This is a genomic window from Paenibacillus sp. ALE3 (assembly GCF_054113405.1).
Window position 1 is genome coordinate 5,058,015 of sequence record NZ_CM134214.1, and the last position, 57,671, is coordinate 5,115,685.

The 57,671-nt window shown below is 40.4% G+C and carries 51 protein-coding genes, 1 other RNA gene and 1 pseudogene (1 of these 53 only partly in view); 29 read left to right on the forward strand and 24 right to left on the reverse strand.

Annotation, left to right across the window (positions count from 1 at the left end; translation table 11 throughout):
* Positions 1-2 precede the first annotated feature (2 nt).
* The 4 genes and pseudogenes from ACXHJ2_RS22680 (at position 3) to ACXHJ2_RS22695 (ending at position 1,955) form a co-directional block, all read left to right on the forward strand.
* Positions 3-1,010 carry a hypothetical protein gene (locus ACXHJ2_RS22680; protein ID WP_165084522.1) on the forward strand — a complete coding sequence of 336 codons (1,008 nt, stop codon included), beginning with the start codon at positions 3-5 and terminating at the stop codon, positions 1,008-1,010.
* A 158-nt stretch (positions 1,011-1,168) separates the two neighbouring features.
* Positions 1,169-1,496: pseudogene (locus ACXHJ2_RS22685) on the forward strand (transposase); the annotation flags it as partial.
* A gap of 94 nt (positions 1,497-1,590) precedes the next feature.
* On the forward strand, positions 1,591-1,722 hold the full coding sequence (locus ACXHJ2_RS22690) for a hypothetical protein (RefSeq protein ID WP_274597506.1): 132 nt from the start codon (positions 1,591-1,593) through the stop codon (positions 1,720-1,722).
* Positions 1,719-1,955 carry a P-loop NTPase family protein gene (locus tag ACXHJ2_RS22695; protein WP_165084520.1) on the forward strand — a complete coding sequence of 79 codons (237 nt, stop codon included), beginning with the start codon at positions 1,719-1,721 and terminating at the stop codon, positions 1,953-1,955. The genes ACXHJ2_RS22690 and ACXHJ2_RS22695 overlap by 4 nt, the downstream gene beginning before the upstream one ends.
* 16 nt (positions 1,956-1,971) lie before the next feature.
* Here the strand turns inward: ACXHJ2_RS22695 and ACXHJ2_RS22700 are convergent, their stop codons facing one another.
* Positions 1,972-2,454 (reverse strand): hypothetical protein, encoded by a 483-nt coding sequence (locus ACXHJ2_RS22700; RefSeq protein WP_165084518.1) that lies wholly within the window; start codon positions 2,452-2,454, stop codon positions 1,972-1,974.
* Positions 2,455-2,489: 35 nt separating this feature from the next.
* A complete protein-coding gene (locus ACXHJ2_RS22705; protein WP_165084516.1) occupies positions 2,490-3,617 on the reverse strand; it encodes a hypothetical protein in 1,128 nt (375 codons plus the stop codon).
* Between the two features lie 554 nt (positions 3,618-4,171).
* Between ACXHJ2_RS22705 and ACXHJ2_RS22710 the strand changes: the two genes are divergently transcribed.
* The 3 genes from ACXHJ2_RS22710 (at position 4,172) to ACXHJ2_RS22720 (ending at position 6,182) form a co-directional block, all read left to right on the forward strand.
* Positions 4,172-4,567 carry a hypothetical protein gene (locus ACXHJ2_RS22710; protein WP_165084514.1) on the forward strand — a complete coding sequence of 132 codons (396 nt, stop codon included), beginning with the start codon at positions 4,172-4,174 and terminating at the stop codon, positions 4,565-4,567.
* Entirely contained in the window at positions 4,540-5,055 is a 516-nt protein-coding gene (locus ACXHJ2_RS22715; protein WP_165084512.1) for a hypothetical protein, read from the forward strand. The genes ACXHJ2_RS22710 and ACXHJ2_RS22715 overlap by 28 nt, the downstream gene beginning before the upstream one ends.
* Positions 5,056-5,141: 86 nt before the next feature.
* Positions 5,142-6,182: a hypothetical protein gene (locus tag ACXHJ2_RS22720; protein WP_165084510.1), complete on the forward strand. Its 1,041-nt coding sequence runs from the start codon at positions 5,142-5,144 to the stop codon at positions 6,180-6,182.
* A 33-nt stretch (positions 6,183-6,215) separates the two neighbouring features.
* Here the strand turns inward: ACXHJ2_RS22720 and ACXHJ2_RS22725 are convergent, their stop codons facing one another.
* Positions 6,216-6,578 (reverse strand): helix-turn-helix domain-containing protein, encoded by a 363-nt coding sequence (locus ACXHJ2_RS22725; RefSeq protein WP_165084508.1) that lies wholly within the window; start codon positions 6,576-6,578, stop codon positions 6,216-6,218.
* A 222-nt stretch (positions 6,579-6,800) separates the two neighbouring features.
* Between ACXHJ2_RS22725 and ACXHJ2_RS22730 the strand changes: the two genes are divergently transcribed.
* The 8 genes from ACXHJ2_RS22730 to ACXHJ2_RS22765 all read left to right on the forward strand — a co-directional run bounded on the left by ACXHJ2_RS22730 (position 6,801) and on the right by ACXHJ2_RS22765 (position 15,075).
* Positions 6,801-6,947: a hypothetical protein gene (locus ACXHJ2_RS22730; RefSeq protein WP_165084506.1), complete on the forward strand. Its 147-nt coding sequence runs from the start codon at positions 6,801-6,803 to the stop codon at positions 6,945-6,947.
* A gap of 166 nt (positions 6,948-7,113) precedes the next feature.
* A complete protein-coding gene (locus ACXHJ2_RS22735) occupies positions 7,114-8,736 on the forward strand; it encodes a hypothetical protein (protein WP_165084504.1) in 1,623 nt (540 codons plus the stop codon).
* Positions 8,737-8,885: 149 nt separating this feature from the next.
* Positions 8,886-9,350, forward strand: a complete 465-nt coding sequence (locus ACXHJ2_RS22740; RefSeq protein WP_165084503.1) for a hypothetical protein — start codon at positions 8,886-8,888, stop codon at positions 9,348-9,350.
* A 416-nt stretch (positions 9,351-9,766) separates the two neighbouring features.
* Complete coding sequence (locus ACXHJ2_RS22745) at positions 9,767-10,321, forward strand: bifunctional DNA primase/polymerase (RefSeq protein ID WP_165084501.1); 555 nt, start codon at positions 9,767-9,769, stop codon at positions 10,319-10,321.
* Positions 10,303-12,213, forward strand: a complete 1,911-nt coding sequence (locus tag ACXHJ2_RS22750; protein WP_165084499.1) for a DNA primase family protein — start codon at positions 10,303-10,305, stop codon at positions 12,211-12,213. The genes ACXHJ2_RS22745 and ACXHJ2_RS22750 overlap by 19 nt, the downstream gene beginning before the upstream one ends.
* A 400-nt stretch (positions 12,214-12,613) precedes the next feature.
* Complete coding sequence (locus tag ACXHJ2_RS22755; RefSeq protein ID WP_165084497.1) at positions 12,614-13,063, forward strand: JAB domain-containing protein; 450 nt, start codon at positions 12,614-12,616, stop codon at positions 13,061-13,063.
* Between the two features lie 99 nt (positions 13,064-13,162).
* Positions 13,163-13,330: a hypothetical protein gene (locus ACXHJ2_RS22760; protein WP_165084495.1), complete on the forward strand. Its 168-nt coding sequence runs from the start codon at positions 13,163-13,165 to the stop codon at positions 13,328-13,330.
* 185 nt (positions 13,331-13,515) lie between these two features.
* On the forward strand, positions 13,516-15,075 hold the full coding sequence (locus ACXHJ2_RS22765; protein WP_457874370.1) for a recombinase family protein: 1,560 nt from the start codon (positions 13,516-13,518) through the stop codon (positions 15,073-15,075).
* Between the two features lie 69 nt (positions 15,076-15,144).
* Here the strand turns inward: ACXHJ2_RS22765 and ACXHJ2_RS22770 are convergent, their stop codons facing one another.
* On the reverse strand, positions 15,145-16,452 hold the full coding sequence (locus tag ACXHJ2_RS22770; RefSeq protein ID WP_165084376.1) for a DUF6270 domain-containing protein: 1,308 nt from the start codon (positions 16,450-16,452) through the stop codon (positions 15,145-15,147).
* A gap of 737 nt (positions 16,453-17,189) precedes the next feature.
* Complete coding sequence (locus tag ACXHJ2_RS22775; RefSeq protein ID WP_165084449.1) at positions 17,190-18,368, reverse strand: hypothetical protein; 1,179 nt, start codon at positions 18,366-18,368, stop codon at positions 17,190-17,192.
* Positions 18,369-18,636: 268 nt separating this feature from the next.
* Between ACXHJ2_RS22775 and ACXHJ2_RS22780 the strand changes: the two genes are divergently transcribed.
* Entirely contained in the window at positions 18,637-18,864 is a 228-nt protein-coding gene (locus ACXHJ2_RS22780) for an HTH-like domain-containing protein (RefSeq protein ID WP_165084451.1), read from the forward strand.
* Between the two features lie 173 nt (positions 18,865-19,037).
* On the opposite strand, the gene ACXHJ2_RS22785 is transcribed toward ACXHJ2_RS22780, so the two are convergent.
* Both ACXHJ2_RS22785 and ACXHJ2_RS22790 read right to left on the reverse strand, forming a co-directional pair.
* Positions 19,038-20,036 (reverse strand): restriction endonuclease, encoded by a 999-nt coding sequence (locus tag ACXHJ2_RS22785; RefSeq protein ID WP_165084453.1) that lies wholly within the window; start codon positions 20,034-20,036, stop codon positions 19,038-19,040.
* Between the two features lie 69 nt (positions 20,037-20,105).
* Complete coding sequence (locus ACXHJ2_RS22790) at positions 20,106-20,432, reverse strand: hypothetical protein (protein WP_165084455.1); 327 nt, start codon at positions 20,430-20,432, stop codon at positions 20,106-20,108.
* Between the two features lie 346 nt (positions 20,433-20,778).
* Between ACXHJ2_RS22790 and ACXHJ2_RS22795 the strand changes: the two genes are divergently transcribed.
* A complete protein-coding gene (locus tag ACXHJ2_RS22795; protein ID WP_165084456.1) occupies positions 20,779-21,495 on the forward strand; it encodes a hypothetical protein in 717 nt (238 codons plus the stop codon).
* Between the two features lie 365 nt (positions 21,496-21,860).
* Here the strand turns inward: ACXHJ2_RS22795 and ACXHJ2_RS22800 are convergent, their stop codons facing one another.
* On the reverse strand, positions 21,861-22,799 hold the full coding sequence (locus tag ACXHJ2_RS22800; RefSeq protein ID WP_165084458.1) for a BsuBI/PstI family type II restriction endonuclease: 939 nt from the start codon (positions 22,797-22,799) through the stop codon (positions 21,861-21,863).
* A 101-nt stretch (positions 22,800-22,900) separates the two neighbouring features.
* Between ACXHJ2_RS22800 and ACXHJ2_RS22805 the strand changes: the two genes are divergently transcribed.
* Positions 22,901-24,472: an Eco57I restriction-modification methylase domain-containing protein gene (locus ACXHJ2_RS22805; RefSeq protein WP_165084460.1), complete on the forward strand. Its 1,572-nt coding sequence runs from the start codon at positions 22,901-22,903 to the stop codon at positions 24,470-24,472.
* Between the two features lie 195 nt (positions 24,473-24,667).
* Here ACXHJ2_RS22805 and ACXHJ2_RS22810 read toward each other — a convergent pair whose 3' ends face one another.
* The 4 genes from ACXHJ2_RS22810 to ACXHJ2_RS22825 all read right to left on the reverse strand — a co-directional run bounded on the left by ACXHJ2_RS22810 (position 24,668) and on the right by ACXHJ2_RS22825 (position 30,699).
* On the reverse strand, positions 24,668-25,414 hold the full coding sequence (locus ACXHJ2_RS22810) for an adenylate/guanylate cyclase domain-containing protein (protein ID WP_165084462.1): 747 nt from the start codon (positions 25,412-25,414) through the stop codon (positions 24,668-24,670).
* Positions 25,411-25,986 (reverse strand): Pycsar system effector family protein, encoded by a 576-nt coding sequence (locus tag ACXHJ2_RS22815; RefSeq protein WP_165084464.1) that lies wholly within the window; start codon positions 25,984-25,986, stop codon positions 25,411-25,413. The genes ACXHJ2_RS22810 and ACXHJ2_RS22815 overlap by 4 nt, the downstream gene beginning before the upstream one ends.
* A gap of 372 nt (positions 25,987-26,358) precedes the next feature.
* Positions 26,359-27,081: a hypothetical protein gene (locus ACXHJ2_RS22820; protein WP_165084466.1), complete on the reverse strand. Its 723-nt coding sequence runs from the start codon at positions 27,079-27,081 to the stop codon at positions 26,359-26,361.
* Positions 27,082-27,402: 321 nt separating this feature from the next.
* Entirely contained in the window at positions 27,403-30,699 is a 3,297-nt protein-coding gene (locus tag ACXHJ2_RS22825) for an S-layer homology domain-containing protein (protein ID WP_165084467.1), read from the reverse strand.
* Positions 30,700-31,546: 847 nt separating this feature from the next.
* Between ACXHJ2_RS22825 and ACXHJ2_RS22830 the strand changes: the two genes are divergently transcribed.
* Positions 31,547-32,482, forward strand: coding sequence for a hypothetical protein (locus ACXHJ2_RS22830; protein ID WP_165084469.1), 936 nt, complete (start codon positions 31,547-31,549; stop codon positions 32,480-32,482).
* A 658-nt stretch (positions 32,483-33,140) separates the two neighbouring features.
* Here the strand turns inward: ACXHJ2_RS22830 and ACXHJ2_RS22835 are convergent.
* From ACXHJ2_RS22835 to ACXHJ2_RS22850, 4 genes are all read right to left on the reverse strand, one after another.
* On the reverse strand, positions 33,141-33,383 hold the full coding sequence (locus ACXHJ2_RS22835) for a hypothetical protein (RefSeq protein WP_238791805.1): 243 nt from the start codon (positions 33,381-33,383) through the stop codon (positions 33,141-33,143).
* Between the two features lie 20 nt (positions 33,384-33,403).
* Positions 33,404-33,607, reverse strand: a complete 204-nt coding sequence (locus ACXHJ2_RS22840; protein WP_165084471.1) for a hypothetical protein — start codon at positions 33,605-33,607, stop codon at positions 33,404-33,406.
* Between the two features lie 216 nt (positions 33,608-33,823).
* Positions 33,824-34,294, reverse strand: coding sequence for a DUF600 domain-containing protein (locus tag ACXHJ2_RS22845; RefSeq protein WP_165084473.1), 471 nt, complete (start codon positions 34,292-34,294; stop codon positions 33,824-33,826).
* A 13-nt stretch (positions 34,295-34,307) separates the two neighbouring features.
* Positions 34,308-37,406 (reverse strand): DNA/RNA non-specific endonuclease, encoded by a 3,099-nt coding sequence (locus ACXHJ2_RS22850; RefSeq protein ID WP_165084475.1) that lies wholly within the window; start codon positions 37,404-37,406, stop codon positions 34,308-34,310.
* A gap of 290 nt (positions 37,407-37,696) precedes the next feature.
* Between ACXHJ2_RS22850 and ACXHJ2_RS22855 the strand changes: the two genes are divergently transcribed.
* From ACXHJ2_RS22855 to ACXHJ2_RS22865, 3 genes are all read left to right on the forward strand, one after another.
* Positions 37,697-38,092, forward strand: coding sequence for a hypothetical protein (locus ACXHJ2_RS22855; RefSeq protein ID WP_165084477.1), 396 nt, complete (start codon positions 37,697-37,699; stop codon positions 38,090-38,092).
* Positions 38,065-38,580, forward strand: a complete 516-nt coding sequence (locus tag ACXHJ2_RS22860; RefSeq protein WP_165084479.1) for a hypothetical protein — start codon at positions 38,065-38,067, stop codon at positions 38,578-38,580. The genes ACXHJ2_RS22855 and ACXHJ2_RS22860 overlap by 28 nt, the downstream gene beginning before the upstream one ends.
* 85 nt (positions 38,581-38,665) lie before the next feature.
* Positions 38,666-39,697: a hypothetical protein gene (locus tag ACXHJ2_RS22865; RefSeq protein ID WP_165084481.1), complete on the forward strand. Its 1,032-nt coding sequence runs from the start codon at positions 38,666-38,668 to the stop codon at positions 39,695-39,697.
* Positions 39,698-39,776: 79 nt separating this feature from the next.
* Here the strand turns inward: ACXHJ2_RS22865 and ACXHJ2_RS22870 are convergent, their stop codons facing one another.
* Positions 39,777-40,121 carry a helix-turn-helix domain-containing protein gene (locus tag ACXHJ2_RS22870; protein ID WP_180361602.1) on the reverse strand — a complete coding sequence of 115 codons (345 nt, stop codon included), beginning with the start codon at positions 40,119-40,121 and terminating at the stop codon, positions 39,777-39,779.
* Between the two features lie 619 nt (positions 40,122-40,740).
* Between ACXHJ2_RS22870 and ACXHJ2_RS22875 the strand changes: the two genes are divergently transcribed.
* The 7 genes from ACXHJ2_RS22875 (at position 40,741) to ACXHJ2_RS22905 (ending at position 49,111) form a co-directional block, all read left to right on the forward strand.
* Positions 40,741-42,363: a hypothetical protein gene (locus tag ACXHJ2_RS22875; RefSeq protein WP_165084485.1), complete on the forward strand. Its 1,623-nt coding sequence runs from the start codon at positions 40,741-40,743 to the stop codon at positions 42,361-42,363.
* 155 nt (positions 42,364-42,518) lie between these two features.
* Positions 42,519-43,007: a hypothetical protein gene (locus ACXHJ2_RS22880; RefSeq protein ID WP_165084487.1), complete on the forward strand. Its 489-nt coding sequence runs from the start codon at positions 42,519-42,521 to the stop codon at positions 43,005-43,007.
* Positions 43,008-43,391: 384 nt separating this feature from the next.
* Entirely contained in the window at positions 43,392-43,946 is a 555-nt protein-coding gene (locus tag ACXHJ2_RS22885; RefSeq protein ID WP_165084489.1) for a bifunctional DNA primase/polymerase, read from the forward strand.
* On the forward strand, positions 43,928-45,838 hold the full coding sequence (locus ACXHJ2_RS22890) for a DNA primase family protein (protein WP_165084491.1): 1,911 nt from the start codon (positions 43,928-43,930) through the stop codon (positions 45,836-45,838). The genes ACXHJ2_RS22885 and ACXHJ2_RS22890 overlap by 19 nt, the downstream gene beginning before the upstream one ends.
* A 392-nt stretch (positions 45,839-46,230) precedes the next feature.
* On the forward strand, positions 46,231-46,596 hold the full coding sequence (locus tag ACXHJ2_RS22895; RefSeq protein WP_139625352.1) for a hypothetical protein: 366 nt from the start codon (positions 46,231-46,233) through the stop codon (positions 46,594-46,596).
* A 128-nt stretch (positions 46,597-46,724) separates the two neighbouring features.
* Positions 46,725-47,174: a JAB domain-containing protein gene (locus ACXHJ2_RS22900; RefSeq protein ID WP_139625353.1), complete on the forward strand. Its 450-nt coding sequence runs from the start codon at positions 46,725-46,727 to the stop codon at positions 47,172-47,174.
* Positions 47,175-47,551: 377 nt separating this feature from the next.
* Entirely contained in the window at positions 47,552-49,111 is a 1,560-nt protein-coding gene (locus ACXHJ2_RS22905) for a recombinase family protein (protein WP_165084493.1), read from the forward strand.
* 69 nt (positions 49,112-49,180) lie between these two features.
* Here ACXHJ2_RS22905 and ACXHJ2_RS22910 read toward each other — a convergent pair whose 3' ends face one another.
* The 7 genes from ACXHJ2_RS22910 to gpmI form a co-directional block, all read right to left on the reverse strand.
* Positions 49,181-50,488, reverse strand: a complete 1,308-nt coding sequence (locus tag ACXHJ2_RS22910; RefSeq protein ID WP_165084376.1) for a DUF6270 domain-containing protein — start codon at positions 50,486-50,488, stop codon at positions 49,181-49,183.
* A gap of 621 nt (positions 50,489-51,109) precedes the next feature.
* Positions 51,110-51,474, reverse strand: a transfer-messenger RNA (tmRNA) gene (gene ssrA, locus ACXHJ2_RS22915).
* Positions 51,475-51,729: 255 nt separating this feature from the next.
* Positions 51,730-52,209: an SsrA-binding protein SmpB gene (smpB, locus tag ACXHJ2_RS22920; RefSeq protein WP_007428162.1), complete on the reverse strand. Its 480-nt coding sequence runs from the start codon at positions 52,207-52,209 to the stop codon at positions 51,730-51,732.
* Positions 52,210-52,472: 263 nt separating this feature from the next.
* Complete coding sequence (gene rnr, locus ACXHJ2_RS22925; protein WP_165084374.1) at positions 52,473-55,082, reverse strand: ribonuclease R; 2,610 nt, start codon at positions 55,080-55,082, stop codon at positions 52,473-52,475.
* Between the two features lie 188 nt (positions 55,083-55,270).
* Positions 55,271-55,504 carry a preprotein translocase subunit SecG gene (secG, locus tag ACXHJ2_RS22930; protein WP_013368823.1) on the reverse strand — a complete coding sequence of 78 codons (234 nt, stop codon included), beginning with the start codon at positions 55,502-55,504 and terminating at the stop codon, positions 55,271-55,273.
* A 327-nt stretch (positions 55,505-55,831) separates the two neighbouring features.
* On the reverse strand, positions 55,832-57,118 hold the full coding sequence (eno, locus tag ACXHJ2_RS22935; RefSeq protein WP_165084372.1) for a phosphopyruvate hydratase: 1,287 nt from the start codon (positions 57,116-57,118) through the stop codon (positions 55,832-55,834).
* A gap of 63 nt (positions 57,119-57,181) precedes the next feature.
* Positions 57,182-57,671: the 3' end of a 2,3-bisphosphoglycerate-independent phosphoglycerate mutase gene (gene gpmI / locus ACXHJ2_RS22940; protein WP_165084370.1), read on the reverse strand. 1,055 nt of this gene lie beyond the right edge of the window; the window shows 490 of its 1,545 coding nt (coding positions 1,056-1,545); its start codon lies beyond the right edge, outside the window; the stop codon is at positions 57,182-57,184.

The following is a 57,671-nucleotide window of genomic DNA, read 5'->3' on the forward strand; positions in this document are numbered from 1 at the left end:
GCATGAAAAAGAAAATCGGATTTGTATTAGCTTCAATGGTAGTTGGTATGTCTTTGATTTCAGAAACATCACATGCATATGGATTAAATGGAATTATTGCTGGCAAGTTTTCCGTAGAAGAAAAGCCGAGCTATACTTTTCTTCTCACTTCTGCTGCCTTAAAAAAGGATGGAGGTATAGTTGCAACGGGTCGAGCGAGTATGAATAATGGTGTTTGGTACAATTCTTACGATGAAAATGGCCGAGTGTTTTGGTCTTCTAAGTCTGAAGGTTTGATTGACCCAGGCACTACAATCGTCTTACCAGATGGAAGTACGCTTTCTTCATCAGAATATGGTCAATGGGAAATCAAAGATGAGTCAGGAAGTACAGTTCAGACTGGGAAATGGGATATGGGGGGGGAGGTATATAAAATTAAGCAGCTAAAAAATGGGAAAATACTTTTTGCAGGCTCACGAGGAGCTTACCAAATTTTTGAGCCTGACATGACTCCTTTTCGAAGTGGGTTTTGGAGTGCAAACGGACCTATTTATGATGCCGAAGAAATGGATAATGGCAATATATTGTTAGTCGGGTCACTCGGGAATTGGTCTGTAATCAATAATGAAGGTAAAGGTTTGAAGTCAGGAAGGTATAAAACTTCACACATAACAAGCGTTGCCCGATTGTCTGACGGTAATTTAATAGCCGTAACTAGTCCTGGTTCATATATTTTGTTCAACCAAGAAGGGACAATCATTGGGGATGGATTGGTATCAGGAAAAAAAGTCGTCAGCACTCTTCTATCCGTAACATCTTTTCCAGGTAATCATGCAGTAGTCAGAGATGGCAGCAAAGTCCACATATTAAAAATTGAAAATAATACTGCTGAGAATGTTTATACTGGGAAAACAATTGTTGTTCCGGGCGAACGTGATGATAAAACTACAGTTAAAATTTCTGATAATAAAATTTTCTTTGGTGGAAAAAATGGGATATTCCAAATAATGGAGGTTGATTTGACTCCTTAACTATCATAAATATAATTTCTTTAAAAAGAAGAAAGAGGACTCCTCTTTCCAGGCTGTCGAGAAAGTCTCGACAGCTTTTTTTATGTTAATCTTATTTAAGACGACACCACGTTAATGTTGTATAATATAGGTAACTATGTAGAACGGACGGTGTTGATATGCTGCGACCTCATCGAAAACAAACAACAATCTTTTGAATTGGTTTCTCTGGAAGAACTGGTACCGCAAGATCATCTGTTCGTAAAGTGGATAAATATAATAGACTTCTCCTTTATTCATGAGAAGGTAGGCCTGCTGTATTGTGCGGACAACGGGCGTCCTGCCATTGATCCTACCGTGTTGTTTAAAATGATCTTTCTCGGTTATTTCCATGGCATTCGCTCAGAACGGCAACTCGAGCATGAAATTCAGACGAACCTGGCCTATCGCTGGTTCCTGGGGCTGGGCTTAGCGGATAAAGTTCCAGATCATACGACGATTAGTAAATGAAGAATAAAAAAATTCAAGTATGTTCTTGACGCAGAAGTTATTCAAGTATGTTCTTGTCCCATATTCAAGAAGTTCATGTCGTTACACGAATATGAAGGATGCGTATAAGCTTGCTGATCATATGGACGTGGAGTTGGAGTTGAAAATGGCCGGGTTGAGCCGCGGACAGGAGGCGCGTGTGCTACTGATTTTATGTCTGGCACGTGAGGTTATCCACTCATGATCCTGGATGAAGCGTTCGCAGGTATTGATGTCCTCTCCAGAGAGGCGATTGTGGCCGGGATTATTGATTATTTGGAGGGTCGGCAGCAATCTATACTCATTAGCACGCATGATATTCAGGAAGTGGAAGGCTTGTTTGACTATACTCAATATCCCTTTCAATCTAAAAAACAACGGTACCAACGAAAGCATCATTCAACGCGAGGTCGTCGGTACCGTTTAATCTTGATTTAATACTACTTAGAAAATTTTAATTAGAAAAAATACTTACAGTTTCGAAATATTGAAATCTGCACTCTTCTTCCTGATCTTCTTGGGAAAGTTCAATAAACCAATCTTCAAGCTTATCTTCTTCTTTAAAAATTCTCGATCTCCAAAAGTTCAATCCTAGTTCTGGAAATGAATACATCCAACCCAGCTCTGGATCATTTTCATCATAAGGTGATTTCTCATTAACCATCTTAACTAGATTTTCAGCTTTAGTGTTAAACACATCAGTGCCATCAAACAAGCAATTGAACTCTTCCTTTAGATGCGAAGCAATTTCGATGAAGTTAACCCTAGCATTCGAATCGTATTCAATCCTGAAAGCGTAGTGAAAAAATTCATTATCATGATATGACTTATGGAATTTATTACTGTAATCTTGAAGACAATCTTCCACCTCGGCTTTGCTCATACCAAGTTTAATCGTACCAATCCCTATTTTAGGTTCAATAATTATTTTATCCACTATAGCTCTCCTAACTGAAATTTGATTTAATAAAACTACCTTATACCAAAATATTTTTCTGTCAAGAGAATAGCTGATACAACCTCACTATAATACTTCTGTTCCAAATTAATAACCTTCCCTTCGGAATCGGCAGCATTTCTAAGTCCACTAATCTCTAGACGTATCACATCTTCATATTGCTTGTTTTTCAAAAGTTGTTGCTCATTTTCTCTATATGCTTTAGCTGCAGCTCCAGATCCCCATGATGGAGTGTTCAAATGATCTCTATACATCATTCTTATCGCTGGTGCTGAAGCAGCTTTGAAACCAGTTATCGCTAGAGACTTATCTGAAACAAAGTGGTGTCTTTCTCCTCCTAGTGCTGACATTTTATTATAAGGCCCTGCACTAAATAAGTATCTTTGGTGATCCATTTTACCGATATTATCATAACTGTATACTGCTCCATTTCTAGTAACGTTAACTTTATACTCAAAGTAATCCGAAACAGCCTGTCTACCAGTAAGCCAAGTATGAACGATTCCTGAATTAACCGAGACTTTGCTAAATGGATGTGTAGCAGCTAATCTCCAAGTATCTCTACTTTTGTTATACTTCTTTAGAGTTCCTGAAATTCTATCCAGAGGAGTGCCTCCAACATTTACTACCGTTACGGTAATACCCGCATCAGTATGTATATAGTTTAACAGCCAAACTTTGTCTGGAACACCGATTGACAACTTTCTTTCCACTAAAATATTTTGTATATTTTCTTTAACATATGGTTCTGGCTTTGTTAAACCATATTTCTTGACTATCTCAGCTTCTTCTTCTTCCGTGAACTCGCCTGGTTCTGTATCCTCATTAGAAATCGAACCATAAGTGCTAAAATTCACTCCACTTACTCTTACTTTCGACTGACTTTGAACTGATGATAAGCTAAGTGAATTTAGAATATTTGAGTCTGCTTGATCCTCAGTGTTTAGGTAACTTCCAAACCCATTTTTTAGAATATACTCTTTAACATCTGGATGTTCTTCTAAATTTTCAGTTGAGAAAGATTCCAGACTTGTTTGATTATTTAACTGGGATACTCCACTTGCAGTTGTATTATTCGGTATCAATCCAAAAAAAATCAAAAACAATGTAGATGCTAGAATTAAAATTTTTTTAAAGCTCACCCTAAGTTTCCTCACTTTCAATATTTAAATATTTTTTTCAAAAAATAAATCTGACCTAATTTCTCCTTTCTAGTTTTTAAATTCACTATTGAGGTAATAATAACCAATAACTTAGAAAACTATATACAATAATCTAGTGGTTTGTAAAGGGGATGTCCAAAAAAAATGCCTCCTCGCTATTCGGCATGAGTAAAATAGACTGCGATTTTATATGGAGAGGCGGGCATGATAAGCTGGTTAGCATCGCGAAGTCCCTATGCTTCGCGGCTTTCGCGAGTAGTCATGCCCGCAGAGGCTCCATGTCAAATCGCCTATTAACCTAACCACGCAGTATAGCGAAGAGCCAATATAATTCACTCAAAAAAATAAATATTTGAATATATACTATCTCCCTATAAAGGGAGCAATAATATCATTTTCTACTTCAGAAAAACTTAAATTAGTCTTTTGCACTTCAAACAAAACCGTCTTGCCAAAAAAAGAAAATAGATATTATTACTTTGAAAGGCTTCCTGTTATCAGTGAAGCCTTATTTTCTTTTAGGAGGTTACGTTGTGCGCATCATACAGACCCAGCAAGACATCGACTCACTGCAACACTCTCCGCTTGCCCCCACTTTTTTAAAACACATCCAGGAATACTTCACCCAGCTTCGCAATTCATTCCATGACAAAGATGATCCACGTTTCTCCCTCCAGCCTTCCGGCCCCATCTTCATCCTGGAGGCAGGGGATAACCTACACGATCTTAGCCTCATAGGTTTTAGACGAGAAGACGACGGACTTTTCGGTAGTTGCCCTGAATACGTCGAGTTGTACGACCTCGGCAACATCCAAATTTACAAAATCGCCGTCATGAACACCAATGACTACATCATCACCCTGTTCACACAAGTCGGAATTCACCCAAAGGAGGCCGAACAATGGCTAAAAGAACAAGCAGAAGTTTAAAGGCAAATGAGGACAACATACTGAACAAGCTAAAAGAGGTCATTGAATACAACGGGGATATCCTGAATGATCCTGAATCGTACGGAAATACCTGGATTATGGCGCTGTCAGTTGGTTCGTTCACCCACAATCAAAAACAGTTTCTACCTGCCTGTTTGGAAGAGCATGAAGTGCTCCATCCCGAACAGGCCTTTTTTGTGCGTGTAATCATCAGGACAACCGATCAGAGTGGGACAAACAGATACGTGGACGGTACGAATCTGTTTGTGACGATAGACCAGGATACTGGAATTGTAGATATTGTAAAAGAGGATGAAGTATTGTCAGACAGCCCTATATTTCATGGCGGTGAAATTGCAGATGCCTTACGTTGGGTGAATGAGTTAGCCGATCCTTATTACATCGCGCTAGAAGACCCGTTCCTTACACCGGAGCAACGCATCCTGTTCATGCAGAGTGCAAAAGAAGATGATCCCTTCTCCTTATAAATCAATCTTACCAACCAAAAAACGACAGTACGGGCATGTGAGTGTCCATACTGTCGCTATTTTCATGTAGAAATGGAGCGAAAACCATGTCAACGTTAACCTTCACGGAAAAAGAGAAACGCGCTCTTGCAACGCTCATCCAAGAGCAAATGGATACACATCTCACACGCTTCCCCTACGCCAGATATCCCATGTATCCTTTGGAAGAATGGAAGCGTCTTTTGTGTGATCCAGCTAATGTGACAGCGACGATGTTAAAGCAAATACTTGGTTGGACATTCGGAGGCTGGCAACGGAAAGACCTGCCCTCTGCACAAAGTAGTGTGGTTAGAAACATCATCAAGCTGTGGTCGGAGTTCACAGAAAAGATGCCATCAGAATCCGCTGGCATCCTTCAATTTTGGGAAGAGCGGCTGACAGACTGGACGTATGGATTTCAGGCTGTTTCCTTCCTTTTACACCTCATGCGTCCTGACGAATACGAAAACACGGACTCCCATCGCCTTCAAGCCATGTACGAATTGCTTCAAACGATCAATCACCAGGAAAGCGACCGTAGTTTGTCACGTTCGTTACTCGACCTCGAAGACTACTCCAGCTTCTTCCGCGCCATTTTACCCAAGCTTTCCTTTGGCGAACACAACCGCATACAACTCGACCGCTTTCTAAAAGCCTACGGCAACCGTCATGCTTACAAAAATGTAGACAGCAGCTACACCACCAACGAGCCTCACATCTGGCAATTCTCTTGGAGTGACGTTAAAACAGAACACTATGACCTAGAGAAAATCACTTTGCGCTCCAATGCAGACGTCCTATTTGCTTGCCTACTCTCCTTACTGGAAAAACAGCCTGATGCGGGGCAAAAACTTACCATTGGACAGGTCGTTGAGCTGCTCCCTTTGGGTACTGGAGGCATTTGTAATCCCGCCAGCTTTAAATACGCGCTCATTTCTTTGTTTGGTAAGCAGAAAGGGAGGGATTACTTCATTACGGAGGATTCCTCTCTTCAACAGGCTTTTACAGACCAAGCCAACCAATCGACTCGTGACATGAAGTTTTACACTCATTTTCAGGAAACAAAAATTACTGTTAATAAGAAATATATTAAGGAGCATGATCTTTGATCTAATCATCGTAAAATTACATTGAAAACTACATTATTTATTCTTTTCTTTATCAAATGTATGAAGCATGTCGCGCACAATTCTTTGAATCATTGCAACCTCCTCAAAACTTCTTTCCATGAGTAAAGAACGGTGCATTTCTATAACATGATGCTTCTCTGTATTTCCTTCAATTCCATCTAACGAGCCGAACCTAAAAATTTCGACAGGTTCAACTTCAAGTGCAGAAGTAATTTTATCAATTGATTTCAGCGATATGTTTCGCTCTCCTCGTTCAATGCCGCCAATATAGGAGTCCTGTAATTCGGACAGTTCTGCAAGCTTTGCTTGAGAAAGTCCTCGCTGCTTGCGTAAATTCCTGATCCTTGCTCCAACCAATTTTAACAAATCAGACATCCTATGCACCCCTTATAAAGTAAGGGTAGTTAAAATGAATAAGGTTAAGTAATACTACTAAACTATAAAAATACCTTGTTTAAGGTATTATAAGTACTCTATAATGGATTTATCTTACTTATAGTACTTGAGTAGTAGGCCAAATTGTATGTCATCAGTATCCTGCATAGATGGAAAGTCGCCAAAATCGTCTTCTATTTCATACTGAAAGGGTTGAATTGAATGTTAATGAAGTGGGCTATTGGGGGAGCAGTCCTTGGACTGATTGGATCTATTTCTACGGATACGAGTATCATTTCAGGCATCGTATTCGGTGCAATACTCGGTGTAATCATTAGAAAATGGATTTTTAGGAATATGTGGATGTAGCACTGGTAAGTTTCTTTCAAAGATAGGAAATAAGGCCAGCCCAAAGCTGGCCTTTTGCACAAAACAACGAATAACTAAACTGGACTAATTCATAATAATACAAATCTCATAACTTATATTTATTTTCATTAGCTACGTTAAATCAATATAGAAAGGTGCACCGCACATGCTAACCAAGACAGAACAAACTCCACCCACCCCAAAAAATTTTACTTTTGAATGGAACGGGGGTTTCAGTTATCTTACGTACTTAAAAAAGAAAACAACGGCTACATTCGAGGGCGAAAAGCTGTTGCTCACTAGACAAAACTTCATCTTAGGCGCTTTCCCCTTACAACCATCGACTCAGGACATTCCGCTCACCAACATCAAATTCATGGCTGTGGGCTCCAAAATCAATTGGTTTGACCTGGTTTTTGCTATTTTATTTGTATTCGTAACTCTGATAACCATGAACTTTTTACCCTTACTCTTGACTGCTCTTTTTCTGTGGCGCACCTTTAACACCAACATTCAAATCAGCCAACGTTCAGGAAACAACCTGAACATCCTGACTAGTTCTAAAGGTGATGCAAACTCCTTCGTTCAATTTTTAGCCGATACAATTAATCAAATAAAGCATTCCGACAACACAGAAACGGGACAAAATTCCATCGTTCCCCAATTGCTAAGCAACAAGCCTAAAAAGATATTCAGCATAGTAAGCGCTGGGATTATCGCAATCCTTATTTTACTGCTTGTCATTGCTTCACGCGGAGGCTTTGATAATCCATACGTCACCTGGGTTAAAGATGCTACGGTTCCAGGCGGCACCCATCATACGATGGACGAAGCCCTGAGCAATGACAGGTATTTTAGCAATGTCGTCTGGAAACAGGTCAACAAGGGCGACAACGAAGAAGATGTAAACAAATACGTTATGTACCAAGCCACCTACACCGATCAAGGCGTGAGCATCAACATTCAAACCGTGTTTCAAGTGTTTGCTGAAAATCAATTTACCCCCGTTGCTTACGCTATTGACGGAAATGGACAAGATCTGTCGGACTGGACTTACTTTTTAGTAGAGGTCACTTCCAAACTGGATGGAAGCCCCCCATCCTCTGATAAAGAAACTTGGCAAGAAAGCACCTCTACTTCCTCCACTTCAACGTCCTCTCAGTCGGAACCCCCGACTCAAGACATTACCGAAACCAAGTCACCTGTACAGGAATCCGCTTCTCCTGTGCGGGTAGCTACAACACCTGTGAAGGAAGCACAGACTACAACGCCAGCATCCGATGCCGCCCCAACGGTGAGCTTAAAAGACTTCAAGCACTGGACTCCTCCTGCTGCTGATCTCACCTATCCTGTTCGTTTAGATGGGGATAACATGGACATTGTGCTGGGTTTGGATCATCCCAATGGAGTGAAAGCACAAGTTGTCAATCATGTTTTGGGGCAGGGCTGGAGCATATCCTTGCCTTCCATAGAAGGCAGTAGTCCCTTTGATGAATTTGGAGACTTGTTACCTGGTTACTCCCTGGCTGTCAAAGAACATGATTTTACTCAAGATGGAACGCCTGAAATTGTTTTGGTTGCGAGTGATGGGCAAGCCGACATGTACGTGTGGATACTCACATATAATTTCATGGCTTCGGAGCAGGGAACTAACCCTTTAGAACTGCTGTGGAGTGGCATGGGGCAATCGGATATCTTAATGTCTGGCAACCAGTTCCTACTTCCATACGGTTCGCAGGGACTGTACGAGGAATACAAGTACGCTAATGGAGTTTTTGTTAAAAACTAGCCACGGATCTAGCTACTAATTTAATAGAAGCTAGATGTACAAAAAGACGAGCTGCGAAATCTCGTCTTTTTCTTTACAAGTCATCGTAGCCCTTCTTAACTTTTAGCCTACTTCCATATATACTATTCAAGAGGGGAGAGACTACAACGATGAATCCATCCATTAAAAGGAACAGAAAGAGTCAAGGAAATAATATAGTAAAGATAATCACTAAGGCAGATGTTCTGTACGATGATTTTAACGTTGATCTTTTGGATGACAATACACTTTTGGATGCATTGAACCAAGATCGTAAAGCAGCCGACATAGTCAAACACGTCCTTTCAACAAACGATGTACTGACACACCTGTATCCTAACAGTCTTAAATATCAAGAAGTTTTAAAAATACTTAAACAGGCTGCATATGATATTAGTTGCTTACTAAAAAAGCTAAAAAGAGAACATACGAACAAAAGCAAGGAAGTATCCGAAGAGTATCAAACCGAAATCCTCGAGAACCTCATGGTTCTATCTAAGAAGTATTTAATTCGGTACATTATAAAATATGCCTCACAAAAACAAATTAAGAAACTTGAACGAGTAGCTGAAAGAAAACGAGAACGGATTAAATAGAAGCTTCATTTAAAGCATTGAGGGATAACTACCTCAATGCTTTTTTTAATTCGTCCATTTTTTCGAAATAAACCAATTTATTTTTCTAATCAGGAGCTATTCAACGTAAAACCTCAAAAAAACGAGAAATTTACATAAAAAGCAATGCCCTTGATGGATTTTTGGGAACTTGAATACTCTCAAAAACGCAACAGGGGAGCTTCAATATCCCTATTCATTTTTTTTCAAAAATTCAATCCTACTCAACTACAAAAACCATCCTTTTGTCTTTGATATTCTTATTATGCAAGCAACACAAATTAACTTGAACATGCTTGCAACAAGTTCTTTGATAACAAAATACGCTTAGCCGCTTTATCTTCTCCATGAGATACAGATGCGGTTAAGGTTTAGAAAACAGAGAGGGGAATCCCATCATGAGCAACTCAAATTGTCAGAATGCTACAGATCGTACCGAGGAGCTACGACACTACTTTTACAAATACGCTGACATGGGCTTACCTGTCATACCGCTTTGCCCTCACGATCACGAAGGAATGTCTGAGAGGCATAAAGAAACGTGCAGACATCCTGGAAAAGCCCCTTTGTTCAAGGGATGGCAAGAGGCTGCGCCACCATCCCGAGCCAAGATTGACTGTTGGCTCTCCAAATACCCATCATGTAACATCGGGTTAGTGCTAGGAAGGAACAGTGACATCATCGGCATTGATGTGGACGGAAAACAGGGATTCGGCATTCTGGAACGCTTGTCCCAAGGGAACGTACCTTCCACATGGCAATTCAGTACCCCTGGTGGAGGAATGAGATACTTGTACAAAATCCCGGAAGGATCGTCGTTCACTAGTTGGGTAGAGCGACACCCGACGGAGTCACATTGTGAAGTAAGCGTGTTGGGAAATGGACGTCAGACCGTTCTTCCCCCATCCATTCATATAAACGGAGGGCAATACCAATGGATCATCGAACCCTAAAGGCCAGTGCATTGCTAGCAGAAGCACCCTCTTGGATTTTCCAGCGTCCTACTCGGGTGCCCACCAACAAAAACACGTTTGCATCTGCACAAAACAACGTACAAGGTAACCTGAAAATCTTGCATGATCGTTGCCCTCGTTTTGCCCAAGACTATGCTACCCAGCAACAACATGGCCTGGATGAAGAAACCTGGTTTAAGTGGGTACAGTTACTCCCAGAGAAATTAGCATTAGAGTTTTCGGCGCTTTCGGATAAACACGACACACATAGTCAGAATCGCATTCTTCAATTACAGCAGAACAAGAAGCCACCTACGCGCTGCCGCACGTTTGGCTGTAATGAACAACAAATCGCCACTTGCTTTCAACACCATGTACGTAAAAATGAGGAGGGAATCATCGTGAATAGTCCTGCTAAAATGTTAAGCCAACCCAAAACCAAAAAAAGTACTCGTCCTAATCCCTACATGTCCAAAACGACTGAACTGAAGTCTGTCTACAATAAAGGCCTAAAAGACGTTGGTTTCACCTTAGATAATAACAACAAGCCGACACGCTTAAACCCTAACCTGTTTTCAGAATTCATCCGTCGTCATTACCTCAAAACTATTTTTGTAGCTCCTGAGCAACGCTACTATGTTTACAATTCTGGAGTGTGGCGGGATCAACTTCCCGATGTACTCAAAAAGAATGTACGAAGAATTCTTCACACTTGGGTTCCTTATTTCTGGAGTTCTAAAATCGAAGCGGAGTACATGACTGCCTTGACACGTGATTGCACACGGGAACATCCAATGGACAGCAAGCGCGACTACATTAACCTGGAAAACGGGATGCTTGATCTACGTAACTTCCAGTTGCAGAATCATGATCCTAAGTTCTATTCCAGCGTACAGGTTCCCATCGCGTATGACCCTAAAGCTACATGCCCAAAATTCGAAGCCTTTTTGAATGATATTTTCGATCAGGACCAGGAGCGTATTGACCTCATTGCTGAAATCTTTGGCTACTGCCTGACCACATCCACCAAAGCCGAGCAAGTCTTTCTCTTTTACGGAAAAGGGTCTAACGGAAAGTCTGTACTCATTCATGTGCTAAAAAATTTGGTCGGAGAGCGGAATACCTCAGCCCTTTCGTTAAATGATCTGGAGAAGCCCTTTGCTCGCTCTGAGATGATTAACAAGCTGGTCAACATCACCACCGAGAATGAAGTCGGCAGTAAGGGGATTGAAACAAGCTACCTAAAGGCTATCGCTTCTGGTGATCCTGTTCGTACCGAAGAAAAGTTCAAACAGGGCTACATGCAGGAACTATTTTGTAAGCTCATATTTGCAACCAACAACCTGCCCTACTCCAAGGACAAAAGTTACGGACTCATTCGTAAAATGACCATTCTTCCCTTTGAAAAGACATTTACCGACGAGCAAAAAGATCCGGATTTGAAGGACAAGCTGATGAAGGAAGGTGCTGGTATTTTGAACTTCGCGTTAAAAGGATTGGAACGTTTACGTAAACACTCCTACCGTTTTACAAAGTCAAAAAAGGTACAGCAACTGGCTAACCAGTACAGCCAAATGATTAATCCAATTCAAGTGTTTGTTGAGGATATGATTGAAGCTAATCCTGAGAGTAAACTACTTAACAAGGATCTAAAGGCCGGTTTTGTAAGCTGGTGTCAGCGTGAAGGCCATAATGGTCTGACCAACATCAGTAATCAGCAACTGACGGGTAAAGTGAAAGAAGTTTTGAAGGAACAGGGAGTTGTATTTGAACCGGATAAGTCTGGCGGGGAACGCTTAATCAGGGGCATTTGCCTGAAAATCGCTCCTAAGCCTTCTTGGATGAAGAGCACTCAGGTCCAAGTCGTTGATAGCATTGAAGACCTGGATTAAACGGTAACAAGAGGCGTTGTGGGACAGTCAGGGGCGAGGGTGTGACAGGTACATCGAAGGCACGCCACATCTCAATTCCTTGCCTGGTAAGGGATTTGGAGAAAGCGGGGCGCTTGTGGCTTCTTTTCCCCCCCCTGACAAATTTTTTAATCCATCATCATCTAAAATTAAAAGAGAAGTTTTCCAGAAAACGGGCCACAAACGCCCCGACATCAAAAAAAACCATGCCCTGTAAGGAAAGAAGGCCGTGGCACAGAATTTCACAAACGCCCCTTTCGGGTCACTCCCAGCGCCACCACCTGAACAGTTAATCCGTTTCAACTCCTCTTTCAAACAGACATTATATTTTTGTAGCCCTGACCACAAGACTACATCACAACCTGTTTGAAGGAGGAAAACAATGAAACAAGCTGCTAAACGTGTACAGGTACTGCACTTACACACCATTCGAGATAAGTCCCTACTCTTTGCAGATCGGGTGGTTCACAGGCCCGAGGATACCGTTTGCCTTTTCCGGGAGTTCATCGGGGACTGTGACCGGGAGGCCTTTTGTGTCCTAACCCTGAACACCAAGAACCAGCCCATGGCCTTACAGTTGGTTTCACTGGGTACACTCAGTTCATCCTTGTTACATCCCAGAGAGACATTTAAACTAGCGGTGCTGTCCAACGCTGCGTCCATCATTGCTTGTCATAATCATCCTTCTGGCAAGCCAGATCCTTCTACGGAAGATCTGGACATGACCAAGCGGCTTCAACAAAGCGGTGCTATTTTAGGCATTGAACTGCTGGATCACATCATTTTGGGCGATGACTCGTTTGTCAGCCTTAAGCAAAGGGGGCTCATGTAATGAATCAAGCCATACTCACGTTGATTGTCGCTGCAGCTCAATTGGCATTCGAAATTATCGCCCAATCAAAAAAAAGATAAGTAAGGGGTTTTTGCTCTCATGCCAATGCATTACTCGACTCGTATTTCCAGACGCAAGCTCAAACAATTTTGCACTGATCCCGATACCTCTTCCTGGATTACTGCCGATCAGGTACAGGAAACGACTACTTCATACTACCAACCTGCCGTTGAAATGCTGGATACCATTTTGAAACGAAAACGATAGGCTCACAGTTACGTTCCTGATGATTCCTAAGCGGTAGACTTTTCAGAACGCGAACACATCCACACACTTTAATACTTTAACGCTTTTGTTCGCTATATCAATCTGTGGCCTCTCCTTTTACAGAGGGGCTATATCAGATTCATCACCATCATCATTCGCCTACATTGAAAGGGGTAATTATACCAATGACTATTCAACGCGCCGCAGCTTACGCTCGCTTTTCCAGTGACAACCAACGGGATGAATCCATCGACGCTCAGGTTCGAGCCATTGAAGCCTACTGCAAACAAAAAGGCTTTGAACTCGTTAAAATCTATATCGACCGCGCCAAAAGCGCCACCACAGACAAACGCCCACAGTTCCAGCAAATGATTGTCGATAGTGAAAAAGGCCTTTTTGATGTGCTCATCGTTCATAAGCTGGATCGTTTTAGCCGGGATAAATACGACAGCGCTAAATACAAACGCAAACTGAAATTGAACGGTATTAAACTGTACAGCGTCACCGAAAACCTAGATGGCTCTCCAGAAAGTATCATTATGGAAACTTTGCTGGAAGGTATGGCTGAGTACTATTCCAAAAACTTGGCCCGTGAGGTCATGAAGGGAATGAAAGAAACAGCATACCAATGTAAACATACAGGCGGCTTACCTCCCATCGGCTATGCTGTAGATCCTGTAACAAAAAAGTACATCATTAATGAAGAGGAACGCGGCATCGTCGAAACTGTTTTTTCTATGTTCCTCGCTGGTCACGGGTACAATCAGATCATTCGGGAACTGACGGAGCAAAGTTACAAATCCCGTTACGGTAAACCCGTCAGCAAAGGAACCTTAGGTACCATTCTTCGCAATGAAAAGTATACAGGCACTTACATTTTCAACCTCACCGACAGCAAGGATGCGGCTGGTAAACGAAACGGCAATCGGCATAAAAATAGTGAAGATGTGATTCGTGTCGAAGGTGGTATGCCACAACTTGTAACCAAGGAAGATTTTCAGAAGGCACAGGATAAGATGAATCGAAACAAGCGCCAACCTGGCGCTTACAAGGCAAAAGAAATGTACCTGCTTAGCGGACTCATTGTTTGCGGGGAATGTTTGAAAAACGTAGGTATTCAGTATGCCATGATGGGCAATACCAAATACAGTGGTAGAAGCAAACTGAAATATGTTACCTACCGTTGCGGCAACCGTGACCGAACAAAGGCATGCAAGAATCCCGAATTACGCCGGGAGTACATTGAAGCCTATGTACTAGCCCAACTCCAAGAGAAGATTTTTAACGATGAAGCTATCCCTCTTCTGGCTAAACAGCTTAATGAGTACCAGAAGTCCAAAGAAACTCATGTGAAAGCCGATCAACAACGCCTGAACAAGAGTCTGGAAGGTGTAGAGCGCCAGATCGATAACATTGTAAATGCCGTAGCTGGCGGTCTGAACAATCCTACCATTCTTGAAAAGTTGTCCTCACTGGAACAGCAAAAGATTGAGCTAGAAACGAAACTGCTTGAGGCTCAGCAGGTAAAAGAAAAAGCAGCCATCACAGAGGATGCTCTGCGACAACTGCTTTCTGGCTTTCAGGACCACATCACCAGCCGGAATCTTCCTGAGATCAAGAAGTTCATCGGCAGCTATGTAGAAAAGGTGATCGTCTACAAGGAACACGTAGAAGTCATCTTTAAGCTACAAGTTGTGGATTTGATCGATGGAGGCGAGGGGAGTCGAACCCCTGTCCGAAGATAACGTAACATAAGCTTCTACGGGTGTAGTTACAGACAGATATCACTTCCACTGGAGACTAGTCATACGGGTTTATTCTACACAATTTAGCCGTTGCTTAAGCTTAGTAATCATCAATTTATTATCAACAGCGATAGAGTACTGCAAATGATAATACATAACCGCTTCATCTTCTGGAAGCAATATACCCAAACAATTCAGCATTTGAACCCATCTTAAGTCATTTTTATCTAATGCTTCTGTAAAACTTTCCACCAAATGCTCAACAGGTAGATTTAAGTACTCCTGTTTTTCTTTTAGTTTATTTAAATAATACCGTTGAAACACATTATCTTCTTCCGATAGTTCAATTCCATTGATGAATTCATTTATAAATGTTAATTTTTCATCCATGTTTATATCAGAGAAGGTTGAATATACTTCATCCACCTTTTGATAAAGGGTGGCTAACCATTTTCTGTTTTGAATAATATCTATTGAAGCACTTTCTAAACATATATCATCCAGAAGATCGTTTGAAACAAAAAAACTCTCTGTTTCTCTCCAGATCACCTCAAAATTTCTCTCATCAACCCTTCTTCTCAATAGGTCGGCAACCACCTGCGGCCTAAGGTTATCATAGTATCTTTGTTTCGGTTTATTCAGGATAATATTTTGCATCAATGACCAAGAACTTATGGCATAGTTTTCTTCAAAGTGAACGGGTGTTACATCCCGATTATACTCTTCGTCGGCAATAAAATATTTTGAAACATCTAAAACATAGGGATTATATTTATTTATAACATACTCTTCGAGTTCATAAAGTTGTTTATTATAAATCGCATTTCCAAAATGCAACATCGCAGGAGGAGTATCCTTAACCTCTCCATCTCTCGATATATAATGATTACAACCTCTAGTTCTAACCAGTATTATATTTCCTCCAAATTTCTCAATCATTTTCTCCCAATATAGATCTATATATCCATACCATAACCAACTTGGAATTTCCAAGAAATTAATGGACTGGAATTGTTCCGATTCACTTTTATAGGCTGCCGTATTATAAAATGAATAATCATAAGTAGAGAAAGTCGTATTTTTATATACAGCTACCGGCTGGCAAAGGTCAAAAAAATCAATCACTAGGAAATCAGCACTAGAATTCAGAAGGATTGGAACAGTGTTTTTTTCAATACCGTTTCGTAAACAACGATGAGAATACTCACTATTAAAAAAAAGCAACTCTTCAGATCTTGTAGAAATATTTGCAGGAGGCATCATACTAGATACAATATTATTTCTGCTTAAATAACTATTAACTGATATATTAGTGTCTTTATTAACGTTGAAAATATCTCTGCTTAAGCATGAACCATGCACGTCTACCAATACCATTTAAGAGCCTCCAATGTTTTACATAGATAGTGGTACTACGATGAAAATTATTCATGGTCTGTATAAATGGCTCTATTCCTCCTTAGGAATCAATCTTGTCAATCCCAAAGCTCAACGCTTAATATGATTATCGGCAGCATACACAAGGAAGATTAGACGCATTTTAAATAGCCTGGATGCGAGGCAATGGCATTTCATATTTTCAACAAACCGGCTTTGCATTTCTGCGATGATTGAAATGGCTCAATTGGCGGTTAATAATTGACATTGGCTCACTCGCTAATATATCGAATCGTCCCTCACGTCCGGCGTGATAGGCAAATCACTTTTCGGTATAACTTGAGTGATTCATCATCAAGCTATCTATAAATGCTTGTTTAATAGAGAGCTCCTCAAATCTTATTAGAACTCCAACAACTCCTTCAAGATAGCAGAACTCCTTAACATAAACTCATTTTTAAGGAATGCGGATCTAAGTATTCAATATCCAATCTGTTGACAAGCTAGAAGTCAAATACAATAAGACTGCCAACATTTATTTTACCTCACTTTGGACTATGCGACAGGGAAATTAAAGTAAGCAAAAAAGCGACCCATCAAGGCCGCTTTTCATAATACTACATATGGAGGCGAACCGTGGCACGGCAAATCCACAATTCGACGTCTAATTATGCACAGGTTGTATTGGGAGGTAGCGTAAGCCACCAGTTCTTTTGCTTAAAAGATGTTTTGTTGGTTCACATTTCCCCTAAAAAAGTTGAGTAATAATTAAAAATATGATTAGCTAACCAGGAATCATCGAACAGAAGTGATTCATCCATATCTTTTTCGAATTCTTCCTCCTTGTCCGGATTCAACTCAATGTACACATCCCTACAATCTATATATCTCTCACCAATTGGAGAAGGGAAATCCCGGTGGGAAATAATCGGAGCAGACCCCTTTTGGATTTTCCTTCTTCCTGGCACTTCAATAAATTCAATTTTCTTTACACTACGATATACATTATACATTTCATCTTCTTTATAATATGTAACCCATTGATGAAAGAGAAATACATGATCCTTTTCCGAAAGGGTCTCTGTTATATCGAAAGACGGTAGTGTTTTCCTTTCGGGGTCAAACACTTCATAGTTGTCAACATCATCGGAAGTATTAAAGTTATAAACCTTGTGCTCCACCCCTTCAATAAGATCTCGAAGGACAAGGGTATGATCTGTTTTTCGTATAAATTGATAGGAAAATGGGCGCGAAGGTCCATCTGTATCATATTGAGTCCCCTCGACCTCTTCTCCGCGAATCATAAAATGCCCACCAACAAGACTAGATAAACACATATAGGGAGAAACTCCAAGTTTCATATAAGAACCAGCACCAGCATCTCGCATGCAATCTCCAATTTCCCTTCTTACACTGTCAGCAATACGATAGTAATCCATACCAAAGTTCATGACAGTGTGGCGAGCTGCATTTTCGATTCGAGCTTGAATTCGATACAGATGTCCTCCTGAGCCAATAACAACTCCACTGTATTGAGGAATCTCTTCCCAAATAGCCGCACCACCTGGAGTCAAATCCACTTGAAATATACGATTATTTTTACCCTCGATAATGAATCCTAAAGCACGAGCTCTACTTCTCTCTAGACCAGTATATGCACCAAACCTTAATTCCTCCCTAAACGGACCATCAGGATCGTCTATATTACCTAAAGTAATCTCACTTAATCTATTTTCGACCTTTGGAAGGACAGACTTCCAGAATCCTACATCACCCGAAAGGAAAAGGCCTAACCTTTTATCGTAGTCTATAAACTTCAACATAACATCATATTGCGTCCCATCACCAAGAGTCGTCCTAAAATCTGATACGAAAATAGCAGAGTCGTCAAAACGATACATTGCTATAACTGTCATAAACAATCTCCCTTTTTATCATTTCACTTTTAAACAAGAATAAGATAAGGAGTGAAAATTTGAAATATAGATATATTATCAGCTCACCAGTCCACAATTCGACGTGGTGTGATACTTAGATTGCTTGAGGAAGCGTCCTGACGAGAGCTTTACAAATAAAGTCCATCCCCTTTTTAATCTTACTTTGAATCAAGCTCGTAGCAGGATTTATCTTGGACCCCACAGAAATACAATTGATATAATTAAAATCGAAATGGGGGGACTTCACTTGAATGTTCAAGAGTTAGGGAGAATTCTAAGTGACATGTATAATAAGGCACCTCACGGAAAACAAGTTGCTAAAATACATTTATTCGGTGTTAAGTATGCGGATGTCATACAAAGAAACAATTATAGTGTAAAGGAAATTGTAGCAACTTCTGGTATAAACAATTCATATGCGACCGAAGTTAGTAAAGGAATAAAATTGTCAGAATATGTGGTTCCAAAGGATTAATCATTGGTATGAAAAGCCCCTGTCCAACATTAACCATTGTGGTTTTGATTGGACAAGGGTTCTAACATCTGAACCATGGCACGATAAATCCACAATTCGACGTGTTGTATTATTGAGAATATTTGGGGAAGTAGCTTAACTTCATTGCCTATTACGCTACATTATTATTATTATTATGCATTCGGGATATATACCTTTTTTAAGGGTAATAAAGACTGCCTCTCTGATGACATTTTTTCATACCACTCCCCGACCAATTCAACTAATTCAGATAGGTCTACAAGTTTTACACCATGCTGTTTGGCAACATTCTTGGCTTGCGAGGTAAAGCCACCAGTAGATACAAACAAACTGCTTGCCCCCATAGGGTTAGAACCTAGTAGTTGTTGGATTTCCGGACTACCAGCAGATGCCTTACGGTGCTTCACTTGAACTTTTATTATCGGTTTTTCAAATCCAAATGCATCCCGGTGCGCAATAATATCAACACCACCGTCGGGGCCCTTGGGGCTAACTCGGACTTGATAACCCATACCTTCAAGTAAACCTCCAAACAAATCCTGCATTTGCCATTCACCAAGTCCATCTATTGCATCTTCTAACAATGTTATTGCTTGCTGGATAAAATCCGAATTATCAATGTATACATTATTCACTGCATTAGATAACACCGTTGGAAAGGTTGAGACTACTGAATCTTCCGACAGTAAGCGCTCAAATTCATCACCCCAGGTATCAACACGAAACACAGTGGATATTCCCCCAAGGGAGTTTTTAGCTCCTTGAGATAATTGATCACGCGGGATATGTTTGGATTCCCACTTAACTCCAATCACATTTGGATAGTAATCATTGACCATCGTTGGGTCATATAAGTAAGGCTTGTTTACTTTTCCTATTATGTATTCTCGTTTTTCTTTTGAATAGGTAATTATGTTGTCGTTAACGGATATTTCTCTGCTGAACTTCCATACTTGGTGTCCCCACCCAATACGTGCTTTAGGCTTTTCCTTAGAATATACAACATGCGTCTTCTCAATCAGCTTATCTCTACTCAGGAATTGCATTGGATCCCCAAGAGAACTCCAGCCAATTGTTGCAACCTGTTTTTCTAGCCACTCAGGTACCAACTCATTGTTGTCTCCTGCCCTTACCATCCACCATTTCTCCATTAAGTCCCCTCCTAAAGTATTTACAATTTGATTGGTTTCCACGATAATCAAAATTTAATTCTGCCAGGATTATTGGTTTAGTGATCTTATTAACTCTTGTGCTCTATTTTTTATTTCTTCTGTAATTTCTGAATGGTTAGATTCAATTACGGCTTGTAACATGTCCTTTTCCCACTTGTTCTTAAAAATTTCGACCGCATAACCAACCCTAGTCTTCTGGGCACCCAAAGATCTAGCTCTTGGATTATTGTCTAATAACTTCTGGGCAAGTTTTCTTGTATCTATATGAATAGACGATATGTGCTGCCTATAAAAGTCTTGATAGTCGTCAAAAAATAATACAAAATTAGATAGACCAACAGAAGTCTTAGCACGGTCAAATTGTATTGAAGACACAAACTAACCCCCTCATCGATCAGATATTTTTATTATACCAACTTGATTGTGAGTCATCTATATGAAAAACAAAGACCGTATCATTGCCAAGTTATCAATGTAGAGTTATGTGATGATTGTCTCTCGATCGATTCGGGAGTTACCCTAAAGCAAACTGTACATTCCATATGCAGAGTTTTATTTGAGACCTAAGGAACACCCTGAAAAAGTAAATTTAATAAGAACCATCGAAAAAACGAGCCTGCTTTGTTCAACGTGAATGGCCACATTGCAAACCATTTTTAGTTCTTAATACAGCTTTTTCATATCTTTTCTTGTTATAATAAAATTAAAAATGAAGGCAGTGTTGATTCTTATGTATAACCCTGACTTAAAAGCAATACCTTCTTATAGCTACAATGGACTTCGTGAAGTTGAGATGCTAAAGCAAATTATTACAATGAGTCGAGATATCCTATTCGGACAAATTGATCATTACAAGGTAGAGATTAACAATGAGGCAGACCTACAGCTTCATTTTTCTTATATCTTGAAAAGAGTTGGAGAGTTATTCGAGTTTGGCATTGGCCACCATCTAAAAATCAACCTCGAGACTCCTTTCAAGACTAAATCCATTCTTTCAAAGAGTGATTCAAGCAGATCAAAGATTGATATTACTTTAGAGTGGTATGGTAGTACATCTAAGGTGACTACATGTGCTATTGAATTAAAATACTTCCTTAAAGAGGGACTTAGAGAACCTAAAAATCGATATGCAGTTTTTTGTGACCTTAAGAACTTAGAGGAATATGTACAGAACTCAAGGCAATATCGAATGGGATACTTCTTAATGGGTACCGACAATCCTCACTATGTGAATCAAAAAACATACTCGCAAGGAACAAAGGATTTTGACTTCCGTCATAATACAATATATAAATCTGGAACAGAACTAACATACTTTTCAAGAAATAATACATTTAAAGCATTGAGTTTGATAAAAGATTACCACTTTTTATGGAAAAAGGTGAGTAACTACTTTTTTCTAGATCATTTCCTCTATAGAACATATGACAAGCCATAAAAGCAAATATTCTGAGGTTAAACAGATCACTTTGTTTAACCTCAGAATATTACTGATTAGCTATACCCTCATCATGCCTAAAAAAATGAAAGAGCATCGTTTTAGTCCGATGAAGATATAGAATCAGTTATCCTCTGCAACAGCAATAGACCGTATACGTTTTAAAGGTAACTCTCCCCTTATTTCCTCATCTAGTTTGTCATAGTGCTTAAACAAGGCCTCCTTTGTGTCCATAACCTGACACGAAAAAAACTACTTGCCATTTCTTTTTGGACATTGCTTTTAAATCCGTCGAAGAAATAAACAAACCTTCAATTTCACCAAATTTTGTAACTTCCTCCGATAATTAAAAGTTTACTCACGCCCTAAATGTCATAAGCTTCATAGCTTATCTTTAATTTACTTTCAATTACGTACGCACTCGTATCAGGAGCTATATTAGTTGAAAATTTTTGAAATACTCTGCGTTTTAAAAAAACCGTATTCATAATCAATGGAAAGGGACATTGCGCAAATAAAACTTCCAGTTCCTTCTTTCTTAAAAAGTCTACGGGCCCAGATGATGCCACTGCTTCAAAAATCAAAACGTCATTATTTACTTCATCAAAACCGATAACATCGGGTAATTTGGCATGTTCATCAATTGATATCCCAATTTTTTCAACCAAATAAGGATCTATATGTCTCTTTTTATTTTTAGTATCACCTAAATAAACTAGATGAGTCTTACGGTTGTCCTCTTTAAATAACTCATCAACAATAAGCTTTTCTATAATGTTATGGTCACCAGGTGAAAGTGTTAGAGGATCGCAAGTCCTAAAGGGAACACTGATCTGGACTTTGTGTTTCTCTAAGCTTTCTAGGTAGTTTCTTCTATTAATTGCTGCCACATTGACAAACCCCTGCATTTTAGATGAGAATAAATTAGGATCATTATAAATAGTTAGTAATTCAGCAAACTCATCCACTAAGGTATAATTCGTGTTACCTGAATTTACTGGTCTTGTTGGGTCATCCTTATTAACATGTACTAATCCAAAATCCACAAGATATTTTAGACTATGTTTCCTTATAGTCTCACGAGTATTTTCGGCATAATTCTTGTTCAAATCGTTTCTTGCAAATTCTAAAATATCTGTTATTCTTGCACCTTCCGATAAACTCTTATGTCCCAGTATAAGTCCTTTTCGCGGGGTCTGATCTTGGAGAGCAAGAACGCATATTGCTGTAGTGTCAGTACAATTCTGTTCTGGGAACCCAACCTTTTTAAGTATTTCTTTTACTATTTCCATATTTAATGTCATATAAGATTCTCCTTACTTCCACTTAAACTGCAACGTTGCAGTTATATACTCTCATGATTTTTTATGATTGTCAATATTTTCATTCCAAGGAGTTGCTGTATATGGGGCTTTTAATCCAAGGGGGTGAAATGGTCTTCAATGCTGAGGCCATTCACCCTATTGATTTTTCTAAGTTAATTACTAACATTATGACTTCCACAAGAACTCGTATAAAAGACAATAATAAAGAAGCATTTGAGCAGTTTTTCACGGATGTACCGACTGCGCTTTTTATGGCTGGTTTATTTAAAACCCGTCGCAAGAAAAATATAAGAATCCTAGATGCAGGTGCTGGCATGGGAGTACTCGGAGCAGCTGTTGTTCAGGAGATATGTTCATGGAAACAACCACCTACTGAAATTGAACTTATAGCTTATGAGATTGATATCGAACTGATTCCCTCACTTCAAGAGACATACAGTGTTTGTCATGAGCTTTGTTCTGAATGTGGTATTAGATTTAGCAGTCAAATTATTCAAGAGAACTTCATACACCAAAGTGTTTCTCTACTTCCTCTTGTTAAAAAGTCAGATCAATTTGATCTAGCTATATTGAATCCACCCTATAAAAAGGTTTCTAATGATTCATTAGAAAATAAACTGTTATTATCCATGGGAATTGATGTATCTAATTATTATGCAGCATTCGTTTCGCTGGTTCTGAGATGGCTTGTTCCTAAAGGAGAGTTTGTTGCCATAACTCCTAGAAGTTTTTGTAATGGGCAGTATTTTAAAAATTTTAGAAAAGATTTAATAAATAATACTGTTATAAATCACTTTCACTTGTTTGAATCTCGCTCCAAAGTATTTACTGGGGAAGACGTGTTACAGGAGAGTGTAATCTATCATGCAATCAGGCAACGCCCTCGACCCAATAGCCTAGTTACACTAACGTTTAGCGAAAACCATAACATTTCTGAGATTCAAACAAATCAAGTAACATTTAATGAGTTGGTACTACCTGATGACCCACTGTCGATATTTAGAATAGTAAAGGATAACGACGACAATGAAATTAAGACTAGAATGGAGTCTCTACCCAGTAAATTAACTGATCTGAAAATTTCTTTATCTACTGGGCCAATAGTAGACTTTAGAGAACCTAAAGATACTCTATTCAAAGAACATACGTATGATACCGTACCATTAATATATCCTGAACATTTCAGTCAAGGCCAAGGCTATGTAAGATGGCCTAGATTGAATGTAAAAAAGTATAATGCTTTATTGCCAACTGAAAAGAACGCTTCACGATTACGTCCCGACGGCAATTATGTAGTTGTGAAAAGAATGACCTCAAAAGAGGAACCAAGAAGGGTCGTTGCAGCTTTATACGAGAAAAGGAACACTCTTGTTGCCTTTGAGAATAAAATAAATTTTTACCATAACAATGGAGCCGGGCTCGATTTGATATTTGCCAAAGGGCTTTCAATATACTTGAACTCCACACTGGTTGATCGCTACTTTAGGCAGTTCAGCGGTAACACACAGGTTAATGCTACTGACTTAAGAATGATTAGATACCCTTCCTATATCCAATTATGTAGACTTGGAAGCACTTATGATGGACAGCTACCAAACCAGCAAGTCATCGATCAATTGGTAGATGAGATATGTTTTCACACGAATGAATAAAATATGTAGAAAAAACAGGAAAGCTACTCTTTGCGAGTAGCTTATTTTATTTTTGAGGTCTTATTCATACTGGACCAAGCTCCAAGTTAGCCAATTCATGTAGCCAAGCATCTGAATCCCACGGAGAATAACTATCGATTGTTAGTTAAATTAAATGCGCTCTTATAATCGAATCTATCTGAATTATTAAGGAAATTACTGCATACCACTAGATATCCAATTATCAAAATCAGTAATAATTACGTTGCCGTGGTAATAGACCCCGTATTTTGAATCTTCTTCTTTTGTCCAAAATCCTTTTTCTTTGTCTGTTGCTTTTTTCGTATAGTTATGATGAAATGTACTGGACATAATAATAGGGCCAATTCCATCCTTGTTGCCAAGATCTGAGAGCTTAGAAGCTTTAGCTACAGACTCCCCAATCCAAACTAAATTATGAATACCAGAAGATTTTCGACCTGCTTTAACAGCTAAAGTTTTTTTTGTGGCCATTCCTATCCCTATTTTAATTGTGGGCAGAGCACGAGCTTCCAGCAATTTGTTCAACATTTTCATATATGTGTTTATATAACAAGCACGATTGGATATGTCGTAAATGTCATCAATGCTCGGAGTCGAATATACAGCATATACACAATCACCGCGTATGCCTATTTCTTTAAGTTCTGTATCATCTGTATCTTTTCTGAGTATTTCTATAATTTCGGAAGTGAACCCCCTTATGACTTTAGAAATCTCAACTTCGTAATCCTGCTTTGAGAATAACGAAGTTGAATCCCGTAAATCAACGAAAATAGCACCTGCCCAAGCCTGATATCCGTTAGTATAAGTGAAGTCAGCATCCCTCGGAAATTTATCCACTTCCTTAACCTCATCCGTATTGTCTAAAATTTCCTCTATTTTCTTTTTACGCTCTCTATAATCGTAACCATTAAAATTCATTGGAACCCTCCCGCTTTAGATAAAATTACCCCCAAGATAAAAAGTATTAATAACGTTGATAAACCGATTGCTCCATACCTAATACCTTTGCTGTAATACGTGTACTTGACAGTGCATATTTTGGCATTTATATATAACTGAGATAGAATGTCATTAATATCATCAGCTTCGTTTCTTCCTCGTACCTTTTCTGCAAATTCTCTAAAGTTATTTTTAGATATACTTTCAAAAAAGTATAATGAATCAGTGTGCATACCCTCCATAATTTCAACATCGCTACTCAGTCTAGGTGCAAGAACCCTGATTAAACAATAGGAACCATATACAAAGAGTGAGAATGCGAGCGCAAAGCAAATTAAAAAAAGTAAGTTAGAAAAATTTAAATGACTAAACGCTCCGGTTAAGATTGCTTTCAATATACTAAAGAAGTTTTCTGAAGTGAACAAAGTGAGAAATAGCCCTATACCAGCGATAACTATAGAGGCTTTAGTATCACAACTCTTAATCCAATCTAAAAGGCGATCCAAACGAGCAAGTAGGTCAGTCCTGTTAACATAGTTTTCGGATTCCATCTATCGTTCCTCCCATCAGTTATTTTAAATACAATTGAGAATAAACAGATAAGAGTTTCTCGTATCTTCCTTCTCTGTAATCCCAAGTATAATTAGCTTCTAAAGAACTGTTCAAATGTAGGGCAAAACAAAGGTAATAATACCATAGACCCAATTAAAATTTTGTCGTTTTATGTCGGTTTGCTTGTTTTTTTCAGAGAGAAGCAAGCTTAAAATTGGATAATAAAGACAACAGCGATTAAGACAGAATTTACTTCTGTTTCAACCGCCGCTCTTATTTGGACCTGTTTAATTTGACTCGTTTACAATGAAAACAGAGCTCTAGTCTCTTTGTTTATCACTCAACGGAAAATTTCACTATTGATTCATTTTCTAGGTTAAAGATTTAAAAAATTGTACTGCACCTGAATAGAGCCCCTGACTATTATGATAAAAGGAGAACAATGTATTTATCTTGCTCATAAGGCCAATTGCTGCACTAATATACTCTGCCCCACCTTTAGTCTCACTCATCGTCTTGTGATTCAAAAGTATTTGTCCCATATTAGCTTCAATTGCTCTCCTAATATCTTTAGAACCATTAATCTTAAAATCAACAACCACCTTTTTTATAAAGTGTATGTTATCTAGTATTTGAATCTTCAATTCACTTGGAAAATCTATTTTGTCAGCTTGTTGAAATAGTTCTTCAATTTCAACAATGAACTCTTCTAACTCTTCCTTACTAACATCTGGCTGAGGATCAGACTTTTGAAGAGCAAAAGCGCATGACTCAATGCCTACCAAGGCATTGCTAAATTCGTCCTGTTTGATTTTTTGGACACTACTCTGCAAACTCAAATCCTGAAAAATTTTTATAAATGTATCAAAATGCTTTAGAAACGGATTTCTTTCTTTTCCACCATATTCTTCTGCCTCAAGCCTTGCTTTATAAATTAACGACCTGAATTCCGCATCTTTTATATACACTTCAAAGTCGGGCTTGTTTTGAAGTTGAAAAATATCTTTCCATAACTTACCAATATTATTATGAATGCTAGGATATTTTTCAATACTGCGCAAAATTTCAGTAAGCGTTGTACATAAGTTTGACATGAATAATCAGCTCCATAATCGTAATATTTAAAAACTAGTACTTTAACAACTTTAAGTAGTTTTTTTTTGTTTTCACTATGCAGTTCTCTCTTAAATAAAGTCCACATTCTGTTTCTATAGAATCAGCAGAAAACCCAACGACGGTTCCTGTATAGTCAAGTTCACCGCACAGATAAAGTTGAACGGTTATCTTTGAATCCATACAATTTTGCAATTGCTGATCAGTAGATATCTCTATTTCCCTCATTTTAGGCCTCAACATATTCACTCCATTCAAGAAAGGAAAAGTAACCTTTTTGTATTGTCACGTTTTATTTCAATTTAATTAAGTGGAAAGTGCTCATAAAACTTAGAAATTGAATGCCTCTCCATCATATCGCCACTACTTGGGAATGGTTCGAATACTTTCCCCAAACGCAAACCAAAAGCATATTCCTTAAGGAGACTTAAAAATTCACCTTCTGTTGTATAATTTTCGATTCTATCATTATATTCATCACTCAATAATGCTAATGGCGGAACCGGGCTATCTGTAAACGGAGTGAAAATATCCAGTCCCCACTTCCTTACAAAATCTATAGAGTATCCACTAACAAAGTATGGGGCAGCGTTAAAAGTTCTTCCCTTAGTAAATTGGTAATTATTTTTTTTGAATACTTTATATGCATCTCGGTCACCATACATACTTGTTAGGTCCAATGAAGCTAATTCGTAAGATAAAACACTTGCTAAAAAACCACCCAATGAATGACCCGTGATATAGATATCCGCATTTGGATATTCTTCAATTACATTTGCCACGAATCCTTCGGCCTTACTTGTTTGAAAATTATCATTTTTTAAAAATATAGTTAAATCATTAATACCATCCATTGCACCGTTTCCAAAGCCACTCTCAAGTTCAGTTCCCCTGAATGCAATAATGATGTTATTCCCCTTTTTCAAAGCTACAGCTCCAAAGCTAAGGTCGTACCATTTACTGTCATAAGCCTTAACGATCTTCCACCCTTCCAATTCTTTATCAAGGCGAACATCGCTATCATTAAATTTGGTTTTTATAACTTCTTCTAGTGGTCCGCCGAACTCTCTATTTTGTATAAATTCTAAGTTTACATAACTAAGTTCACTAACCATGACATTATGGCGTTCTGTCACATTATAAATAAGAGGTTGAGGATCAACTGTATCACTTATGCCATCTCCATCGGAGTCCCTTTTTGTTGGATCTGAAATCAATGTAAAATAAACAGGGTCTTGATCATAATTTTTAGAAGCTAGGATTAGCTCTTCTCCATCGGGGATTCCATCCCCATCTGTATCAGCATTATTAGGATCTAATCCGTACAAGTTACCATCATTATCTGGATATAATCTATATAGTATTTTTCCATTACTTAGACGAACACCATTAATTTCAAAATAATCAGGGATTCCATCTTTATCACTGTCCAATACTAATGAGGCGTCAATTGTTTCGTCCGCTACATGTTCATACGCTAAGTCAATCGATTCTGCTGTTGTAGCATGGAAATATGAACCTCCGGTCTCTGACGCAATACGTTTAAGCATTCTCTCATCAATAGATTCGCCTAGACCAATTGTATAAACAGAAATTTTCTCGCTTTTTGCCTTTTGTAACGCATCATCAATATAATAATTATCCACGTTTCCTTGTCCATCGGTTAACAGAACAATAAACTTATCATGGTTGTCTTCTCCATTTTGCTCTAGCTCTACTAATGCAGAATCTAAAGCAGAGTAAATATTAGTCCCTCCATCCCCACTTACCTTATACACAGCATCCTGTACTGACTGCTTATCAGAGGTCAAAGCAATTCTTTGAACAGAATCATCATCGAACTGATAAATCGCTGCTCTATCATCCTCTTCCAGCTTACTTACAAAATTACTAACTGCTTGCAATCTCATCTTCTTTGGATCATTCCAGGCCATACTTCCCGAAGTGTCAATACTAAACACGACATCAACTTTACGCTCACGCCCCGTTGAAGGGTCTTTTTTAGGTAATCTAATTTCCTTTGCCCAAGCTGCATCCCATGCCTTACCGTTTAACAAAATATAGGTGCTAAAATGAGGAACAATCGCTGTTACTGAATGGGTACTCGGATCATACGTTTGATTCTCTACTTTTTCCAAGAGCTGCTTCTCTTTATTGTAGTAAAATATTTCCGGACGGAAATCATCTGACTCCAAGCTCGGATCATACTCAAATGTGATAGCGGCAGTAGCAAATTTGACATCTGTCGTGAACTCAAAAGGCGCACCAATATACCCCGGAATATCCTTATCAATAAAGGCGTCCATTCCATACACATTTGTAATTACTGTAGAAGTTGCCTCTTTGGCATCAGAAGTAATTTTTACTGAAGGGGTAACATTTGAGTCACGTTCAATGGAGTTTATCTCAGTTTTATATACAACGGATTCGTCTCCATCCTTAATGCCATTACCGTTTGTGTCGGGATTAAGAGGGTCCATTTTAAATTTTTCCTCGATAGAATCCTTTAACCCATCGTGATCTGAATCAGCCTCTAGTGGATTTGTACCTTTCTTTAACTCGTAGGCATCATCCCAACCGTCGAAATCAGTATCCTTGTTGCCAGGATTAGTTCCAAGTTTTATCTCTTCCGCGTTCGTTAAGCCATCTCCGTCGCTATCCTCATCACCATCATTCACGCCATTTCCATCGGTATCAATTTTTAATGGATTAGTGCCGATTAGGTTTACTTCTTGACCATCAGTTAAACCGTCCCCATCTGTATCTGGTTTGAGTTTATCTGTACCTATCATTTCTTCTTTATAGTCAGACAAACCATCCTTATCAGAATCCAGTTTTGTATCAATTTTATTTTTCTTTGATTTTTTATCTGTATCCGTATTACTTGTAGTACTGCCACCCGTTTGAGTACTTTCATTCTGTTCTATATCTGTACTACTATCTGAATTAATAGGAGGAATCGTTACAGTTTTATTGGACGCCTCAAATTTAATAGCCTTATCTAGTAAGGTTACCGCCTCTGCACGTGTTAACTGGTTTTTAGGCATCAGCGTCTTATCAGGGTAACCTTGCAGTATGGAATGTTTTAAGACACCGGAAAAGCTAGTATTAGCCCATTCAGCTACAGTATTTGAATCCTTATATTCTTTCAAAAGATTTAAATCGTCTGCTTTCAGGTGCAACTTGTTCGCTAAAATAACAGCAGCCTCTTGACGAGTCAGAGTCTTATTCGGTTGAAACGTGTTGTTGGGATATCCTTTAATAAATCCCTCGTCAACAGCCTTCAACACATCCTTGTAATACCAATTGCTCTCCTTCACATCGCTAAACTTGCTTTTCTGTTCCGCTACATCATAAGTATTTTGGCCATCAAACCCCTTATGTAGTATGGTTATAAACTCTGCCCTTGTAACTTGACGATCAGGATATACTTTGCCATTTTCGTATCCTTTTAAGATCCCTTTGGTTAGCCACTCGTTCATTAATGAACCTGCCCAGTGATTCTCTAATTCTTCTTTTCCACTGGTTGCAGCCTGTGCAAATCCTGGTTGTGCTAGAATTAGTAGCAAGGAAAAAATCAACATACCTACTTTCTTCATATTCCACTCTCCCCAATTAATCAATAAGACCTATTCAAGTACACCCCAATTTTACGAAATGAGACAAAAGTAATAATACCATTTGCCTAATGAAAAATTTGTCGTTTCATGTCGGTATATTTGTTTTTTTCAAAGGAAGATAATAAATTCAAAATTGAACAAATATAAAATAGCCTCAACTCTAAAATCACATAGACAAAACCCAAACTAGATCAGCTAAAAAAAGCAGCGGTCAAGACAGAATGACTTCTGTTTCAACCGCTGCTTTTATTTGAATCAGCGTACCAATCAGTTAAATTGATTTTGCTTAGAATGAAAAAATACAAACTACTCTCTGTACTCCACACATATAAAATTACTAACCCTCTATTAAAAAGTTACTTTTCCTTCCTAACTCCCTTAAAAGGATTGTTATCAGACGTTTTAGCTTCTAGAAATCTTCCGTTACTTGCATCCCTTTTGACCCACGTGTCATTTTTAGGATTGTAAGTTTGAGATCTATCTCTTACAGCTCCTTTTCTGTAGTCATTTCCAGTACTTTTCACCATGCTAGTTCAAATCCCTTCCGTTTTAATATTGTAAATTATTCAATATCTATCAATATTGTTTAGCGACGATACCGACGAAAGCGTCACCCTACGACAAAGTCGAAATCGTCGCCTTCTTCTAGAAAAATACGGAAATACAGCTTTATACTTTGCACAAATCTCGAAAGTGGAATTCTACTTTTCAAATTTACATCCCCTTCATCTTCCTTGTATGGAAAGTCCTACTTACATTTATGCATGGAAGTGCTATAGTTTTCACATTAATTAGGATCTAATATTGTGCTATAAGGAGGTCGACTATGGATAAAAAAGAGTTAATTACAAAAGCTCAATTAAAAAATCTACCAATCACAGAGAGTAAGTTAAACCGCTATATCAACTTAGGTTTAATATGCTCTGATACAAAAGGGAGAGGCCGAGCCAAAGGAACTCTGTCGCACTTTACTGAGGAGTCCTTGGACATTTTAAAGGAGATTCAAAGCTTGAAGGGGATAAATCAAAAACACATTATATTCACACTGTTTTGGCGAGGGTACAATATTTCATGGCATAAGCTAAAGGATGCGGTTTATAATTTTGCACTTGAAATTGAGGATAAGTTCACCGAGGTCAATAACAAGACTAAAGATCCAGAATTCGCAGATTACATTTTGAATGAGATGATTGAAGAATCTGTACCCAAGAAAAAACCAGGAAGGCCTTCAAATCAAGATCTAAAAGAATTCCAACAACAACAGGAGGCAGAGAAAGAATCTTTCCGAAATATCCTCAGTCTTGTACAACTGTTAGCAGCAGGTAGTAGTATGACATGTCAGGGGCTAAAGCTCTTCTCTAGACCTAATCCAAATGTTACAACTCAAACTATTGCTGATGCCGATATGTTCTTGGACTGGTTGAACTTACGAACAATAAAAGAATCCATACAACGTTCAGAAAAAGATGACTATGACAACATTCTGGAAATCATCCATTGCATTCAACAATACTGGAATGAAATTGAGGCTGTAAGCAAAAGTCCCACCGTTAACTCTGTTATAAAGGAAATAGTACATCAGATTAATAGGTTCTATCCAGGTGGCTTCACTTTCAGGAATGTAACACTAATTCGCTATCTCATATTAGCTATGCTAGCTTTTGGAAAACATCAGCTGATACTTGAATTTTTAAAATCGGATCAGACCAAAACGCTGTTTAAGCAGTTCGTTAATCTTCCATTTGAAAAGAATAAACAATAAAAAACGAGGCGAAAAATAATGAGAAAAATAGGTATTGCATTGGGTAATGGAGTAGCGTTCGGGTTACCCGTAATTATTGTTTACATTATCCTTATATTAGCAGTAATAGGCTTGTACACAATTTATTCTACGTACCGGGATAATATCTAAAAGTTATATTATGTTAAATTATTGATGTGATAACTAAGAGTCAATAGTATGACGACGGTAATATATTTGCTCTTAAACGGGTAAAAACCGGAATAAATAGTTATAAACTGCATTTTTCTTCGTAAATATAAATTATTGCCACTCACCGTAAAGCTATAAAACGTCTTTCCTCTGTCCCTTTTCCAATCAAAAAAAGCGACGATACCGACAAAAGCATCACTCTATGCCAACATCGGTACCGTCGCTATTTTTCTAATTTAATGGAGCACACCATATCAACTTTTAATTTTATCGAACAGAATTAAAATTAATCTGTCATCATTATATTTTTCTAAAACAGTATGTTTTTCATTACTATGCAATCTCTACAACAAAAGAAAAGAGGTACACCCTGTTTTTGCTTTCGGCCATCTCAAAACGTAGCCCAATTCGAAGACAGTCATAAAATTATTCTAGACGTTAGAGGAGCCTTTCTCCACCTTTAAGTGCTTTTAAATATTCGCCTTTGCTAGATTAATCCTATTAACACTGTATATATCATAGTCCTTGTTATGCCAAAAATCTTATCTTTGATCCCTATTCTTTTCATTAGATTAAATTCCTCTTTGTACAAAGGGTACATCCCAACTAACTGTGTTGTCTTATCGGGCAGTTCAATCACCGAGTCTTCTTTTTCTAGTATTGCAGAGGCAAAAACAAAATAACCTGTCATATCAGACTCTTGTGATATAGGTTCATCTAAAGTAAACAAATCTGCATAAGAGAATGCCTTTACTCCCTTAGTTCTGGTTTCGCGTTCTTCCAGCCTATAAATTCACCATCAGATAAACCATACGTCACCGCTGTTAGCATACCTTCTTCAGGTAAATCATAGTAAAAGAACACATGTATTGGCGTACTTCCATCTGAAGGTTTTCGTATAACGTCTTTCTGACCAAATATTCCCTCAAGCTTATTCATATAAAGTTCCGCCATTGTTTGCTTCCCCCTTATATTAAACATGCAAAAAAGGTTCATTCCTCTTAACCGTTCAAGTTGGAATGAACCTTTTAAAGCTTATCAAGTGTGTTTACCAAGATTCTTAGTGTTTAGTTTGTTGGTCATACTGTCTATACCATCTTGTTGTTGTGATTGTAAACTGATTTACACAAAATTTTTAGCACACCCAGGTGAAATATATATATTAAAAGTTTATTTATTGTTAAAATCCGCTTCGATCTGTTCAAACCACTCCATAGCAATGTCATCAGCAGTTTTAACCGGATCATTGGAATATACTAAATCATATTTATACTCAGCTTTCAGGCTATTTTCCCTCACATCATAAACTAATTTAATCTCTGTGGGCATTTCTCTTTTGTATTCATTACATAACTTGTATATTTTTTTAATATCATCATTAATAATATTCATAACAGCCTTTTGACGCTCTACAGAGGTATTATATGCCATATTTTCTGTTATAGCATCTACTGCATCATTAAGCTTATGCTTCTTAACAGCTTTCCCGTTGATACAATAAAAAAAATCGTTTGAAATAACTCTTTCTTCAAATGAACAATATATAAAGATTTTTTCAGCTTTATCTCTGACATATTCCATACAAATTGAAACCATGTCTGCTTGTAATTCACTAAAACTATCTTCAAAAACTTTAGTCATAATAATCTCCTTTTCAATTCAATAAATTCTTGGTGAAAACCTCACCATCTATTTCATACTGTACATTAAATTCGGACGGTCGCAAACTATCCCCCTCATATTTAACTTCTGCGTCGACTTTCACCTGTTTTCCATTTTTCAAGGCTTTAGCCCACTGGTTCTCTATTTTTTTGTATTGGCTTAAATTTATATTACTAGACTGTGAAACCAAATTGTCCAGATCTGGTGAACCACCAAATCTATCTCCTGCTAAATGACCCGCATGGTCGCCTGGCTCTTTGCCTGGCGTTTTCGGATTATGTGGTAAACGTTCTTCTCTTGTTGTTAATTTTAAATCATCAGTACTAAATTTATCAATTCTACCCAGATGATCTGTTTCATAATCATACTGATGCTCACCAGCTTTATACTTCACATTCGGTTTAAGTTTCCCTGCATCATCAAATGGATTATCGGCAGAAGCCTTATTAGGAGCTTTATCCTTCCCCTTAGTCCCGGACGGCTTCTCGTTGGGTTTACTCGGTTTCTGTGAGCCAGGTGTTCCTTCGCTCTTGCTTGGCTTTCCGCCAGATGGTTTAGACGACGTTGAACTATTTGGACCCTCGCTTTTAGACATTAGATAAAGGTCCTTAGCACTTTCCACACTATTGGATGCTCCCGTATACGTTACCGCCGTCCCATGTGCTCCCAAAACGACAGATTGTGCCATAGCAAGGACGCCTACAGGTGCCCCTACTCCTGAAGCTGTTACCAAACCACCTAAGAATCCTTCCGTCACAGCACCAACCGTTTCTACGGCTCCGGCTACAGTTGTCAAAGAATGTCCGATCACTTCACCTGTTTTACGCGCCATCGGATGATCTGAGGTATATTCCTTATTCATTAATCCAAACGAATAATCTTCTACAACCGCTGCTGCTGCTCCTAATACAACTTCTCCACTCACATCTGCGGCATACTCCAACTCGTTCGCCATCTGCTTCGCCATAATGGCTTCATTTTCCGCATTCTGGAGCTGGACTTCCGCCATAAGATCCCACCATGACTGAGATTCTTTCTCTTGCTTCGGCTTCGGCTGTTGAGCCATGTAACTGTCATAGTTCGCCCTCCAGCGTTGTCTCAAATCCGCAGGAATTTGCTGATAGGCATGAGTCATAGCATTCGATTCTTTCAGCAAGTTTTGAACGAACTCTAGGGGGCCACCGGAATGCGCCACATGGCGTGCACTCGTATATACTTTGCCTAAAATCCACTTGCTATAATAGGCTTGTTTCGCTTGCTCATGCTCATACTGACTAATCAATCCTTGAAGCGCCAGACCTGCCAAATGTTTCAACGGATGTACACCCGCTTCTTTAGATGCTCCCAAGGTAGGCGTTCCTTTGCTCCGAACAGGGATTGCTGCGGATACTTGTAAAACCGTTGCCGCCACTTTACCTGCTATTCCACCCGATGTATTCAACATCACACTGGCTACTTTCCCGACTGCTGGAATAGAGCCTAATAGCTTGGATACTGTACCCAGCAAAGCATTGGCCTGCTGAAGCGCCGCTGGACTTGTGACTTTCGCGGTAGGAGTATTGCTGGATGGAGCTTTGGCTGTTGCTGCAGTTTGAGCCGCTTCATAGGCTTTAATACTCATCAATGGAGGCTCAGGTACAGGAGGAAGATCAGCTACGAAAACTGGAGCTTTTACCGTACCTTCCTGATAAATCACTGGAGCTTTGGTATCTGTCTCACCATCTAGCACCATACTGCTGGCTCCACCTTTTAAATATAGTGCAGTTCCAGCTTCCAGTGATAGTTCCTGACTTGCATCCAGCTTTACATGACCGCCCTGGATCTGTACATTCCCCGGACTGTTGACAGTGATGCCCGTATCCTCATGTAGTGTAATCGAAAACCCATCGGAAGTGGACAGGATCAGCTCCTGCTCAGACATTTCGATGCCGCTGCCTTGTACGTGTTTCCATACCTTCACATCTGGTTGTCCATTGGCGTGGCGATGCTGTCGTAAGGAATCGGTCACATAGGCTTCCTGTTCACAGTGTGTAGGTAAATACAGCTCCACTTGTTCCCCAATTTCAGGCATGTCGTACCAGCCGCTATGCTCTTCCGCTACATAACGGGTGGCTACGGGAAACCAACAAGCTTTAGCTGGGTCTTGCTTCGGATCAATTTCCAGTTGAAGTTGTACCAAATCCTGTTGTACTTTCAACACCGTTCCCGTGAGTGAAATCCCGATGGCTTGATCATTTTCATACCGAGCATACTGAATATCCTGTTCGGCTTGGAGATCGTAACGAGTTTGGAGTAAACCGTCCTTTAACTCTGTCACTGCCCTCACAACGACCAGCTCTTTGCCTTGTCCAATGGGTAACGTAATCAAGTCACCCAGCGCATAGTATTGCAGATTTTCAATCGTATAGGTGACATACGCGCCAACACGTTTCCCTGGTTTTCCTGTATCTAACTCATGAAATGTTTTCCGTACCCTGTAAAATACATCTCGTTCCACCTTGTACTGCTTGCCTTCTGGCATTCCAAAGAAAATCTTAGGTGATGCAGCCGTGATCTCCGGTACAAGTACCGAACCAAAGCGAGAGACAAGACGCTTTAAAAAGGCCCAATCGGTTTCTTCATATTGTAAAACAAAAGTACCTAATTTAGCATAATTAGTCACCGTATCAATGGCATCCCCATACATGTACTTCCGAACCGTTGTAGTGACTAGATCATCATAAGTACGGTGAATATCCTGATAGGAGCGCCTTTTCGTTTTGGTATCCATTTGATAGGAATGCGAAGCCGCCTCCAGTTCAAAAGTGTATACTCCCCGTATGCAGTGCACAGACATGCGTGTAATTAATCCATGAAATAAACGTCTAAGCGACTGCCCTTGCTCATCTAGCTGACGTATGACAATCGGTTCCTGCTCCATGTCCTGTCCAATGCACGCGGCTCCCTGTTCTTCCGACAGCATGCCGCTCACATATAGGAATACATGATCGTTAACGGCCCTGGTAATTCGCAATTGTTCCATATGCTGAGGTTGAAAAGGACCGTATAAGCGTAGACTTTCATACCCTATTCCGTTTTGCAGTACGTCCAAATGCTTTCATATCTCCTTCCCAGCGACACAAGGCACGTTCGCCAGCTACCTTGTGTTTATATGTGTTCGTAGCTACCATACAATTCAGATCGCGAGTTTAAGAGGTTATTTTTAACAGCAAATGATTCTTATGTATGTATCGGATAGATAAGTGATTTTGTTTACAGAAAGCCCCGTTCATTTTTTAACTTTTTATCCCAAAGCCGTCTTTGTCTTGAAATAAATTATATATTATTAATTTGAAATAATTACTTTATTGTTTATATTAATTTATTTTAGGAGGTTGTATCATGCGTATCATACAGACCCAGCAAGACATGGATTCTTTACATGTATCCCCGCTTCCCCCCGCCCTCTTGGATCACATCCAGGAATACTTTACCCAGCTTCGCGACTCATTCCATGACAAAGATGATCCATATTTCTCCCTCCAGCCTCACGGTCCCATCTTCATCCTGGAGGCAGGGGATAACCTACACGATCTCAGCCTCGTAGGTCTTAGACGAGAAGACGACGGACTTTTCGGTAGTTGCCCTGAATACGTCGAGTTGTATGACCTCGGCAACATCCAAATCTACAAGATTGCTGTCATGACCACCAATGACTACATCATCACTTTGTTTACACAATTCGGAATTCACCACAAGGAGGCCGAACAATGGCTGAAAGAACTAGCAGAAGTTTAAAGGCAAATGAGGACAATGTACTAAATAAACTAAAAGAGGTCATTGAATACAACGGGGACGTTGCAAATAATCCTGAATCGTACGGAAACACTTGGATCATGGCGCTAGCGATTAGGCCGTTCACCCACAATCAAAAACAGTTCCTACCCGCCTGTTTGGAAGAGCATGAAGTGCTCCATTCCGAACAGGCCTTTTTTGTACGTGTGATCATCAGAACAACCGATCAGTGTGGAACAAACAGATACGTGGATGGTACGAGTCTGTTTGTGACAATAGACCAGGATACTGGAATTGTAGATATTGCAAAAGAGGATGAAGTATTGTCAGACAGCCCTGTATTTCATGGCGGTGAAATTGCAGATGCCTTACGTTGGGTGAATGAATTAGCCGATCCTTGTTACATTGCGCTAGAAGATCCGTTCCTTACACCGGAGCAACGCATCATGTTCATGCAGAGTGCAAAAGAAGATGATCCCTTCTCCTTGTAAATAATCTTACCAACCAAAAAACGACAGTACGGGCATGTGAATGTCCATACTGTCGCTATTTTCATGTAGAAATGGAGCGAAAACCATGGCAACGCTAACCTTCACGGAAAAAGAAAAACGTGCTCTTGCAACTCTCATTCAAGAGCAAATGGACACGCATCTATCTCGCTTTCCTTTCGCCAGATATCCCATGTATCCTTTGGAAGAATGGAAGCGTCTTTTGTGTGATCCAGCTACTGTGACGCCAACGATTTTAAAACAAATACTTGGTTGGACATTCGGAGGGTGGCAGCGGAAAGATATGCCCTCTGCACAAAGTAGTGTAGTTAGAAGCATCATCAAGCTGTGGCCGGAGTTCACAGAAAAGGTGCCCCCAGAATCCACTGGCATCCTTCAATTTTGGGAGAAGCGGCTGACAGACTGGACGAATGGATTTCAGGCTGTTTCCTTCCTGGTACACCTTATGCGTCCTGACGAATACGAAATCACGGACTCCCATCGCCTTCAAGCCATGTATGAATTGCTTCAAACAATCAATCACCAGGGAAACGACCGTAGCTTGTCACGTTCGTTACTTGACCTTGAAAACTACTCCAGCTTTTTCCGCGCTATCTTACCCAAATTCTCCTTTGGCGAACACAACCGCATACAGCTCGACCGCTTTCTAAAAGCCTATGGCAACCGTCATGCTTACAAAAATGTAGACCGCAGCTACACCACCAATGAGCCTCACATCTGGCAATTTTCTTGGAATGACGTTAAAACAGAATACTATGACTTGGAGAAAATCACTTTACGCTCCAATGCAGACGTCCTGTTCGCTTGTCTACTCTCATTGCTGGACGAGCAGCCAGAGGTGGGGCAAAAACTTACCATTGGACAGACCGTTGAGCTGCTCCCTTTGGGTACCGGAGGCATTTGTAATCCCGCCAGCTTTAAATATGCATTGATTTCCTTGTTTGGTAAGCAGAAAGGAAGGGATTACTTTATTACGGAGGATTCCTCACTCCAGCAGGCTTTTACAGACCAAGCCAACCAATCAACTCGTGACATGAAGTTTTACACTCATTTTCAGGAAACAAAAATAAGTATAAATGAGAAGTATCTGAAAGGTTAACTAAACGCATAAGCAGGATAGCATTATGCTTTTAAAGTCAAAAATCATCTGAAAATAAATCCAAACAAAAAAAGAAGGTTTAATAACCCTCCAATATCAATTCAATAATTTTAAGTACTCGCTCCTGCTCTTTTTTCTCCATAAAGCGAATTTCATTCGTTATTTTCAAAAGCCTCTCCTCTGATTCGCTAATATTAGGAGATTGAATGTGACTAAAAAACTCCGTAAGGCTAACTTCAAAAGATTCTGTGATTTTAGCAAGAACCTCTACACTGCAAACTTTTTCGGCTCGCTCAAGCTTCCCAATATAAGTTGTATGCAAACCAGATTGATGACCCAGTTCTTCTTGACTCCAGCCACGTTTCTTTCGATAGTTTTTAATGGTTTGTCCGATAGATACCATTATATTTTTCAAATTAATCACCTTACAGTAAACATAGCTACAAGTAATCCTCACTCCAATAGTCAATAGAATATATATTCCAAAGGGATTGTTTATGGTACAATTTGACTATCCAAAGACGTAAAAACGGAAATAACAATGATAAAAAGGACTGGTTTATATGTAGGAAAAGATTCTTAGTTTAGGCATTTGCCAGGATTAAGTTTAAATGAAGTCAGTACGCTTGGCTCTTAAGCAGTAGGCCAAATTGTATGTCACCAGTATTCTGCATAGGTGACAAGTCGTCTTAATCATCTTCTATTTCATACTGAAAGGGTTGAAGACAATGTTGTTAAAATGGGCTATTGGGGGAGCAGTCCTTGGGCTAATCGGCGCTTACCTTACGGATACAAATGTAGGGTCGGGTATAGTATTTGGTGCTATTCTCGCCGTGATCATTCGTAAATGGATCTTTAGAAACCTTTGGATGTAGAGCTGGTAGGTTTTCCCTCCAAAGATAGGAAACAAGGCCAGCCCGAAGCTGGCCTTTTGCACAAAACAACAAATAACTAAACTGGACTAATTCATAATAGTACAAATCTCATAACTTATATTTATTTTCATTAACTACGTTAAATTAATGTAGAAAGGTGTACCTCAAATGCTAATCAAGGCCGAAGAAACTCCATCCACACCCAAAAATTTTACTTTTGAATGGAACGGGGGTTTCAGTTATCTTACGTACTTAAAAAAGAGAACAACCGCTACATTAGAGGGCGAAAAGCTGTTGCTCACTAGACAAAACCTCATCTTAGGCGCTTTTCCCTTACAACCATCGACTCAGGACATTCCGCTCACCCACATCAACTCCATAGCTGTTGGCTCCAAGATCAATTGGTTTGACCTGGTATTTGCTATTTTGTTTGTATTCGTAACTCTGATCACCATGAACTTTTTACCTTTACTCCTGACTGCTCTTTTTCTGTGGCGCACCTTTAACACCAACATTCAAATCTGCGAACGCTCAGGAAACAACCTGAACATCCTAACTGGTTCTAAAGGTGATGCAAACTCATTCATTCAAGTTCTAGCCAATACGATCAATCAAGTAAAGCATTCCGACAACACAGAAACGGGACAAAGTTCCATCGTTCCCCAAGTCCTAAGCAACAAGCCTAAAAAAATATTTGGCATAGTAAGTGCGGGGATTGTGGCGATTCTCATTTTACTGCTTGTCATTGCATCACGCGGAGGCTTTGATAATCCATACGTCACCTGGGTTAAAGATGCTACGGTTCCAGGCGGCACCCATCATACGATGGACGAAGCCCTGAGCAATGATAAGTATTTTAGCAATGTCGTCTGGAAACAGGTCAACAAGGACGGCAACGAAGAAGATGTAAACAAATACGTTATGTACCAAGCCACATACACCGATCAAGGTGTGAGCATCAACATTCAAACCGTATTTCAAGTGTTTTCCAAAAATCAATTCACTCCCGTTGCTTATGATATTGATGGAGATGGGCAAGAACTGTCGGACTGGACTTACTTTTTAGTAGAGGTTACTTCCAAACTGGATGGAAGTCCCCCATCCTCGGATAAAGAGGCTTGGCAAGAAAACGCCTCTACTTCTTCCACATCAACGTCCCCTCAGTCAGAACCGCCGACTCAAACCAAAGTCGAAGCCAAATCATCTGAACAGGAACCCGCTCCTTCTGTGCAGGTAGCTACAACACCTGTGAAGGAAGCACAGAAAACAGCGCCAACATCCGATGCCGTCCCAACGGTGAGCTTAAAAAACTTCAACCACTGGACTCCTCCTGCTGCTGATCTCACCTATCCTGTTCATTTAGATGGGGATAACATGGACATTGTGCTGGGTTTGGATCATCCCAATGGCGTGAAAGCACAAGTTGTGGATCATGCTTTGGGGCAGGGCTGGAACATATCCTTGCCTTCCATAGAAGGCAGTAGTCCCTTTGATGAATTTGGAGACCTGTTGCCTGGTTACTCCCTGGCTGTCAAAGAACACGATTTTACTCAAGATGGAACGCCTGAAATTGTTGTAGTCGCCAGCGATGGGCAAGCCGACATGTATGTGTGGATACTCACATATAATTTCATGGCTTCAGAACAAGGAACTTCACCATTAGAACTGATGTGGAGTGGTATGGGACAATCGGATATTTTAATGTCTGGCAATCAGTTCCTACTTCCATACGGTTCGCAGGGACTGTACGAGGAATACAAATACGCTAATGGAGTTTTTGTTAAAAACTAAACACGGATCTAGCTACTAGTTTAATAGGAGCTAGATGTACAGAAAGACGAGCTGTAAAATCTCGTCTTTTTTTGCACTTTGTAAGTCATCGTAAGTCCTTCTTAACTTTTAGCCTGCTTCCATATATACTTTTCAAGAAGGGAGAGACTACAACGATGAATCCAGCCATTAAAAGAAGCAGAGAGAAACTACGCAATAATATAGGGGCAATTATTAATAAAGCAGATATCCTGTATGCTGATTTTGAAGTTGATATTTTGGATAATCGTATTCTATTAACAATATCAGGACAAGATGAGCACGCGGCTAAGATCGTTAAGGAAATCCTAATAACTAACCAGCCAATAAAGCACTTGTACAATCAAGCTAAGTATAATGAAGTTCTAAAAATACTTAAAGAAGTTTCACAAGAAACGAATAACTTGTTAAGAAAGCTGAAACGAGAAAGAACGAATAAAAATAAGGCGCTAAAAGAAGAAGACAAAGTAGAAATGGCTGAATCCCTTGAACACCTATCCAAGAAATATTTGATTAAAATTATTATTAAATATTTTTCCATAAAACAGATCGACAAACTACGACAGATAGCTGATAAGAAAAAGAAAGAAAAAGAGAAGAACCTTAATTTGAGCGGTGAGGAGTAATTCCTCATCGCTCTTTTTTTAAAAATTCCCTTGATTCAACTATAGTTATTTTTCAAAACGGGAGAAATTTAACGTAAAACCTCAAAAAAACGAGAAATTCATATAAAAAGCAACGCCCTTGATAGAATTTTGGGAACTTAAATACTCTCAAAAACACAACAGGGGAGCTTCAATATCCCTATTCATTTTTTTTCAAAAATTCAATCCTACTCAACTACAAAAAACGTCCTTTTATCTTTGATATTCTTATTATGCAAGCAACGCAAATTAACTTGAACAAGCTTGCAACAAGTTCTTTGATAACCAAATACGCTTAGCCGCTTTACCTTCTTCAAGAGATAGAAATGCGGTTAAGGTTTAGAAAACAGAGAGGGGAATAACATCATGAACAACCCAAATAGTCAGAATGCTACAGATCGTACGGAGGAAATACGGCGTTACTTTTACAAATACGCTGCCATGGGCTTACCTGTCATACCACTTTGCCCTCACAATCACGAAGGGATGTCTGAGAGGCATAAAGAAACGTGCAGACATCCTGGAAAAGTTCCTTTGTTTAAGGGATGGCAAGAGGCTGCGCCACCATCCCAAGCCAAGATTAACCATTGGCTCTCCAAATGCCCGTCATGTAACATCGGGTTGGTACTAGGAGAAAATAGCAGCATCATCGGCATCGATGTGGATGGAGAGAAGGGATTTGACATCCTAGAGCGCCTTTCCCAAGGGTTTGTACCCTCTACATGGCAATTCAGTACCCCTAGTGGAGGAATGAGATACTTGTACAAAATCCCGGAAGGTTCGTCGTTCACTAGTTGGGTAGAGCGACACCCGACGGAGTCACATTGCGAAGTAAACGTGTTGGGAAGTGGACGTCAGACCGTTCTTCCCCCATCCATTCATACAAACGGAGGTCAATACCAATGGATCATCGAACCCTAAAGGCCAGTGCATTGCTGGCAGAAGCACCCTCATGGATTTTTCAGCATCCTACTCGGGTGCCGACCAACAAAAACACGTTTGCATCTGCACAAACCAACGTACAAGGTAACCTGAAAACCTTGTACGGTCGTTGCCCCCGTTTTGCCCAGGATTACGTCACCCAGCAACAACAGGGTCTGGATGAAGAAACCTGGTTTAAGTGGGTACAGTTACTCCCAAAGGAGTTAGCATTAGAGTTTTCTGCGCTTTCTGATAAACACGACACACATAGTCAGAATCGCATTCGTCAATTACAGCAGAACAAGAAGCCACCTACGCGCTGCCGCACGTTTGGCTGTAATGAACAACAAATCGCCACTTGCTTCCAAAACCATGTACGTACAAATGAGGAGGGAATCATCGTGAATAGTCCTGCTAAAATGTTAAGTCAACCCAAAACCAAAAAAAGTACTCGTCCTAATTCCTACATGTCCAAAACGTCCAAACTGAAGTCTCTGCATAATATAGGTCCGAAAGACGTTGGCTTTACCTTAGATAATAACAATAAGCCGACACGCTTAAACCCTAACCTATTTTCTGAATTCATCCGTCGTCATTACCTCAAAACTATTTTTGTAGCTCCTGAGCAACGTTACTATGTTTACAATTCTGGAGTATGGCGGGATCAACTTCCCGATGTACTCAAAAAGAATGTACGAAAAATTCTTCACACTTGGGTTCCTTATTTCTGGAATTCTAAAATCGAAGCGGAGTACATGACTGCCTTGACACGTGATTGCACACGGGAACATCCAATGGACGGCAAGCGCGACTACATTAACCTAAAAAATGGGATGCTTGACCTACGTAACTTCCAGTTGGACGATCATGATCCTAAGTTCTATTCCAGCGTACAGGTTCCCATCGCGTATGACCCTGAAGCTACATGTCCAAAATTTGAAGCCTTTTTGAATGATATTTTCGATCAGGACCAGGAGCGTATTGACCTCATTGCCGAAATCTTTGGCTACTGTCTGACCACATCCACCCAAGCCGAGCAAGTCTTTCTCTTTTACGGCAAAGGATCTAACGGGAAGTCTGTACTCATTCATGTGCTGAAAAGCCTGATTGGAGAACGTAATACATCGGCTCTCTCTTTAAATGATCTGGAAAAACCTTTTGCTCGTTCCGAGATGATTAACAAACTGGTCAACATCACCACCGAGAATGAAGTAGGCAGTAAGGGGATTGAAACGAGCTACCTAAAGGCTATCGCTTCCGGCGATCCCGTTCGTACGGAAGAAAAGTTCAAACAGGGCTACATGCAGGAGCTGTTTTGTAAGCTCATATTTGCAACGAACAACCTGCCCTACTCCAAGGACAAAAGCTACGGACTAATACGTAAAATGACCATCCTTCCCTTTGAAAAGACATTTACAGACGAGCAAAGAGATCCGAATTTGAAGGACAAGCTGATGAAGGAGGGTGCTGGTATTTTGAACTTCGCGTTAAAAGGATTGGAACGTTTACGTAAACACTCATACCGTTTTACAAAGTCGAAAAAGGTACAGCAACTGGCTAACCAGTACAGCCAAATGATCAACCCTGTTCAAATGTTTGTTGAGGATATGATTGAAGCTAATCCTGAGAGTAGACTGCTTAACAAGGATCTAAAAGCTGGTTTTGTAGACTGGTGTCAGCGTGAAGGCCATAACGGTCTGTCCAATATCAGTAACCAGCAACTGACGAATAAAGTAAAAGAAGTTTTGAATGAACAAGGAATTGTATTTGAAACCAATAAGTCCGGCGGGGAACGTTTAATCAAAGGCATTTGCCTGAAACTCGCTCCTAAGCCTTCTTGGATGAAGAGCACTCAAGTCCAAGTCGTTGATAACATTGATGACCTGGATTAAACGGTAATCCGAGGCGTTGTAGGACAGTCAGGGACGAAGGTGTGGCAGGTAAATCAAAGGTACGCCACGCCTGGACTCCTTGCCTGGTAAGGGGGTTGAAGAAAGCGGGGCGCTTGTGGCTTCTTTTCTCCCCCCTGACAAATCTTTTCATCCTTAATCATCTAAAAATAAAAAGAATAGTTTTTCAGAAAAAGGATCACAAGCGCCACGACACCTAAAAAAAGCCATATCCTGCAAGGAAAGAAGGCCGTGGCACAAGATTTCACAAACGCTCCTTTCGGGTCGCTTCAACGCCACGACACTGAGCACGATTTCTTAAACGATCTTCATTTGTTTGTAATCATTTTCTATGTTGTTTTTCCAAAAACTTTTATCATACGGGGGTAATCACTATGAAATTTTATAATGAACCGTACACAATCAGTGAATTGCTAGAATACATCTATTCCAGTGTCTGCATCCTAGGGCATTACGTTATCCGTATTCCTTGTGACCAAGTACATCTCGATGACTTTTCTATACTCAAACTGACCAAGCATTTACAGGGTACCTGCGAAGATTGGAGCGTTCAGGATGGATGGTACTTCATTACCTTTGAGCCCGGAGATCATGACTATGTTATAACCTTCGAACAGCATCATTTTTACACGTCTAGTGTTGTCCGCTCGGTTGCCGAATGGTTACATGTAGATGAAAGCTCTATTGATTTGGAATGTCATCTCCGGTTTACCAATGAATCACGAGATGATTTTAGTTAAGTATATTTGAATACAAGTTATTAAAAGCACGTTAAAACGTTTCAAATAAGGCTTCAAACAGAAATTATAAATAGGATGGGCCTATTAACAGCGTCTATCTTATAATATTCTGCTCTGGAGGTTATCACATGAATAACACTATGAAGCGAGTTCAAGTGATTCACTTGAAGTTAATTCGAGAAAAGTCAATGCTGTTTTCAGGTCGCAAAGTTCATAAGCCGGACGATACCGTCCAACTCTTTCGAGAGTTCATTGGTGATTGTGATCGGGAGTCCTTCTGTATTCTCACGCTGAGTACCAAAAACCAGCCGCTGGCCTTACAGCAGGTTTCACTTGGCACGCTCAATTCATCTATCTTGCATCCCAGGGAGGTTTTCAAATTTTCCATTCTTTCCAATGCAGCATCCATCATCGCTTGTCATAACCACCCGTCGGGGGACCCTACGCCAAGTAGCGAAGACATTTCCATGTCCATAAGGCTTCAAAAGAGTGGGGAATTGCTCGGTATCGAGCTACTGGACCATATCATTTTGGGCCAGGATGGCTATGTCAGCATGAAGGAAAGGGGGTTGTTTTAAATTGGAAAAATTAATCTTGGCCCTCATCATTGCTGCAGCTCAACTGACCATAGAGATTATTAGTCAAAATAGAAAATAAGCCATCGGGGGAGATCATCATACTAGCACATTACATCACTCGTATTTCAAGGCATAAGCTGAAACACACCTGTACTGATCCAGATACGACGTCGTGGAACCAAATCGACCAAGTGCGGGAAACAACGGAATGTTACTATCTTCCTGCTGTGCAGATGCTGGATACCATTCTCAAAAAGCAACGCTGAACCAATAGGCTCGCTTTATCTTTATCTTGCTGTGCTCCTCTTTTCTGAGGAGCCAGCCTTTGATTTCTATTTACTATCATTTCGCCTACATCGAAAGGGGTAATTATACCAATGACTATTCAACGCGCCGCAGCTTACGCTCGCTTTTCCAGTGACAACCAACGGGATGAATCCATCGACGCTCAGGTTCGAGCCATTGAAGCCTACTGCAAACAAAAAGGCTTTGAACTCGTTAAAGTCTATATCGACCGCGCCAAAAGCGCCACCTCAGACAAACGTCCACAGTTCCAGCAAATGATTCTCGACAGTGAAAAAGGATTATTTGATGTGCTCATTGTTCATAAGTTGGATCGTTTCAGCCGGGACAAATACGACAGTGCTAAATACAAACGCAAACTGAAGTTGAACGGTATTAAACTGTACAGCGTCACCGAAAACCTAGATGGCTCTCCCGAAAGTGTCATTCTGGAATCTTTGCTGGAAGGTATGGCTGAGTACTATTCCAAAAACTTGGCCCGTGAGGTCATGAAGGGGATGAAAGAAACAGCATACCAATGTAAACATACAGGCGGCTTACCTCCCATCGGCTATGCTGTAGATCCTGTAACAAAAAAGTACATCATTAATGAAGAGGAACGCGGCATCGTCGAAACTGTTTTTTCTATGTTCCTCGCTGGTCACGGCTATAATCAGATCATTCGAGAACTGACGGAGCAAGGCTACACATCACGTTATGGAAAACCGATCAGCAAGGGAACCTTAGGTACCATTCTTCGCAATGAAAAATACACAGGCACCTACATTTTCAACCTCACCGACAGCAAGGATGCGGCTGGTAAACGAAACGGCAATCGGCATAAAAATAGTGAAGATGTGATTCGTGTCGAAGGTGGTATGCCACAGCTTGTAACCAAGGAAGATTTTCACAAGGCACAGGAAAAGATGAATCAAAACAAACGTCAGCCTGGTGCTTACAAGGCAAAAGAAATGTACCTGCTTAGCGGACTCATTGTTTGTGGGGAATGTTTGAAAAACGTAGGTATTCAGTATGCCATGATGGGCAATACCAAATACAGTGGTAGAAGCAAACTGAAATATGTCACCTACCGTTGCGGCAACCGTGAACGAACAAAGGCATGTAAAAACCCTGAGCTGCGCCGCGAATACATTGAAGCCTACGTGCTGGCTCAGCTTCAGGAGAAGATTTTTAACGATGAAGCTATCCCTGTTCTGGCTAAACAGCTTAATGAGTACCAAAAGTCCAAAGAAACACATGTGAAAGCCGATCAACAACGCCTGATCAAGAGTCTGGAAGGTGTAGAGCGCCAGATTGATAACATTGTAAATGCGGTGGCTAGCGGTCTGAACAATCCTACCATTCTCGAAAAGTTGTCCTCACTGGAACAGCAAAAGATTGAGCTAGAAACGAAACTGCTTGAGGCTCAGCAGGTAAAAGAAAAAGCAGCCATCACAGAGGATGCTCTGCGACAACTGCTTTCTGGCTTTCAGGACCACATCACCAGCCGAAACCTTCCTGAGATCAAGAAGTTCATCGGCAGCTATGTAGAAAAGGTGATCGTCTACAAGGAACACGTAGAAGTCATCTTTAAGCTACAAGTTGTGGATTTGATCAATGGAGGCGAGGGGAGTCGAACCCCTGTCCGAAGATAACGTAACATAAGCTTCTACGGGTGTAGTTACAGACAGATATCACTTCCACTGGAGACTAGTCATACGGGTTTATTCTACACAATTTAGCCGTTGCTTAAGCTTAGTAATCATCAATTTATTATCAACAGCGATAGAGTACTGCAAATGATAATACATAACCGCTTCATCTTCTGGAAGCAATATACCCAAACAATTCAGCATTTGAACCCATCTTAAGTCATTTTTATCTAATGCTTCTGTAAAACTTTCCACCAAATGCTCAACAGGTAGATTTAAGTACTCCTGTTTTTCTTTTAGTTTATTTAAATAATACCGTTGAAACACATTATCTTCTTCCGATAGTTCAATTCCATTGATGAATTCATTTATAAATGTTAATTTTTCATCCATGTTTATATCAGAGAAGGTTGAATATACTTCATCCACCTTTTGATAAAGGGTGGCTAACCATTTTCTGTTTTGAATAATATCTATTGAAGCACTTTCTAAACATATATCATCCAGAAGATCGTTTGAAACAAAAAAACTCTCTGTTTCTCTCCAGATCACCTCAAAATTTCTCTCATCAACCCTTCTTCTCAATAGGTCGGCAACCACCTGCGGCCTAAGGTTATCATAGTATCTTTGTTTCGGTTTATTCAGGATAATATTTTGCATCAATGACCAAGAACTTATGGCATAGTTTTCTTCAAAGTGAACGGGTGTTACATCCCGATTATACTCTTCGTCGGCAATAAAATATTTTGAAACATCTAAAACATAGGGATTATATTTATTTATAACATACTCTTCGAGTTCATAAAGTTGTTTATTATAAATCGCATTTCCAAAATGCAACATCGCAGGAGGAGTATCCTTAACCTCTCCATCTCTCGATATATAATGATTACAACCTCTAGTTCTAACCAGTATTATATTTCCTCCAAATTTCTCAATCATTTTCTCCCAATATAGATCTATATATCCATACCATAACCAACTTGGAATTTCCAAGAAATTAATGGACTGGAATTGTTCCGATTCACTTTTATAGGCTGCCGTATTATAAAATGAATAATCATAAGTAGAGAAAGTCGTATTTTTATATACAGCTACCGGCTGGCAAAGGTCAAAAAAATCAATCACTAGGAAATCAGCACTAGAATTCAGAAGGATTGGAACAGTGTTTTTTTCAATACCGTTTCGTAAACAACGATGAGAATACTCACTATTAAAAAAAAGCAACTCTTCAGATCTTGTAGAAATATTTGCAGGAGGCATCATACTAGATACAATATTATTTCTGCTTAAATAACTATTAACTGATATATTAGTGTCTTTATTAACGTTGAAAATATCTCTGCTTAAGCATGAACCATGCACGTCTACCAATACCATTTAAGAGCCTCCAATGTTTTACATAGATAGTGGTACTACGATGAAAATTATTCATGGTCTGTATAAATGGCTCTATTCCTCCTTAGGAATCAATCTTGTCAATCCCAAAGCTCAACGCTTAATATGATTATCGGCAGCATACACAAGGAAGATTAGACGCATTTTAAATAGCCTGGATGCGAGGCAATGGCATTTCATATTTTCAACAAACCGGCTTTGCATTTCTGCGATGATTGAAATGGCTCAATTGGCGGTTAATAATTGACATTGGCTCACTCGCTAATATATCGAATCGTCCCTCACGTCCGGCGTGATAGGCAAATCACTTTTCGGTATAACTTGAGTGATTCATCATCAAGCTATCTATAAATGCTTGTTTAATAGAGAGCTCCTCAAATCTTATTAGAACTCCAACAACTCCTTCAAGATAGCAGAACTCCTTAACATAAACTCATTTTTAAGGAATGCGGATCTAAGTATTCAATATCCAATCTGTTGACAAGCTAGAAGTCAAATACAATAAGACTGCCAACATTTATTTTACCTCACTTTGGACTATGCGACAGGGAAATTAAAGTAAGCAAAAAAGCGACCCATCAAGGCCGCTTTTCATAATACTACATATGGAGGCGAGGGGAGTCGAACCCCTGTCCGAAGATAACGACACATAAGCTTCTACGGGTGTAGTCACAGTTTTGATGTCACCCGAGTATCGCCCCGTAACCGGCTATACGTTGGGTCAGCCTGATTGTCTTCTTCAGCACACCCCAGGCGGAGATGTGGCAGCGTATCCCACTATAGGTTAGCCCCTACATCCGGCACATGGGCGATACAGGAGAGGAGCACGCTCACAGGTTATTAAGCTGCGAAAGCGTAGTTGTTTTGTTGTTTGCCGTTTAATAGGCTTTAGCGTTGATGAAGTGGACGCGTCCCCACTACCCGCTACCCATGCTCGAACTATCCCCGTCGAATCCATAAACGCCCCCTTATTATAAAAGGGCTCCACGGATAAATCCGGAAATACCGGAGCATAAGTGCATAATATCAAAAGCTGAATCCTAAGATCCAACACTCGAATCAAGTTAAATCCAAGATCTTTGAAAACTTACTACTTCGTTAGTATAACATATTACATGTCATAACGAAACGGATTGAAGCCATTCTAGCTCGATAAAATAGCACCATTACAGGAACAAGTAACTTATCCACGTAATTTGTACCATACAGAGTAAGCAAACTGCTTATCTCGCTATTTTTTGCTTCTCGCGCAGAGCACGTTGGATATCACGCTGTGCATCACGTTTGGCAGCTGTTTCTCGCTTATCATACTGCTTTTTACCTCTACCCAGTCCAAGCAGCAGTTTGGCATAACCGTTGCGAACATATATCTTGAGCGGCACGATGGTGTAGCCTTCCTGTTTGGAGAGACCAATAAGCTTACGAATCTGCTCTTTATGCAGCAACAGCTTACGCGTGCGCGTCGGATCGGTCGGATTGTTACGATTACCTTGTTCAAAAGGGCTAATATGCATATTGTGAATATGAATTTCACCATTACGGATCGTAGCAAAAGCATCACTTATGTTAGAGCGACCATTCCGCAGAGACTTAATCTCTGTTCCCGTTAACACCATGCCCGCCTCGTAGGTGTCCTCGATAAAATAGTCATGGGAAGCTTTTTTGTTCTGGGCGAGCACTTTCCCGTCTGCCTTCTTACCCATGAATACCACTCCTTATACATAACTTAATTCAATCTAGAAATCCCGCTACAATGAGCTACCCTAGAAATATATTGTAACAAATTTCGGATGGTAAAAGCAAGAAAAGTCAAGGCTTCTACATTTCTAGTTATCCCAAAAGCGCACTAAAATCAAGCGGCTTCTATCCTTACTGCAGATAGAAACCGCTCATATACCTAAGCTTCCATCAGCATCATCCACTGTTCTTGAGAAGCTCCAGTTACCTAACAAGTAAGTTTTATAACCTACTTTTTCTTTTTCCGTACAAACCCAGCGGCGCTATACCCGCCGTTAGCGCCCTTTTTTTTCCGCTTGCGACGTGCTGCGCCTTCGCCACCTGGTCTGGCATCACTACCTGGGGTAGCTGCATCACCAATGAATACCCCGCTGGCAGACGTCTTCTTCCGTCGCTTGCTTGCACCCGTTGCTGGCGAATTGTATCCTCCCTTGCCACTACCAAAGCCGAAGCTGCCTGGCGAGCCTGTACCGACACCGTTTCCACCATCGCGACCTGCGCGACCTGCGGTGCTGATTCCTCCGTTGCCGCCCTCTTTAGGCTTTCCAGCCGCCTCACGACCGCCTTTACGCTCTCTACCAGCCTTGTCCTTACCGCCCTTACGGTCACGTCCTTCTCGGCCTCTGCCTTTAGCACGGCCCTCGCCACGTGCAAAATCTCCACCCTGGCCCGAGCCTCCCGTCCGTTCACGACGTTGCCGTTGCTTCATATCGACGAGTTCAAAGTCAATTGTGTAATCTTCCATATTCACACGCGCGACGCGAACCTTAACCTCATCCCCAATGCGGAATACCTTAGAGGTGCGTTCTCCGATTAACGCCATATGCTGCTCGTCAAAATGATAATAGTCGTCCGTAAGTGCACTCAGACGCGTTAAGCCCTCGACTGTGTTGTCCAGCTCAATGAACATCCCAAAGCTGGTTACACTGCTGATGATCCCTTCGAACTCCTCGCCGACCTTATCCAGCATATATTCAGCCTTTTTCATTTGTTCTGTGTCGCGCTCTGCATCCACAGCCACACGTTCACGCTCGGAGGATTGCTGAGCAATATCTGGCATGCGTGCAGTCAAATATTCCTGACGCTCGTCTGTTAAAGCCCCGCCATTCTCCAATACCTCACGAATGACACGGTGAATTACCAAGTCAGGGTAACGACGAATCGGTGATGTAAAATGAGAGTAATACTCCGCAGCCAGTCCAAAATGTCCTGTAGACTCCGCATCATATTTTGCCTGCTTCATCGAACGCAGCATCATTGTGCTAAGCACCGTTTGCTCCTTCGTACCCTGAATGTCTTCTAACAATGTTTGCAGTGCACGCGGATGAATGGAATTTCCTCGACCTTTGATCTGATGACCAAAATTAGCTGCAAAAGCCATAAAGTTTTGCAGCTTCTCTGGATCGGGGTCCTCATGAATCCGGTACAAGAACGGTACCTTGAGCCAGTGAAAATGTTCGGCTACCGTTTCATTGGCCGCCAGCATAAACTCTTCGATAATTTGTTCGGCTATCGTACGATCCCTCTTCACAATATCGACAGCTTTGCCTTCATCATCTACAATCACTTTGGCCTCATCAAAATCAAAATCAACTGCACCGCGGCGCATCCGATTCGCACGTAGCTTCAATGCTAAATCCTTCATCGTACGGAATACATCAACCAGGTCCTTGTACCGTTCCATCAGTTCTGCATCTTCCTCTTCGAGGATTTTGCGAACGTTAGTATAGGTCATCCGTTCCTTCGTTTTAATCACGCTGGTGAAAATATCATGCTTTACGACCTTCATATGCTCATTGAATTCCATCTCACAGGATAAAGTCAGTCGATCCACCTGAGGATTCAATGAACAAATTCCGTTTGAAAGTCGATGTGGAAGCATCGGAATGACGCGGTCAACCAAATACACACTACAACCGCGGTTATATGCCTCCAGATCCAGCTTGGAGTTCTCACGCACATAATACCCTACGTCAGCAATATGAACGCCCAGACGATAGTTTCCGTTCGGCAAACGCTCTACATTAACCGCATCATCGAGGTCTTTGGCATCTTCCCCGTCAATGGTAACTATGATCTTATCGCGCAAATCACGCCGTCCCTGACGTATAATCTCTTCTTCCGTAATCGCATCAGGAGCCTGATCCGCTTCCGCCATCACTTCATCCGGAAAAGCCTCTGGGAGCTGATGCTTGCGAATAACGGACAAGATGTCAACGCCCGGATCATCCTTATGACCCAGCACCTCCAGCACTTCGCCTTCTGCCGCTGCACGTCCTTCCGGATAGCTCACAATACGCACGACGACCTTTTGTCCGTTTACAGCTCCGTTAAAGCTGTCCTTAGGAATGAAAATGTCCCGGTTAATACGTTTATCATCCGGCAAAACAAAACCGTATGCTTCGTGGCTCTGAAACACACCGACTACCTGAAGCACTGCGCGCTTCACGATTCGCACAACTTCGCCTTCTAGTCGGCCACCCGCAGGTCCCTTTGATGTTACTCTTACCAGTACCGTATCTCCATTCATCGCGCTCTTTAAGTCGTTAGCATGAATGTATACATCCGGGTGCTCCCGGTCCTCTGGAATCAAAAAAGCAAAGCCCTTGGCATGGGCCTGCAAACGCCCGCGCTGCAAATCCATCCGTTCTGGAACACCATAACGGTTCGTGCGGGTCAGTAGAATTTTCCCGTCTTCCTCCAATGCGTTCAAGAGCTTAAGAAATTCACGAAACTCTTCTGCATCCTTAATGTCAAAATGTTGCTCCAGCTCCTGGTATGTCATAGGCTTGTATGCGGTCTCGCGCATGAAATCAAGTAGTTGTTGCTCTGTTATCATAATTTTGTCCACCTCGGGTGACCTTTAATTTTCAGTAATAAATCCGCATGTTCCTTGTTCCTGATACAAGGCTCTTTATATACTCATACCCTAGTATACACGAATTTAATCGACGGCATCCCTGCCTGTCCAAAATCCAAAAAAGCCCCCGTTTCCCGTGAAACGAAGGCTTAAGGTGTATATTTATCTTATTTTGCGAAAAATGCAACCAAAACGGAAACGATCATAAAACATGCACCCAAAACAGCAGTTACGCGTTGTAAAATCAAATCCATACCGCGAGCTTTGGTCTTGCCGAACAGATGCTCAGCACCGCCAGAGATGGCACCGGACAAACCTGCGCTTTTCCCCTTTTGCAGTAACACAACCGCAATAACAGCAATCGAGAACACAACGAGCAGCACTTTCAAAAAGATTTCCATGAAAAATCCCACCTCCTGAGCTTATACATCTGTTTTGCAAAACAACACAGCCTCTTTTATGAAAACATGCACATATCATGCTTTAAATAGCCGGAAATTAACGCAAAACACTACTTTCATTCTACCACAGCTTCCAGTAGATAACAACAGCTACAGCAAGACACTTAGCCATTAAGCTTCTGTAGATCATATATGCATTATTTATAAAAAAAACAGACCTGCTTGCATATCGCAAGCAGATCTGTTTTATTCATGCGCAAAAGCGTCGAGCGTCCTGACCCTATGATAAATCATAGACCCGAGGCGCCACCAGCATTTTTAGCAATATTATTTCTTCAGGTTGTAGAAAGATTTCAGGCCGTGGTATTGAGCCAGTTCACCCAGTTGATCCTCAATGCGGAGCAATTGGTTGTACTTCGCAATACGGTCAGTACGGGAAGGAGCACCAGTTTTGATTTGGCCTGCATTTGTTGCAACAGCGATATCAGCGATTGTGCTGTCTTCGGATTCACCGGAACGGTGAGAGATTACAGCTGTGTATCCTGCACGTTTAGCCAATTCGATAGCATCGAATGTTTCAGTCAGCGTACCGATTTGGTTTACTTTGATCAGGATAGAGTTACCGATGTTTTCATTGATACCTTTAGCCAGACGCTCTGTGTTAGTTACGAACAGGTCGTCACCAACCAATTGGATTTTGTTGCCCAGTTTTTCAGTGAGCAATTTCCAACCTTCCCAGTCATCTTCGGAGCAACCATCTTCAATAGTGATGATTGGGTATTTATCAACCCAAGAAGCAAGCAGATCAACGAACTCAGCAGAAGTGAAGGATTTGCCTTCGCCTTCCAAAGTGTATTTTCCATCTTTGAAGAACTCAGTGGAAGCAACGTCCATACCGAGGAATACGTCAACGCCTGGTTTGTAACCAGCTTTTTCGATCGCTTCGATAATAGTGGACAGAGCTTCTTCGTTGGATTTGAAGTTAGGAGCAAAACCACCTTCATCACCAACAGCTGTGTTCAAGCCTTTGGAATTCAGTACGGATTTCAGGTTGTGGAAGATTTCTGCGCCAACACGCAGAGCTTCTTTGAATGTAGGAGCGCCTACAGGCAGAACCATGAATTCTTGTACGTCAACGTTGTTGTCGGCATGAGCACCACCGTTAACGATGTTCATCATTGGTACTGGCAATTGTTTAGCGTTGAATCCGCCCAGGTAAGTGTACAGTGGCAAGCCCAGAGCTTCAGCAGCAGCGCGAGCTACAGCCATGGATACAGCCAGAATTGCATTCGCACCCAGTTTACCTTTGTTTGGAGTACCGTCCAATTTGATCATCAATGTATCGATTTCTACTTGGTTCACAGCATCCAAGCCGATTACTTCAGGAGCAATAATTTCGTTCACGTTTTTAACAGCTTGCAGAACGCCTTTGCCCAGGTAACGGGATTTGTCGTTATCGCGAAGCTCTACAGCTTCGTGAGCGCCTGTGGATGCACCAGAAGGAACGATAGCGCGACCAATCGCACCGGATTCCAGATATACTTCAACTTCAACCGTAGGGTTACCACGGGAGTCGAGGACTTCGCGAGCGTACACGTCAGAAATAATAGTCATTTGTACTTAATCTCCTTTGTAATTCATAATTTATTGGACAAGCCTATACTTATTAAATCAAGCTTACTTGCGGGATGCAATCATAGATTTTCCTGTCATTTCCGCAGGTTGCGGAAGTTGCATCAAATCCAGAAGCGTTGGAGCTACGTCAGCCAGAATTCCATGCTCACGCAGAACGATATTTTCGTCAGTCAAAATGAACGGAACCGGATTCGTTGTGTGAGCTGTGAACGGACGTCCCTGCTCATCAATTTCCATATCCGCGTTACCATGGTCAGCGATGATAATTACCACGCCACCTTTGGCTTTAACTGCATCTACAACACGTCCAACACATTCATCCGTCGTCTCTACTGCCTTAATTGTTGGTTCCAGCATACCGGAGTGTCCAACCATATCCGGATTGGCAAAGTTCAGGATAATCGCATCATGCTTGTCAGCTTCGATTTCCTTAACAGCAGCATCCGCTACTTCATACGCACTCATTTCAGGCTGCAGATCATATGTAGCCACTTTAGGCGAATTGATCAAAATACGAGTTTCGCCAGGAAGC

Excerpts from the sequence above, each read along its gene's own strand:
- ACXHJ2_RS22680 (WP_165084522.1), top strand. The coding sequence starts at position 3 with ATGAAAAAGAAAATCGGATTTGTATTAGCTTCAATGGTAGTTGGTATG.
- ACXHJ2_RS22690 (WP_274597506.1), top strand. The coding sequence starts at position 1,591 with ATGAAGGATGCGTATAAGCTTGCTGATCATATGGACGTGGAGTTGGAG.
- ACXHJ2_RS22695 (WP_165084520.1), top strand. The coding sequence starts at position 1,719 with ATGATCCTGGATGAAGCGTTCGCAGGTATTGATGTCCTCTCCAGAGAG.
- ACXHJ2_RS22715 (WP_165084512.1), top strand. The coding sequence starts at position 4,540 with ATGGCTAAAAGAACAAGCAGAAGTTTAAAGGCAAATGAGGACAACATA.
- ACXHJ2_RS22720 (WP_165084510.1), top strand. The coding sequence starts at position 5,142 with ATGTCAACGTTAACCTTCACGGAAAAAGAGAAACGCGCTCTTGCAACG.
- ACXHJ2_RS22725 (WP_165084508.1), bottom strand. The coding sequence starts at position 6,578 with ATGTCTGATTTGTTAAAATTGGTTGGAGCAAGGATCAGGAATTTACGC.
- ACXHJ2_RS22730 (WP_165084506.1), top strand. The coding sequence starts at position 6,801 with ATGTTAATGAAGTGGGCTATTGGGGGAGCAGTCCTTGGACTGATTGGA.
- ACXHJ2_RS22735 (WP_165084504.1), top strand. The coding sequence starts at position 7,114 with ATGCTAACCAAGACAGAACAAACTCCACCCACCCCAAAAAATTTTACT.
- ACXHJ2_RS22740 (WP_165084503.1), top strand. The coding sequence starts at position 8,886 with ATGAATCCATCCATTAAAAGGAACAGAAAGAGTCAAGGAAATAATATA.
- ACXHJ2_RS22745 (WP_165084501.1), top strand. The coding sequence starts at position 9,767 with ATGAGCAACTCAAATTGTCAGAATGCTACAGATCGTACCGAGGAGCTA.
- ACXHJ2_RS22750 (WP_165084499.1), top strand. The coding sequence starts at position 10,303 with ATGGATCATCGAACCCTAAAGGCCAGTGCATTGCTAGCAGAAGCACCC.
- ACXHJ2_RS22755 (WP_165084497.1), top strand. The coding sequence starts at position 12,614 with ATGAAACAAGCTGCTAAACGTGTACAGGTACTGCACTTACACACCATT.
- ACXHJ2_RS22760 (WP_165084495.1), top strand. The coding sequence starts at position 13,163 with ATGCCAATGCATTACTCGACTCGTATTTCCAGACGCAAGCTCAAACAA.
- ACXHJ2_RS22765 (WP_457874370.1), top strand. The coding sequence starts at position 13,516 with ATGACTATTCAACGCGCCGCAGCTTACGCTCGCTTTTCCAGTGACAAC.
- ACXHJ2_RS22770 (WP_165084376.1), bottom strand. The coding sequence starts at position 16,452 with ATGGTATTGGTAGACGTGCATGGTTCATGCTTAAGCAGAGATATTTTC.
- ACXHJ2_RS22775 (WP_165084449.1), bottom strand. The coding sequence starts at position 18,368 with ATGACAGTTATAGCAATGTATCGTTTTGACGACTCTGCTATTTTCGTA.
- ACXHJ2_RS22785 (WP_165084453.1), bottom strand. The coding sequence starts at position 20,036 with ATGGAGAAATGGTGGATGGTAAGGGCAGGAGACAACAATGAGTTGGTA.
- ACXHJ2_RS22800 (WP_165084458.1), bottom strand. The coding sequence starts at position 22,799 with ATGACATTAAATATGGAAATAGTAAAAGAAATACTTAAAAAGGTTGGG.
- ACXHJ2_RS22805 (WP_165084460.1), top strand. The coding sequence starts at position 22,901 with ATGGGGCTTTTAATCCAAGGGGGTGAAATGGTCTTCAATGCTGAGGCC.
- ACXHJ2_RS22810 (WP_165084462.1), bottom strand. The coding sequence starts at position 25,414 with ATGAATTTTAATGGTTACGATTATAGAGAGCGTAAAAAGAAAATAGAG.
- ACXHJ2_RS22815 (WP_165084464.1), bottom strand. The coding sequence starts at position 25,986 with ATGGAATCCGAAAACTATGTTAACAGGACTGACCTACTTGCTCGTTTG.
- ACXHJ2_RS22820 (WP_165084466.1), bottom strand. The coding sequence starts at position 27,081 with ATGTCAAACTTATGTACAACGCTTACTGAAATTTTGCGCAGTATTGAA.
- ACXHJ2_RS22825 (WP_165084467.1), bottom strand. The coding sequence starts at position 30,699 with ATGAAGAAAGTAGGTATGTTGATTTTTTCCTTGCTACTAATTCTAGCA.
- ACXHJ2_RS22830 (WP_165084469.1), top strand. The coding sequence starts at position 31,547 with ATGGATAAAAAAGAGTTAATTACAAAAGCTCAATTAAAAAATCTACCA.
- ACXHJ2_RS22840 (WP_165084471.1), bottom strand. The coding sequence starts at position 33,607 with ATGGCGGAACTTTATATGAATAAGCTTGAGGGAATATTTGGTCAGAAA.
- ACXHJ2_RS22845 (WP_165084473.1), bottom strand. The coding sequence starts at position 34,294 with ATGACTAAAGTTTTTGAAGATAGTTTTAGTGAATTACAAGCAGACATG.
- ACXHJ2_RS22855 (WP_165084477.1), top strand. The coding sequence starts at position 37,697 with ATGCGTATCATACAGACCCAGCAAGACATGGATTCTTTACATGTATCC.
- ACXHJ2_RS22860 (WP_165084479.1), top strand. The coding sequence starts at position 38,065 with ATGGCTGAAAGAACTAGCAGAAGTTTAAAGGCAAATGAGGACAATGTA.
- ACXHJ2_RS22865 (WP_165084481.1), top strand. The coding sequence starts at position 38,666 with ATGGCAACGCTAACCTTCACGGAAAAAGAAAAACGTGCTCTTGCAACT.
- ACXHJ2_RS22875 (WP_165084485.1), top strand. The coding sequence starts at position 40,741 with ATGCTAATCAAGGCCGAAGAAACTCCATCCACACCCAAAAATTTTACT.
- ACXHJ2_RS22880 (WP_165084487.1), top strand. The coding sequence starts at position 42,519 with ATGAATCCAGCCATTAAAAGAAGCAGAGAGAAACTACGCAATAATATA.
- ACXHJ2_RS22885 (WP_165084489.1), top strand. The coding sequence starts at position 43,392 with ATGAACAACCCAAATAGTCAGAATGCTACAGATCGTACGGAGGAAATA.
- ACXHJ2_RS22890 (WP_165084491.1), top strand. The coding sequence starts at position 43,928 with ATGGATCATCGAACCCTAAAGGCCAGTGCATTGCTGGCAGAAGCACCC.
- ACXHJ2_RS22895 (WP_139625352.1), top strand. The coding sequence starts at position 46,231 with ATGAAATTTTATAATGAACCGTACACAATCAGTGAATTGCTAGAATAC.
- ACXHJ2_RS22900 (WP_139625353.1), top strand. The coding sequence starts at position 46,725 with ATGAATAACACTATGAAGCGAGTTCAAGTGATTCACTTGAAGTTAATT.
- ACXHJ2_RS22905 (WP_165084493.1), top strand. The coding sequence starts at position 47,552 with ATGACTATTCAACGCGCCGCAGCTTACGCTCGCTTTTCCAGTGACAAC.
- ACXHJ2_RS22910 (WP_165084376.1), bottom strand. The coding sequence starts at position 50,488 with ATGGTATTGGTAGACGTGCATGGTTCATGCTTAAGCAGAGATATTTTC.
- smpB (WP_007428162.1), bottom strand. The coding sequence starts at position 52,209 with ATGGGTAAGAAGGCAGACGGGAAAGTGCTCGCCCAGAACAAAAAAGCT.
- rnr (WP_165084374.1), bottom strand. The coding sequence starts at position 55,082 with ATGATAACAGAGCAACAACTACTTGATTTCATGCGCGAGACCGCATAC.
- secG (WP_013368823.1), bottom strand. The coding sequence starts at position 55,504 with ATGGAAATCTTTTTGAAAGTGCTGCTCGTTGTGTTCTCGATTGCTGTT.
- eno (WP_165084372.1), bottom strand. The coding sequence starts at position 57,118 with ATGACTATTATTTCTGACGTGTACGCTCGCGAAGTCCTCGACTCCCGT.